The sequence below is a fragment of the Lutibacter sp. HS1-25 genome, from assembly GCF_004121075.1.
Lineage (GTDB): Bacteria > Bacteroidota > Bacteroidia > Flavobacteriales > Flavobacteriaceae > Lutibacter.
In genome coordinates, this window is the sequence record NZ_RHLN01000002.1 from 115343 (window position 1) to 173013 (window position 57671).

General features: G+C 31.0%; 55 protein-coding genes (2 of these 55 running past the window's edge). 24 read left to right on the forward strand and 31 right to left on the reverse strand.

The window, feature by feature from the left end:
• Nucleotides 1–58, forward strand: the end of a protein-coding gene (locus EC396_RS01960; protein ID WP_129365024.1) for a hypothetical protein. It extends 380 nt beyond the left edge of the window; 58 of the gene's 438 nt are visible here — the last part of the coding sequence; its start codon lies beyond the left edge, outside the window; it ends in the stop codon at nucleotides 56–58.
• 70 nt (nucleotides 59–128) lie between these two features.
• Here EC396_RS01960 and EC396_RS01965 read toward each other — a convergent pair whose 3' ends face one another.
• Genes EC396_RS01965 through EC396_RS01975 form a run of 3 tightly spaced genes read right to left on the reverse strand, consistent with a single transcriptional unit; the run spans nucleotide 129 to nucleotide 1824 of the window.
• Nucleotides 129–851: a pirin family protein gene (locus EC396_RS01965; protein WP_129365025.1), complete on the reverse strand. Its 723-nt coding sequence runs from the start codon at nucleotides 849–851 to the stop codon at nucleotides 129–131.
• Nucleotides 852–853: 2 nt separating this feature from the next.
• Entirely contained in the window at nucleotides 854–1291 is a 438-nt protein-coding gene (locus EC396_RS01970; protein ID WP_129365026.1) for a MarR family winged helix-turn-helix transcriptional regulator, read from the reverse strand.
• A 2-nt stretch (nucleotides 1292–1293) separates the two neighbouring features.
• Nucleotides 1294–1824, reverse strand: a complete 531-nt coding sequence (locus tag EC396_RS01975) for an NADPH-dependent FMN reductase (RefSeq protein ID WP_129365027.1) — start codon at nucleotides 1822–1824, stop codon at nucleotides 1294–1296.
• 130 nt (nucleotides 1825–1954) lie between these two features.
• On the opposite strand from EC396_RS01975, the gene EC396_RS01980 reads away from it, so the two are divergent.
• From EC396_RS01980 to EC396_RS01990, 3 genes are read left to right on the forward strand one after another with little or no spacing between them, the layout of a single operon-like run.
• The gene (locus EC396_RS01980; RefSeq protein WP_129365028.1) at nucleotides 1955–3583 is read left to right on the forward strand and encodes an acyl-CoA carboxylase subunit beta; all 1629 of its coding nucleotides are present in this window, start codon (nucleotides 1955–1957) and stop codon (nucleotides 3581–3583) included.
• A gap of 57 nt (nucleotides 3584–3640) precedes the next feature.
• Nucleotides 3641–4357: a YebC/PmpR family DNA-binding transcriptional regulator gene (locus EC396_RS01985; RefSeq protein WP_129365029.1), complete on the forward strand. Its 717-nt coding sequence runs from the start codon at nucleotides 3641–3643 to the stop codon at nucleotides 4355–4357.
• 3 nt (nucleotides 4358–4360) lie between these two features.
• A complete protein-coding gene (locus EC396_RS01990; RefSeq protein ID WP_129365030.1) occupies nucleotides 4361–4693 on the forward strand; it encodes a hypothetical protein in 333 nt (110 codons plus the stop codon).
• Here EC396_RS01990 and EC396_RS01995 read toward each other — a convergent pair.
• The 13 genes from EC396_RS01995 to EC396_RS02055 form a co-directional block, all read right to left on the reverse strand.
• Nucleotides 4677–5792 (reverse strand): AMP-binding protein, encoded by a 1116-nt coding sequence (locus EC396_RS01995; RefSeq protein WP_129365031.1) that lies wholly within the window; start codon nucleotides 5790–5792, stop codon nucleotides 4677–4679. The genes EC396_RS01990 and EC396_RS01995 overlap by 17 nt on opposite strands.
• A 64-nt stretch (nucleotides 5793–5856) precedes the next feature.
• Complete coding sequence (locus EC396_RS02000; RefSeq protein ID WP_129365032.1) at nucleotides 5857–6816, reverse strand: CPBP family intramembrane glutamic endopeptidase; 960 nt, start codon at nucleotides 6814–6816, stop codon at nucleotides 5857–5859.
• 23 nt (nucleotides 6817–6839) lie between these two features.
• Nucleotides 6840–7877, reverse strand: coding sequence for an o-succinylbenzoate synthase (locus tag EC396_RS02005; protein ID WP_205757895.1), 1038 nt, complete (start codon nucleotides 7875–7877; stop codon nucleotides 6840–6842).
• Between the two features lie 86 nt (nucleotides 7878–7963).
• Nucleotides 7964–8488, reverse strand: a complete 525-nt coding sequence (locus EC396_RS02010) for an SRPBCC family protein (RefSeq protein ID WP_129365034.1) — start codon at nucleotides 8486–8488, stop codon at nucleotides 7964–7966.
• Nucleotides 8489–8530: 42 nt separating this feature from the next.
• Nucleotides 8531–9211: a metal-dependent hydrolase gene (locus EC396_RS02015; RefSeq protein WP_129365035.1), complete on the reverse strand. Its 681-nt coding sequence runs from the start codon at nucleotides 9209–9211 to the stop codon at nucleotides 8531–8533.
• Nucleotides 9212–9350: 139 nt separating this feature from the next.
• The gene (locus EC396_RS02020; protein ID WP_129365036.1) at nucleotides 9351–11621 is read right to left on the reverse strand and encodes a TonB-dependent receptor domain-containing protein; all 2271 of its coding nucleotides are present in this window, start codon (nucleotides 11619–11621) and stop codon (nucleotides 9351–9353) included.
• Nucleotides 11622–11831: 210 nt separating this feature from the next.
• The gene (locus EC396_RS02025; RefSeq protein WP_164975182.1) at nucleotides 11832–12164 is read right to left on the reverse strand and encodes a hypothetical protein; all 333 of its coding nucleotides are present in this window, start codon (nucleotides 12162–12164) and stop codon (nucleotides 11832–11834) included.
• Nucleotides 12165–12279: 115 nt separating this feature from the next.
• The gene (locus EC396_RS02030) at nucleotides 12280–13179 is read right to left on the reverse strand and encodes a 1,4-dihydroxy-2-naphthoate polyprenyltransferase (RefSeq protein WP_129365081.1); all 900 of its coding nucleotides are present in this window, start codon (nucleotides 13177–13179) and stop codon (nucleotides 12280–12282) included.
• 38 nt (nucleotides 13180–13217) lie between these two features.
• Nucleotides 13218–13832 (reverse strand): hypothetical protein, encoded by a 615-nt coding sequence (locus EC396_RS02035; RefSeq protein ID WP_129365038.1) that lies wholly within the window; start codon nucleotides 13830–13832, stop codon nucleotides 13218–13220.
• A 9-nt stretch (nucleotides 13833–13841) separates the two neighbouring features.
• Nucleotides 13842–14621, reverse strand: coding sequence for a (Fe-S)-binding protein (locus EC396_RS02040; protein WP_129365039.1), 780 nt, complete (start codon nucleotides 14619–14621; stop codon nucleotides 13842–13844).
• Nucleotides 14622–14780: 159 nt separating this feature from the next.
• Nucleotides 14781–16085: a (Fe-S)-binding protein gene (locus tag EC396_RS02045; RefSeq protein WP_129365040.1), complete on the reverse strand. Its 1305-nt coding sequence runs from the start codon at nucleotides 16083–16085 to the stop codon at nucleotides 14781–14783.
• Nucleotides 16086–16128: 43 nt separating this feature from the next.
• Nucleotides 16129–17106 carry an MlaD family protein gene (locus tag EC396_RS02050; RefSeq protein ID WP_240665616.1) on the reverse strand — a complete coding sequence of 326 codons (978 nt, stop codon included), beginning with the start codon at nucleotides 17104–17106 and terminating at the stop codon, nucleotides 16129–16131.
• Nucleotides 17107–17165: 59 nt separating this feature from the next.
• On the reverse strand, nucleotides 17166–18326 hold the full coding sequence (locus EC396_RS02055; protein ID WP_129365041.1) for an N-acetylmuramoyl-L-alanine amidase: 1161 nt from the start codon (nucleotides 18324–18326) through the stop codon (nucleotides 17166–17168).
• A gap of 230 nt (nucleotides 18327–18556) precedes the next feature.
• Here EC396_RS02055 and EC396_RS02060 point away from each other — a divergent pair, with 230 nt between their 5' ends.
• Together EC396_RS02060 and EC396_RS02065 are read left to right on the forward strand one after the other, a co-directional pair.
• On the forward strand, nucleotides 18557–21151 hold the full coding sequence (locus EC396_RS02060) for a putative LPS assembly protein LptD (RefSeq protein WP_240665617.1): 2595 nt from the start codon (nucleotides 18557–18559) through the stop codon (nucleotides 21149–21151).
• 12 nt (nucleotides 21152–21163) lie between these two features.
• Nucleotides 21164–21544, forward strand: coding sequence for a RidA family protein (locus EC396_RS02065; protein ID WP_129365042.1), 381 nt, complete (start codon nucleotides 21164–21166; stop codon nucleotides 21542–21544).
• Between the two features lie 3 nt (nucleotides 21545–21547).
• Here EC396_RS02065 and EC396_RS02070 read toward each other — a convergent pair whose 3' ends face one another.
• The 5 genes from EC396_RS02070 to EC396_RS02090 all read right to left on the reverse strand — a co-directional run bounded on the left by EC396_RS02070 (nucleotide 21548) and on the right by EC396_RS02090 (nucleotide 29423).
• Nucleotides 21548–21910, reverse strand: a complete 363-nt coding sequence (locus EC396_RS02070; RefSeq protein ID WP_129365043.1) for a methylglyoxal synthase — start codon at nucleotides 21908–21910, stop codon at nucleotides 21548–21550.
• 37 nt (nucleotides 21911–21947) lie between these two features.
• Nucleotides 21948–22940: a type I glyceraldehyde-3-phosphate dehydrogenase gene (gap, locus tag EC396_RS02075; protein ID WP_129365044.1), complete on the reverse strand. Its 993-nt coding sequence runs from the start codon at nucleotides 22938–22940 to the stop codon at nucleotides 21948–21950.
• Nucleotides 22941–22944: 4 nt separating this feature from the next.
• Entirely contained in the window at nucleotides 22945–23931 is a 987-nt protein-coding gene (pfkA, locus tag EC396_RS02080; protein WP_129365045.1) for a 6-phosphofructokinase, read from the reverse strand.
• A 187-nt stretch (nucleotides 23932–24118) separates the two neighbouring features.
• Nucleotides 24119–25024: a sugar phosphate nucleotidyltransferase gene (locus EC396_RS02085; RefSeq protein ID WP_129365046.1), complete on the reverse strand. Its 906-nt coding sequence runs from the start codon at nucleotides 25022–25024 to the stop codon at nucleotides 24119–24121.
• The gene (locus EC396_RS02090) at nucleotides 25017–29423 is read right to left on the reverse strand and encodes a translocation/assembly module TamB (protein ID WP_129365047.1); all 4407 of its coding nucleotides are present in this window, start codon (nucleotides 29421–29423) and stop codon (nucleotides 25017–25019) included. The genes EC396_RS02085 and EC396_RS02090 overlap by 8 nt, the downstream gene beginning before the upstream one ends.
• A 103-nt stretch (nucleotides 29424–29526) precedes the next feature.
• On the opposite strand from EC396_RS02090, the gene tsaD reads away from it, so the two are divergent.
• Nucleotides 29527–30561 (forward strand): tRNA (adenosine(37)-N6)-threonylcarbamoyltransferase complex transferase subunit TsaD, encoded by a 1035-nt coding sequence (gene tsaD / locus EC396_RS02095; protein ID WP_129365048.1) that lies wholly within the window; start codon nucleotides 29527–29529, stop codon nucleotides 30559–30561.
• A gap of 52 nt (nucleotides 30562–30613) precedes the next feature.
• Here the strand turns inward: tsaD and EC396_RS02100 are convergent, their stop codons facing one another.
• Nucleotides 30614–31963, reverse strand: a complete 1350-nt coding sequence (locus EC396_RS02100; RefSeq protein WP_129365049.1) for a dihydrolipoamide acetyltransferase family protein — start codon at nucleotides 31961–31963, stop codon at nucleotides 30614–30616.
• Between the two features lie 398 nt (nucleotides 31964–32361).
• On the opposite strand from EC396_RS02100, the gene EC396_RS02105 reads away from it, so the two are divergent.
• The 7 genes from EC396_RS02105 to EC396_RS02135 all read left to right on the forward strand — a co-directional run bounded on the left by EC396_RS02105 (nucleotide 32362) and on the right by EC396_RS02135 (nucleotide 38835).
• Nucleotides 32362–33468 (forward strand): hypothetical protein, encoded by a 1107-nt coding sequence (locus tag EC396_RS02105; protein ID WP_129365050.1) that lies wholly within the window; start codon nucleotides 32362–32364, stop codon nucleotides 33466–33468.
• A gap of 146 nt (nucleotides 33469–33614) precedes the next feature.
• Nucleotides 33615–33977 carry a hypothetical protein gene (locus EC396_RS02110; RefSeq protein WP_129365051.1) on the forward strand — a complete coding sequence of 121 codons (363 nt, stop codon included), beginning with the start codon at nucleotides 33615–33617 and terminating at the stop codon, nucleotides 33975–33977.
• A 17-nt stretch (nucleotides 33978–33994) separates the two neighbouring features.
• Nucleotides 33995–34867: a DUF5777 family beta-barrel protein gene (locus EC396_RS02115; RefSeq protein ID WP_240665618.1), complete on the forward strand. Its 873-nt coding sequence runs from the start codon at nucleotides 33995–33997 to the stop codon at nucleotides 34865–34867.
• Between the two features lie 241 nt (nucleotides 34868–35108).
• Nucleotides 35109–36092 carry a 4Fe-4S dicluster domain-containing protein gene (locus EC396_RS02120; protein WP_129365052.1) on the forward strand — a complete coding sequence of 328 codons (984 nt, stop codon included), beginning with the start codon at nucleotides 35109–35111 and terminating at the stop codon, nucleotides 36090–36092.
• A 16-nt stretch (nucleotides 36093–36108) separates the two neighbouring features.
• The gene (gene nrfD, locus EC396_RS02125; protein ID WP_129365053.1) at nucleotides 36109–37446 is read left to right on the forward strand and encodes an NrfD/PsrC family molybdoenzyme membrane anchor subunit; all 1338 of its coding nucleotides are present in this window, start codon (nucleotides 36109–36111) and stop codon (nucleotides 37444–37446) included.
• Between the two features lie 20 nt (nucleotides 37447–37466).
• The gene (locus EC396_RS02130; protein WP_129365054.1) at nucleotides 37467–38360 is read left to right on the forward strand and encodes a hypothetical protein; all 894 of its coding nucleotides are present in this window, start codon (nucleotides 37467–37469) and stop codon (nucleotides 38358–38360) included.
• Between the two features lie 73 nt (nucleotides 38361–38433).
• Nucleotides 38434–38835, forward strand: coding sequence for a c-type cytochrome (locus EC396_RS02135; protein WP_240665619.1), 402 nt, complete (start codon nucleotides 38434–38436; stop codon nucleotides 38833–38835).
• 56 nt (nucleotides 38836–38891) lie between these two features.
• Here EC396_RS02135 and hemN read toward each other — a convergent pair whose 3' ends face one another.
• The 7 genes from hemN to hemA all read right to left on the reverse strand — a co-directional run bounded on the left by hemN (nucleotide 38892) and on the right by hemA (nucleotide 47051).
• Nucleotides 38892–40250 carry an oxygen-independent coproporphyrinogen III oxidase gene (gene hemN, locus EC396_RS02140; protein WP_129365055.1) on the reverse strand — a complete coding sequence of 453 codons (1359 nt, stop codon included), beginning with the start codon at nucleotides 40248–40250 and terminating at the stop codon, nucleotides 38892–38894.
• Between the two features lie 66 nt (nucleotides 40251–40316).
• A complete protein-coding gene (locus tag EC396_RS02145; RefSeq protein WP_129365056.1) occupies nucleotides 40317–40619 on the reverse strand; it encodes a four helix bundle protein in 303 nt (100 codons plus the stop codon).
• A 45-nt stretch (nucleotides 40620–40664) separates the two neighbouring features.
• A complete protein-coding gene (hemE, locus tag EC396_RS02150) occupies nucleotides 40665–41690 on the reverse strand; it encodes a uroporphyrinogen decarboxylase (protein WP_129365057.1) in 1026 nt (341 codons plus the stop codon).
• A 52-nt stretch (nucleotides 41691–41742) separates the two neighbouring features.
• Nucleotides 41743–43044: a glutamate-1-semialdehyde 2,1-aminomutase gene (gene hemL / locus EC396_RS02155; protein ID WP_129365058.1), complete on the reverse strand. Its 1302-nt coding sequence runs from the start codon at nucleotides 43042–43044 to the stop codon at nucleotides 41743–41745.
• 89 nt (nucleotides 43045–43133) lie between these two features.
• Nucleotides 43134–44099: a porphobilinogen synthase gene (gene hemB / locus EC396_RS02160; RefSeq protein ID WP_129365086.1), complete on the reverse strand. Its 966-nt coding sequence runs from the start codon at nucleotides 44097–44099 to the stop codon at nucleotides 43134–43136.
• A gap of 89 nt (nucleotides 44100–44188) precedes the next feature.
• Complete coding sequence (gene hemC, locus EC396_RS02165) at nucleotides 44189–45796, reverse strand: hydroxymethylbilane synthase (RefSeq protein ID WP_129365059.1); 1608 nt, start codon at nucleotides 45794–45796, stop codon at nucleotides 44189–44191.
• Nucleotides 45789–47051, reverse strand: a complete 1263-nt coding sequence (gene hemA / locus EC396_RS02170; RefSeq protein WP_205757897.1) for a glutamyl-tRNA reductase — start codon at nucleotides 47049–47051, stop codon at nucleotides 45789–45791. The genes hemC and hemA overlap by 8 nt, the downstream gene beginning before the upstream one ends.
• A gap of 276 nt (nucleotides 47052–47327) precedes the next feature.
• On the opposite strand from hemA, the gene EC396_RS02175 reads away from it, so the two are divergent.
• The 3 genes from EC396_RS02175 to EC396_RS02185 are packed head-to-tail and all read left to right on the forward strand — an operon-like array spanning nucleotide 47328 to nucleotide 49799.
• On the forward strand, nucleotides 47328–48221 hold the full coding sequence (locus EC396_RS02175; RefSeq protein ID WP_129365060.1) for an AraC family transcriptional regulator: 894 nt from the start codon (nucleotides 47328–47330) through the stop codon (nucleotides 48219–48221).
• Between the two features lie 4 nt (nucleotides 48222–48225).
• On the forward strand, nucleotides 48226–49242 hold the full coding sequence (gene hemH / locus EC396_RS02180) for a ferrochelatase (protein ID WP_129365061.1): 1017 nt from the start codon (nucleotides 48226–48228) through the stop codon (nucleotides 49240–49242).
• A gap of 8 nt (nucleotides 49243–49250) precedes the next feature.
• Nucleotides 49251–49799: a CopD family protein gene (locus EC396_RS02185; protein WP_129365062.1), complete on the forward strand. Its 549-nt coding sequence runs from the start codon at nucleotides 49251–49253 to the stop codon at nucleotides 49797–49799.
• A 17-nt stretch (nucleotides 49800–49816) separates the two neighbouring features.
• On the opposite strand, the gene EC396_RS02190 is transcribed toward EC396_RS02185, so the two are convergent.
• Both EC396_RS02190 and recR read right to left on the reverse strand, forming a co-directional pair.
• Nucleotides 49817–50977 carry a glycosyltransferase family 2 protein gene (locus tag EC396_RS02190; RefSeq protein ID WP_240665620.1) on the reverse strand — a complete coding sequence of 387 codons (1161 nt, stop codon included), beginning with the start codon at nucleotides 50975–50977 and terminating at the stop codon, nucleotides 49817–49819.
• Nucleotides 50978–51006: 29 nt separating this feature from the next.
• Nucleotides 51007–51618 (reverse strand): recombination mediator RecR, encoded by a 612-nt coding sequence (gene recR / locus EC396_RS02195; RefSeq protein ID WP_129365063.1) that lies wholly within the window; start codon nucleotides 51616–51618, stop codon nucleotides 51007–51009.
• A gap of 74 nt (nucleotides 51619–51692) precedes the next feature.
• Here recR and EC396_RS02200 point away from each other — a divergent pair, with 74 nt between their 5' ends.
• From EC396_RS02200 to EC396_RS02230, 7 genes are all read left to right on the forward strand, one after another.
• Entirely contained in the window at nucleotides 51693–53150 is a 1458-nt protein-coding gene (locus EC396_RS02200) for a sodium:solute symporter (RefSeq protein ID WP_129365064.1), read from the forward strand.
• Between the two features lie 47 nt (nucleotides 53151–53197).
• Nucleotides 53198–53845, forward strand: coding sequence for a pyridoxamine 5'-phosphate oxidase (gene pdxH, locus EC396_RS02205; protein ID WP_129365065.1), 648 nt, complete (start codon nucleotides 53198–53200; stop codon nucleotides 53843–53845).
• Between the two features lie 32 nt (nucleotides 53846–53877).
• On the forward strand, nucleotides 53878–54366 hold the full coding sequence (locus EC396_RS02210; protein WP_129365066.1) for a histidine phosphatase family protein: 489 nt from the start codon (nucleotides 53878–53880) through the stop codon (nucleotides 54364–54366).
• Entirely contained in the window at nucleotides 54367–55281 is a 915-nt protein-coding gene (locus tag EC396_RS02215) for a Ppx/GppA phosphatase family protein (protein ID WP_129365067.1), read from the forward strand. It abuts the gene before it with no gap.
• A gap of 319 nt (nucleotides 55282–55600) precedes the next feature.
• Nucleotides 55601–55831, forward strand: a complete 231-nt coding sequence (locus EC396_RS02220) for a 4Fe-4S binding protein (protein ID WP_129365068.1) — start codon at nucleotides 55601–55603, stop codon at nucleotides 55829–55831.
• 21 nt (nucleotides 55832–55852) lie between these two features.
• Entirely contained in the window at nucleotides 55853–56932 is a 1080-nt protein-coding gene (locus EC396_RS02225) for a 3-methyl-2-oxobutanoate dehydrogenase subunit VorB (RefSeq protein WP_205757898.1), read from the forward strand.
• Nucleotides 56932–57671, forward strand: partial view of a thiamine pyrophosphate-dependent enzyme gene (locus EC396_RS02230; RefSeq protein WP_129365069.1) — the 5' portion only. Its footprint extends 34 nt past the window's final position; 740 of the gene's 774 nt are visible here — the first part of the coding sequence; its start codon is at nucleotides 56932–56934; its stop codon lies off the right edge, out of view. Before EC396_RS02225 ends, EC396_RS02230 begins: the two co-directional genes overlap by 1 nt.

Consider the following 57671-nt stretch of genomic DNA (forward strand, 5'->3'; position numbering starts at 1 on the left):
AATTTTTAAGATTGTTGAAAATATTATGAAACAAAAAGATCAAAAAAAATTAGTTTAACAATCCAATTTTACACTATAAAAAAACAGATGTTTTTAAAATAAACTCTTTTTAAAATCATCTGTTTTTTTTAAAATTTCATTGGCACTTCAATAAATAAAATTTCAGCGGTTTGTAAGGCCTTTATTTCAAAAGAGGCGGTTTGCTCAATGCCAATGGCATCTCTTTTTTTCAAAATTTCATTATTAACATCAATTTCTCCATCAATTAACATTGTATAAACACCGTTAAATTCAGACGATAGTTGACACTTAAATGTCTCATTTTCAGCCAAAATAATTCTTGAAATTTGTGCATTTTGATGAATTTTTAAACTACCTTCAATTGGGTTGTCTATTGATGAAACCAATATTTGTAAGTTGTTTTTTCTTTCAGAAGCTTCAAACTTTTTTTGCTCGTAACGTGGCGTTACATTTTCTTTATTTGGTAAAATCCAAATTTGAAACAGGTTAATTTCTTCTGTTGGATGATTGTTCATTTCTGAATGCTGCACACCACTCCCAGCCGACATCACTTGCACCTCACCAGCGTGAATAGGAATCCATTTATTGGTCATAGAATCTTTGTGCTTTAAGCTTCCTTTTAACGGAATGGTAATAATTTCCATATTGTTGTGTGGATGGGTTCCAAAACCCATTCCGCCATCAATAATATCATCATTTAAAACACGTAAAGCACCAAAATTAATGGCTTCCGGATTGAAATAATTTGCAAAACTAAACGAATAATTGGCTTTTAACCATCCGTAATTTGCAGTTCCCCTATCTTGTGATTTATATATTTTTGTTTTCATTTTTACCTTAATTTATCTAAAATTTCATTTAACTTTTTAGCTTCATTTTCCGAAATTTTTTCCAAACAACTGTTAAATTCATCCATCTTAATTTCATTTAACAAAGCCAAACCTTGCTCATTAATTTTTACATACACCACACGTCTGTCATTTTCGCACCTAAAACGATCAATCAAACCTTTGTCGCATAATTTATCCATTAAACGAGTCGCATTTGGTGATTTTTGCACCATTCTATCCTTAACCGTATTTACGGTAATATGCTCTTTTGCACCTCTTAAAATTCTTAAAATATTGTATTGCTGTTCAGAAATATTAAAAGGTTTTAAAAAAGTATTTCCCAAAGTATCCAAATAATTAGCTGTATATTTTATATTTAGCAAAGCCTTTACGCGCTCATTTGGAAAAGTTGAATTTATTTCTTTTGAAAAATCACCCATTGCTACAATGCTTTTTCTAAATCTGAAATCATTTTTTTAACTTCAGAAGCAAGTTCTTTATTTGAAATCTCTTCATTTTTAAAATTTTCAAAAAATGAAGGAAAAGAAAGATTCCCAACAATATTTCCACCATTAAAAGGAAACCTTCCCAAAGCAATCTCCAAAACCGATTTTCCTCCTCGTGGACCTGGTGAAGTTGCCATTAACAACATTGGTTTTTTTCGCCACACTTCGCCATTAATTCTAGACAACCAATCGAAAGCATTTTTAAAAGCTACCGAATAAGCGCCATTGTGTTCTGCCAAAGAAATTACAAAACCATCTGCCTTATCAATCACTTCATTCAATGCCAAAACCCCTTCTGAAAAACCCTTTTCAGCTTCAACATCAACAGAAAATAATGGCATTTCATAATTGTTTAAATCAACTTTAACAAGATTTACATTTTGTACCAAACCTCCAACATATTCAGCCAATATTTTATTGATAGAATTTTTACTATTACTCCCTCCAATTGTTACAATATTTTTCATAAGTATAAATTTTTATGTAACAAATATAGTAAAATATATTTTATTTACCTAGGTATTTATTTTCAGGGTATATTATTAACATTATTTAACATTCATTTTGTACTTTAGCCTTTAGAAAATTTTGAACAAAATGGATATTAACTTCAATAAAAACGAAGATTTTAACAAACTTCAACTTTCAGCACTCAAAAAAAAATTATTGAAAGTTTACAAAGGCGGTGGCGATGCCAAAATTGAAAACCACAAATCAAAAGGCAAACTAACTGCTAGAGAACGTATTGATTATTTATTTGACAATAATAGTGATACTATTGAAATTGGTGCTTTGGCTGGAGACGAAATGTACCCAGAACACGGCGGTTGCCCTTCGGCAGGTGTTGTTGTTAAAATTGGATATATTGAAGGAAAACAGTGTATTGTAGTTGCAAATGATGCAACTGTAAAAGCTGGTGCCTGGTTTCCTATTACCGCAAAAAAGAATTTACGCGCTCAGGAAATTTCAATTGAAAATAAGATTCCTATCATATATTTGGTAGATAGTGCTGGCGTTTATTTGCCAATGCAAGACGAAATTTTTCCAGACAAAGAACATTTTGGTCGTATTTTTAGAAACAATGCCATTATGAGCAGTATGGGTATTACACAAATTTCGGCCATTATGGGAAGTTGTGTTGCGGGTGGTGCTTATTTACCAATTATGAGCGATGAAGCAATGATTGTTGATAAAACCGGTAGTATTTTTTTAGCAGGAAGTTATTTGGTTAAAGCGGCTATTGGCGAAAATATTGACAATGAGACTTTAGGCGGTGCAACTACACATTGCGAAATTAGTGGTGTTACAGATTATAAAGCTTTAGATGATAAAGATGCGTTAGATAAAATACGCAATATTGTTGGTAAAATAGGTGACTATGACAAAGCTGGTTTTAATAGAATTGAAGCCAAAAAACCACTACAAAATCCTGATGATATTTTTGGAATTTTACCAAAAACCCGTACCGATCAATATGAAATGCGAAGTATTATTGAACGCATTGTAGATAATTCTGAATTTGAAGAATACAAAAAGGATTATGGAAAAACCATTATTTGTGCCTATGCACGTATTGATGGTTGGGCAGTTGGTATTGTTGCAAATCAAAGAAAAGTGGTAAAAAATGCACAAAAAGAAATGCAATTTGGTGGTGTTATTTATTCTGATAGCGCAGATAAAGCTACTCGTTTTATAGCAAACTGCAATCAAAAGAAAATTCCGTTGGTGTTTTTACAAGATGTAACCGGATTTATGGTGGGTAGTAAAAGTGAACACGGTGGTATTATAAAAGATGGTGCTAAAATGGTAAATGCAGTGAGCAATTCTGTAGTTCCAAAATTTACGGTTATTATTGGAAATTCTTATGGAGCAGGAAATTACGCTATGTGCGGAAAAGCATACGATCCGCGATTAATAGTTGCTTGGCCATCGGCACGTTTGGCTGTTATGGGTGGTTCGCAAGCGGCCAAAGTATTATTACAAATTGAAACAGCATCATTAAAAAAACAAGGTCAAAAAATTACACCCGAATTAGAACAAGAAATTTTGGCATCTATTGAAGCCAAATACGATGCTCAAACTTCGCCATATTATGCAGCCGCAAGATTGTGGACAGACGCTGTTATCAATCCGTTAAATACCCGAAAATGGATTAGCATGGGAATTGAAGCGGCAAACCACGCACCTATTGAGAAACAATTTAATTTAGGTATAATTCAAGTATAAATTATTGTAAAAACACATTGTTATTTTTACATTTGCAACACAAAAATAAAACAATTTATGGGAAGAGCGTTTGAGTTCCGAAAAGGAAGAAAAATGAAACGTTGGTCGGCAATGGCCAAAGCATTTACACGTATTGGTAAAGACATCGTAATGGCGGTAAAAGAGGGTGGTCCAAATCCTGAAGCCAACTCTCGTTTAAGAGCTGTTATTCAAAATGCGAAAGCAGCCAATATGCCAAAAGACAATGTTGAGCGTGCCATAAAAAAAGCAACAGAAAAAGACACTGCAGATTATAAAGAAATTTTATTTGAAGGTTATGCACCTCATGGTGTTGCCTTGGTAATTGAAACTGCTACAGACAATAACAATAGAACTGTTGCCAATGTAAGAGCTGCTTTTAACAAATGTAACGGTAATATGGGTACTTCTGGTTCCGTTGTTTTTATGTTTGACCATGCTTGTAATTTTAGAATTAAAGCTGAAGACTTAAAAATGGACTTAGAAGAGTTTGAATTGGAATTGATAGATTTTGAAGTTGAAGAAGTTTTTGAAGATGAAGATGGGATTTTAATCTACGCACCTTTCGAAAAATTTGGTGCCATTCAAAAATATTTAGAAGAAAATAATTTAGAAATTCTTTCTTCTGGATTTGAACGTATACCAACAACAACTGTAAAATTAACTGAAGAACAACAAGCAGATGTTGAAAAATTATTGGAACGTTTAGAAGAAGATGATGATGTACAAAACGTATATCACTCAATGGAAATGTAAATTATGATTTTAGCGGGCAAAAAAAATTCAGAATTATCGTGCAAAATTGCACCAGAGGTTGTTTGCCCAAAATGCAATACACTTAACTCAACAAAGGTTTCGATAATAGGTACATACAAACACCTATTATCGATTCCTTTTTTTGCAGGAAAAAAATTCGGTAAATCAGATTGTGAACATTGCAATCAAACCTACAATTTAGCCGAAATGCCTGACCCAATTAAATTGGCATATTACGAACTTAAAGAGATTACAAAAACGCCTCTTTGGTTTTATGTTGGTTCTTTTTCTATTAAAATATTGGTCTTGATAAAAATATTTAGTCGATATTTTTAATCAATTTTAACGATTCTTTTCTGTTGATTTTTTTTGTTGAAGTTTCCACAAAATTTGGAATCACATAAACTGCTTTTGGTTTTTCGTATTTTTCGAGCTTTTGAAGTTGCTGAATTTGTTTTAAAATTTTAGCACTTAAATGATTATGATATTTTGAAACGTTTGTACTTCCATCCTCAATTATCAATACCAATTTTTCACCTAAAACTGCGTCTGGAATTCCTGCCACAAAAAAACGTTGTGAAATAATTTTCGAAAGTTTTTCTTCAATTTGTTCCGGAATTAACTTAATTCCACCCGAATTTACAACACCATCAATTCTACCCAACCAGTTAAATTCATTGTCTGAAATAATTTCAACCAAATCATTTGTAATTATTTCTTCGCTTGAAACTTTTGGCGCATTAATTACCAAACAACCTCTTTGATCTGTAGCTATGGTAATATTTGGTAAGATCTGGTAATATGAATTCTCGACTGCGCTCGAAATAACATTTGAATTATCAATACCATCACCAAATTTATTCAATTTTTTTACTGCAATATGGGTTATGGTTTCGGTCATACCATACGTTGCATAAATGGCTGTTTTTACAGATTGTATTTCGTTCAACAATTCTTTTGAAACAACACCTCCTCCAACAATTAATTGCTTTATTTTATAAATAGCTGTCAAAGAATTTTTTAATTGAATAGGCACCATTGCAGTAAAATCGTATTGTTTTTCACTATCTTTTAAAGGATTGGAAACTGCTTCCACCACATCTAAATGCCAACCTAAAATTAGAGCTCTAACCAACATCATTTTACCAGCAATAAAACTTGGAGACATACACAATAAGGCAGTAGTTTTTTCAGGTAAATTAAAAAAGTTTCCTGTAGCCAATGCGCTATTTATCATGTGTGTTTTTTGAAGCTGAATCACTTTTGGTATTCCTGTAGAACCTGAAGTTTTAACTTTAACAAAGTCCTTTTCATTAAACCAATCTTTAAAAAACAAATAGACATCCATAGAAATTTCTTGAGAAAAATCTATAATTTCTGTTACCGTTTTAAACGATTTCCCCTGTAATTTAAAATCTTTATGAAATGGTTTCATTGTTGGTTGTTGACTTTTAGCTATTGGCTATTAACTGTCGACTTGAGACTTTCGACTAAAAACCTTAGGCTATAAATTTATCTTCGTCTAATTCAATTGGTTTATATATGGTTCCAAACATTTTTTCTTTCCAATTATTCCAACCGTATTTTTTAGAGAATAGGAACAAAACAATTGGGTACAAAACAAGTACTGGTAAAAATAATTCAACATTTAGTTCAGGTTCAGAAATATCTATAAAAAGTGCATCTGTTTGAAAAGCGCCCCACTCTACAGTTGCTAAAACTGCTGCTACAATATTATTTGCTGCATGAAAACCCATAGACAATTCAATTCCTTCATCCATAATTGCAAAAACACCTAGCAAGAGACCTGTTCCAATATAAAAAATCATAACAATCCACCCTAATTTTTCAACTTCAGGATTGGCACCGTGTAGCAATCCAAAAATAACACCTGTTAAAATTAAAGCTACTATCCCCTTTTTAAACCAGGTTCCAAAACCTTGCATTAAATAACCTCTAAAAAGCACCTCTTCCATAGTGGTTTGCAATGGCAGCAACAAAAAAGAAATAACTACTAAAATAGCAAATGGCACCAATTTAAAATTCCATACAAAATCTTCGGGAGAAAAAACATAACTAATTCCAAACGAAACAATTCCTATAAGCATCCAAACCATAAAAGCAAAGAAAACCCGACTCCAATCAAATTTTTCTCTACTAGTAAGAACAGTTAATATTTTACGTTTATGAATAAATTTTACACCTAAAAGCAAAAAAACCAGTCCGCTAAAAAATGTAAAAATCATTAAAATTAAATACAAATTTGAGTCGATACCCAAAGTTGTAAAATTGTCAAGTGCAGCCCTTGAAAATTCACCCATATCTTCTGAATAAAAAAAAGCAGTTGCCACTAAAGGAATTATGCCAACCAATTGCCATCCAAAAAAAAGTAAAAAAATTGTTAGTGCATAAGCCCACCAGCTGTTTTCGCCTTTATATGCTTGTTGTATAAATTTCATATGCTTATTTAAAATCACTTATTTTATAAATTAAATTTCCACTTTATATTTTTGTTATAATGCAAATGTCCGTTTTTTACTTCTAACGGACTTTCAAAATTATTGGTAAATAAACTTCCTGTTCCCAAACCTTGAGGCATCTTATTGTTTAAAGTGTAGGTGTACTGTGCAATGGCATTTAACCCAATATTACTTTCCAATGCCGAAGTAATCCACCAACCTATTTTTTGTTTTTCGGCCAACTGAATCCACTCGTTGCTTCCACCAATACCACCAACCAAACTTGGTTTTAAGATAATGTACTGCGGATTGATTATTTGCAGTAACTCTTGCTTTCCTGCACGTATATCAAAAACACCTATCAATTCTTCATCTAAAGCAATTGGCAAAGGCGTTTTTAAACATAAATCTGCCATTTCTTCAATCTGACCTTGTTTTATAGGTTGTTCAATAGAATGAATTTCAAAAGCAGACAATTGTTTTAATTTTTCCAATGCTTCAGAAGGCTTAAAAGCGCCATTGGCATCAACTCGTAATTCAATTTCTTCAGAAGAAAAATTTTGACGTATACTTTTTAACAATTTCAATTCAGTTTCAAAATCTATAGCGCCAATTTTCATTTTTATGGTTGAAAACCCAGCTGCTATTTTTTCTTCAATTTGCTGCTTCATAAAAGCTTCACTCCCCATCCAAATTAATCCATTTATATTTATTGCATCTGTTGAATTTGTAAATTTTGAAGGAAATAAAGTAAATTCATCTTCACTTTTTAAAGACAATAATGCTTGTTCTAAGCCAAATTGAATAGAAGGAAATTCAATCAATTCATCTAATAAAAATGAAACACTTTGGTTAATATTATGACACAACCAGGTTAATTTATTTTCATAATCTGGTCTATCATCAATACTTAAACCTCTAAAAATTGCACATTCTCCAATGCCAATTTTAGAATTATTATTTAATAATAAAAAATAAGTTTCTTTGGTTTTTAAAATTCCACGAGAAGTGCCACTCGCCTGCTTAAAATTTAAAATGTATTTTTGAAAAGTTGCTATCATTATATAAAAAAGACGAAAGGTACAATTTTAATGGCATTGCACAACTTTAGTAATTTCTGTATATTTTAATTTCTATTGAATTTTATTTAATCCTCTAATATTTTTTGAAGTTTATTTAATCCATACTCAAAATCTTTTCCAATGGTTTTATCCATATTCATAAACAACATTAAAATACTAACCGGAAATTTATTTATACCCGAAAAACCCCAGGTTACTTTTGTGCCTCCGTCTACATTTTCAACTTTTAAATAAGCATCTGATTTAGATTTAAATGGCTTTAAAAATCGAAGTTGAGAAAAAATTGCTTCATTATTTATAATATCTGTAATTTCTTGCGCTCCTTCTCCTACTTCTTTATTTCCAACCCAGGATGAAACAAAACCGATTTCTCCGTCTACACCAGAAAATGTTTTTTTCATATTTGGATCTTTTTCTGCCCAAGGCGACCAATTGTCCTGATTTTTTAACAATTTTAAATATGAAAACACTTCAGGAAGCGGTTTTTTGATTAAAATACTTCGGGAAACATCGTACTTTCCTGGAGCAATATTGGCTAAAATAATTATCAAAAATATAACTATTAGAATGATGTAAAGCAACGTGTCCATAATTTCATCTTATTTAGTTAATAATAGCCATTTTGGGCGCAATTAGATTTTTAAATGCCCACCAATTGGTAATAAAAAAAGTTCTTTTTTAGCCTTTGCAAACTTTTCAAAAGCTTCTTTATGATTGATTTTTATATATCCAAAAGTATCAAAATGATACCCCAATACTTTGTTACAACTTAAAAATTTACTTGCTTTTATGGCTTCATCAACACCCATTGTAAAATTATCACCAATTGGTAAAACTACCAAATCAAGATCTCCAATTACATCTGGAATCAACTTCATATCATACGTTAAAGCCGTATCACCTGCAATATACAACCTATGATGACTGGTTTCAATTACAAAACCACCTGGCTGACCACCATAAGTTCCGTCTGGAAAAGAGCTAGAGTGTACCGCATTTGTATAATGAACTGTTCCGAAATCAAAAACCCATTTTCCACCATGATTCATTGGGTGACCTTCAATTCCCTTAGCTTCAAAATAAGTTACAATTTCATAATTAGAAATTACTTTGGCGCCTGTACGCTTTGCAATTGCTTCAACGTCTAAAATATGATCTTGATGCGCATGAGTTACCAAAATATAATCGGCTTGAATAGCATCTATATCAATTTCAGAAGCCAATTCGTTGCCCGAAATAAATGGATCAATTAGTAAAGTTTTGTCTTTGGTTTCGATACTTAAGGTTGAATGACCTAAATAAGTTAATTTCATAGTGATTAAGTGTAGATTATACTGCAATTTAATGAATTTATTTTACCTGCTAAAATTAAAATTTCCAACATTCATTCTATTGAAAAAACAACTGTATTCAACTGAATTTCAACAAGAAAAATAAATTCATTTTAAACTTTTAAAAATTGTACTGAACAAAAACTGCAAAATTACGACCTGGTTCATAAATAGATCCAGAAAGCGAATTTGAATTGTTATAAGCAAAATTTAAATGCTCATAATATGCTGTATCTAAAATATTTAAAACCGATGCACCAATAGACAAACCATAAACAGGTTCGTAACCCACTTTAAAATCTAAGGTTGCAAAAGAAGGACTTTCAACTTCCATAAATGATTGTGACACCCTTGTTTGTGCCGCTACAATTCTAGATTTTAAAGCCAAAAAATACTTATTTTGATTGAACTCTAAACCTAAAACAGCCATAAATGGAGGTATTTGAGCTAATGGTTCGTCAAAATCATAATTTTGAGCCCAGGTATAAGCATAATCTGATGTAAATTTTAAATTTTCAGTAGCCTTTATGTTAAACGTAAATTCGAAACCTGTTTGCATTGCCTTGTCAACATTTACATATTGTTTAGCAAAAACAGGAGGCGTTGTTGGCATAAATTTTCTAGGTATATCTGGATTAACAACTGCTGCAATGTAATTTTGCATATAAGAATAGAAAACAGAAGCGCCAAGTTCAAACACACCCATATTTTTGGCAACTGAAAGTTCAATTTGGTTGTTAACTTCTGGCTTTAAAAAAGGATTACCAACATATTCATAGGCGTCAACATTTACATTGAAATGATTGATATAACGTTCTATCATTGAAGCAGTTCTTGTTCCTCTACCCAATGCTAACTGTGCTTGCAATCCGTTTTTTTGATATTTTAACGATGTGTTTGCACTGATGTTTACCTCATTTTGATCTTCTATTTCACCACCATATAAGGCTTCAAAATCAGCCGCAGGATCATCAATTCCTGATGTAATAAAATCTGCTCTAACACCAGCAGTTAAGGTTAAATTACTAGCCACTTTAAATTTTCCTTCACCAAAAACACCAATATCATTTAAATTGGCATCTTGCCAAATCTTATCTACAAAAGTTTTAGGAGTAGGAAAAACCATGCCATTCATCATTTTTACAACACGAGTTCTATCTCCTTTTCTATCAATAAAATTAGCATCAACACCTGTATAAATTCTTATATTTTGTGATGGTCTAAGTACCAATTCTGTTTTACCCCCATAAGTCCATGATTGCACTGGAGAACTGGCTTCAACCATTTTAAAATTAGGACGACCTTCATTGGTCATTAAATGATCAACATAAGCGTAAAACGCTTTTACCATGAAGCTTTCGACTTTGGTTGCAATATTTTCAATTTTATAATCAATTCCACCTAAAAGACTATTGTCGTAAGGTGAATCCATTGGCAAACCAGCATGTAAAATATCATATGCAAACGATTGTCTCCAAGTTAATTTTATACGTTGATTTTCGGTTGGATTTATCCCTACATTTACAGAATAATCAGCTGAATTGAATGAAGAAGGAACGACAGTTCCATTTCCATCTTTATAATCGCCATAATTTCTAAAAGAACTATTTACATTGATATCTACTTTTTTATCAATAAATGTGAATGAAATTCCGTTTACAAAATTATTTCCATTAGACTCGTAACCAGATTTTAGACTTCCATAAAAACCTTCATTAAAATCGGCTTTAGACTTGGTCACAATATTTACAATTCCACCAAAATTTTCACCAAACCTAACCGTAAAAGGTCCTTTAACAATCTCAATTTTTTCAACTTCTTCAGGAATCATATGCGTGGTAATTGGATCCATTCTATTAGGACAAGCATTTAAAATCTTCATTCCACCATCATATTGTACATTTAACTGTTCATATTTAAACGATCTAAAAACAGGTTCAGAAGCATATGCACCTCTTTTTGAAATTCCAAAACCTTTTATATCTTTAAATAAATCACTTACATTTCGTGGTTGAGTTATTCTATTTATCTGATCATTAATTATTTCGGAATGTGAAATATCTTCCAATGGATTTGAAGAAACTATAATTTCATTTAACTGAATTTGAGCTGCTTCTAAACCAATACTTTGCATATTAGACAACTTTAATACCAAAGTTTTATAGCTCATATGCGTAATTTCAACTTCAGCTCCTTCATTTGCTTCAATGGTAAATTCACCATTTGCGTTTGAAACTGTGTATTTATGTGATTTTAGATCTTTAATTGTTGCAAATTCAATAGGAGTGTTTAATTTATTGTCTATTAATTTACCCGATATTTTTGTAGACTGTGCATAAGTAAAACCCACAATCATAAATGCTAAAATATTTAGCAATACTATTTTTTTCATTTTAAATACTTATTAAAAGTTTAGTTAATTTTAAAAAACGAATCTTTTTTCCACATTAATTTTAAGTCAACAATTAACCTACTGAATTTTAAAAAAGCAGTTGAAATTAAAATGACTAGCGTACACATTTAGTGGATAAAAAACAAGGCTATCAACAAATAACAATCTAACATTGTGATAGTTAGATTTAGCATATTGATAGTGTAAAAACTAAACCGTAAGTTGTGGCGGTTTTAATAATGAAGTATTAAAATCTTGTAGACTGTATTTTATTTCGAAGTAATTGTGAGAAACAATTTCTTTAAATTCTTTTGTGCAATACGAAAATTGCCCTAAAGGACTCACAGGGTAATCATTCAAATTTATTTGAGGCACATTTGATTTATGCTCGTGATCTGTATGATTTGTTTTTGCTAGTTGCTTTTCCAAATAACATTTACCGTTACAAGCTAAATAAGGTTTATCTCTATTTTCACAAAGTACATTTGCTATATAATCGTAATTGGCATAATACGATAACACTGGCAAAACAGGACGCACCATAGCCAATAAATAAAGTAAGTAAAAAAATATGCCGAAAAACTGATTTTTCATAAAAACACAAACAATAAAAGATAAATATATCTTTTATTTTTTAATTAATCAATTAAAATTAAAATTAATTAGGCAAAAGTAATCCAATCCCAAATAGTATAGCAAATAAAAAGGTACTTAATGCTAATTTTTTTAATTCAGGATCTAATAATTTTGAATCTTTATTATTATAAACAACTATAAAATGCTGAATGACTGAAACATAAGCCAACACAAATATAAATTGAAAAGGAGATTTATAATGAATGATTGTATATAAAAAAGCAAATAAGAAGGAAGACAACAATAAATAATAATGGTAATATTTTCCAAATTCCACACCTATTTTAACCACCAACGTATTTTTTCCAGATTGTAAATCTGAAGCTCTATCTCGCAAATTATTTAAATTTAAAACCCCAACACTTAAAAAACCAATAGAAAATGCTGGTAAAAAAACGGTTATATCCAATTGTTTTGCGTATAAATAATAACTACCACAAACACTTAAAATTCCGAAGAAAAGAAACACAAAAACATCGCCAAAACCACTATAACCATAGGCTTTTTTACCCATTGTATATTTTATAGCTGCCACAATGCTTAAAATACCCAATATAAAAAACACAAGTAAATTTGTAAAATCTTCTTTACCAAACGAAACATATATTAATAAAATAGCAATTAATAAGGTAATAAATATTGAGATTTTTATAGCCTGTAACATTTGTTTTGGAGAAATTGCACCACTTTGAATGGCTCTTTCTGGACCTACTCTATTGCTGTTATCTGTGCCTTTTACACCATCACCATAGTCGTTTGCAAAGTTTGAAATTATTTGAAATCCAATGGTAGTTAGCAAAGCCAAAACACAAATTTTCCAATTAAAAATATTTTGAGAAGCCGCTATAAAACTGCCAACTAATATTCCTGAAACTGAAAGTGGTAATGTGCGTAAACGAGCCGCTTTGATATAATGCTTAATCATATTTAACTAGTAGTTCAAAAAAAAACACTGTTGATTTAATTATTAAAAATCATTTCAATAATTTCTTTTCTAACAATGTACTCTTGTAATTGCGGAGAAAAACACTCTAAATTTTTGTAAACAATTTTAACTTGCGGTTTTTCTTTCAAAAAATCTGCTGATTGAATTAACTTGTCGGAACCTTTAAAATTTTGAAGCCATAAAAATTTCTGTATTTTACCATCTTCATCTTTTAAAATCACCGTACTAAATTCTTCTCCTTCTGTTTTAATTAAACGCCCTGAAATTTCATAAGAATCAGAAATCGTTTTTTCTTTTTTAGTATTTGAAGCCAATGCCATTAAAGTTTCGGGACAAAATTTAGCCATATGCGTTCCTACTTTAACACCAAATTCTCTACCACTTTTACTTCCTTTCGAAAAATCAATTTCAAAACCTTCTTTTAATAATTCGTCAGTATGTTTATTGTATAAATTCATAATAAAAACACCTAATTTTTGATTTCTTTTTCCTTCTTCTGAAATTGATTTAACCTCATCACTTGCTAAATATTCGCAAGTTTGAATTGCAATTTTATCAATAATAGATTCTTGTGAAAAAAGTTGAAACGATACTAAAATTAGTAAATAAATAATGTAATTTTTTTTCATAGTTTGATTTTATAAATCATCTGTATTAGCAATCAATTCTGCAATATCTAATACTTTAATTGAATCTTCTTTGTTGGTTGCTTTCACACCATCTGTCATCATGGTATTACAAAATGGACAGCCAGTTGCAATAATTGTAGGTTGCACTTTAATGGCATCATTTGTACGCATTACATTGATATCCATTGTACCTTTTTCAGGTTCTTTAAACATTTGAGCTCCACCAGCACCGCAGCATAATCCGTTTGATTTACAGCGTTTCATTTCAACCAATTCAACCTCTAACTTTTTAATTAATTCACGTGGTGCTTCGTAAACATCATTAGCTCTTCCTAAATAACAAGGATCGTGAAATGTGATTTTCTCCCCTTTATACTTTCCGCCTTCAATAGTTAATTTACCTTCATCTATCAAAGATTTTATCAATTCAGTATGGTGTAAAACCTCGTAATTACCGCCTAATTTAGGATATTCATTTTTAAGTGTATTGAAACAATGTGGACAAGCTGTTACAATTTTTTTAATTTCATAGGCATTTAAGACTTCAATATTAGTCATTGCTTGCATTTGAAATAAAAATTCGTTCCCAGCTCTTTTTGCAGGATCACCTGTGCAGCTTTCCTCTGTACCTAAAACGGCAAAACTAACTTGGGCTTTGTTTAAAATTTTAACAAAAGCTTTGGTGATTTTTTTGGCTCTATCGTCAAAACTACCTGCGCAACCAACCCAAAACAACACTTCGGGTTGTTTACCTTGCGCCATCATTTCGGACATTGTAGGTACATTCATTATAAATTGAATTTAAATTGTTATTTGTTTTAACCTTCGTAAAAAAACTTCAATGGTTACTTTTTGCAATCAGATTAGTTAATTTATCTAAAGTCTCTTTTGCATTTATCAAATGATTATTTATGCTCAAAAATTGTACTTCAACAATATACAATTGTTTTAATCATTTTTCCAATTGAGTCTATCCATTTGATTGTATTGCCAAGGAGCTCCATTGTTTTCAATATTTGTCATCATTCCATTTAATTCGGTTGGAGCGGCAGATTGTTCCATAACCAAATATCTTCTCATATCAATAATAATAGATAGCGGATCAATACTTACTGGACATTCTTCTACACAAGCATTGCATGTTGTACACGCCCACAATTCCTGTGGAGTGATATAATCATTCAACAGCTCTTTTCCGTCTGCAATAAATTTACCATTTTTATCTATGTTTGCACCAACCTCTTCTAATCTGTCACGCGTTTTCATCATAATTGCTCTAGGAGACAATTCTTTACCTGTTTGATTTGCTGGACAAGCAGAAGTACAACGACCACATTCTGTACAAGTATATGCATTTAACAACTGCACCCAATTTAAATCGGTTACATCACTAGCTCCAAATTTTGCAGGTATTGTATTTTCTTCACCTTCTGGCGGAGCTGCAAATGGATCAACTGTAGGATCCATCATTAATTTTACTTCGTTGGTAACAGCTTCTAAATTATCTAATTGCCCTTTTGGATGAAGGTTGGCAAAATAAGTATTTGGAAACGCTAATAAAATATGTAGGTGTTTGGAATAGTATAAATAATTTAAAAAAATTAAAATACCAATAATATGTAACCACCAAGCGGCTCTTTCAATATAAAAAAGTGTAATAACATTAAAATTTTCAAAAAATGGCACTAAGAATTGACTGATAGGATTTCCTGAATTTATTTGTTGAAAAGGTACATCAGTTGCATTCATTACTAAAAATAACGACATCAATATCATTTCAAAATACAAAATGTACAAAGCATCATTTTTTGGAAAACCTTTCATTTCTTTATTCCAAAAGCGAGGTATTTTTAATACCATTCTTCTTATCCAAAAAATTGAAACAGAAACAAGTACTAAGAATGCCAATATCTCAAAAGCACCTATTAAAAATCCGTAAAAACCGCCCAATACTCTTAAAACACGGTGTGTTCCAAAAAGACCATCAATAATAATTTCAATAACTTCAATATTGATAATAATAAAACCAATATATACTACAATGTGAAGAATACCTGCAATTGGTCGTTTTACCATTTTAGACTGCCCTAAGGCAATCATCATCATATTTTTTAAACGCGCATTTTTATTGTCGGTTCTATTTATATCTTTTCCAAGCCTAATATTTCTGCTGATTTTTTTTATGTTTTTAACAAAAAACCCAACACCAAGTGTTAGTAGTATCGCAAATATTAAGTTGTCAAGATAATTCATAAGCTTTAATCAATCAAGATTTTTGGATGAAATTATTACGGTTTTATTCAGCAACAGGAAGTTCTTTTATTTGTTCTTCTTCAGGAACATAGCCCTTATCTTTTTTTCCAAATACTGAAAGATGAACAAATCGTTTAGGATGTAATTTTACTTCACGAAGCAATTCTTCTAATTCTTTTGAAGCATTTGTAAGGTTATTATACATTTCCTCATCGTTTAATAATTTACCTATAGTACCATCACCTGCTTCGATATTTGCTAAAATTGTTTGAAGACTATTGATGGTTGCATCTAAACTTTTTACAGTTTCGCCTAAATTTGCATTAACCAAAGTATCTGAAAGTTTTGCAAAATTAGCTGTCATTGCCTCAGTATTACTAAGCGTTGAATTTAATTTTTTTCCGTTCACTCTTAAAATAGTATCCAAAGAACCAGACAACCTTTCAAAATTAGCAATGGTTGCATTTAAACTGGTGATACTTTGCTTTAAACTTTCACGTCTTTTTTCGTCTAAAACACTGTTTAAACCTGTCATTAATGAGTCGGCGCTTACAATTACATTTTCAACTTTTGCCTGTAAAGGATTCAATTTATCAGCTACTGAAGAAAAAATATCTGATTCAATTTCACCATTTAAAACATCCCCAGGCTTTGCCATTTCACCTTCATAAGAAGGGATAATTGCTAAAGATTTTCCGCCCATTAAACTAGCGCTGTATACTTTAGCAATACTTTTTTTAGAAAACTCAAAATCGTTTTCAACACTAAATTCTACAATTAACTGTCCTCTTTTATCTGGATTTTTATCAAAGTCTATAGCAATTACTTTTCCAACTTCAACGCCGTTGATTGTAACTGTGCTAGCAGTATTTAAACCTTGTACATTATTATATACTGTGTAATATGTTTTTAAAGGACCTTTAAATAAGTTTAATCCTTTCATAAAATTATAACCCCAAATAAATAGTGAGATTATAGTTACGGCAACAATTCCAGTTTTTAATTCTCTTGTGACTCTCAAATTGCAAATTTTAGGTTAGCAATATTACTAATTATTTTTGGGAGTAGTAAATAAACGGCTTAGGATTTTTTCAAAACCTGTTCTATTGGCACTTTATTTCCATTTTCAAAGGCAACTATAAATGCCGATTTATACCCTTTAGATTTTGCTAATTTCTGAATTTCTTCCACTTCATTATAATTAGAAGTTTTACCAATATAATATTTGTAAGTACCGTTAACTTTAACGCGTTCAACATTCTCTAAACCTTTAAAATTGTATGGTTTGGTATCTACCTTCGTATTTCCTGCAGCAATTTGCACTTTAAATTCAATATTTTCATAGATTTCATTTGAAGAAACTTCAGCAATTTTCTCAATGGTTTTATCAGACGATTGATTTTGAGATTTTTGGGCAGTATTTGTGTTTAAACCTACTGTATTAAGTTCTAATTGTTTGTGATAATTTATAATTCCATCATAAATAGCACCAGCGTATTTTTTTTGACCAGATGAAGAGTTTAAAAGTTCTCCTTCCGAAGAATTGGTTATAAAGCCAGTTTCAATAAGTACACTTGGCATATATGTTTGATGCAATACTACAAAACCTGCTTGCTTAACACCTCTGTTTTCACGATTTATTTGTGAAGTAATTTGAGTTTGTAAAATACTTGCCAACTGAATGCTTTGATCTAAATACTCCTCTTGCATTAAAGTAAGTCCAATAACAGATTCTGGAGAATGAGGATCAAACCCTTTATAATTCATTTTATAGTTATCTTCTAATAAAATTACAGCGTTTTCAGCTTTTGCAACTTCAAAATTTTGTTTGTTTGCATGGGTACCTAACACCCAAGTTTCTGTACCATGAGCTTGTGTATTATGTGCATTACAGTGAACAGACACAAATAAATCGGCATCGGCTTTATTAGCAATACTTCCACGCTCTTTTAACTCTACAAACACATCCGTTTTCCTAGTATAAATCACCTTTATACCTGGTGTTTTCTCTAACAATTCGCCAACTTGCAATACAATTTTTAGGGCAATATCTTTTTCTTTCATGTTGGATGTTCCAACTTTCCCGGGATCTTTTCCACCATGACCAGCATCTAACACAACAATAAAATCTTTATTTTGTGCGATTAGGTGTAATTGATTGCAAAATAAGATACTTATAAACACCAAAATAAATTGATATTTTAATGTTATTTTAATTTTAGAAAAGTGTAGTGAGTTCATCAATTATTTTAATTAATTTTGGCAACTGTAAATTGGTTACACAATTATTGAGCCATACATTATTTATGCTTCAATATTGTTGTTGATTTAGTGAGCTAAATTAAAAAAAACTTACCATATCAAGCCAATTTTAAAGCTATTTTTATAAAAATATCATTATTAAAACACATACTAAAAACAGGGCCTTTTTTTTATTTCTGATACTTACTTTTTGGGGTGTCAATACTTCCTTGTATTCACAAGAAATCAATCAAAGTTCATCAAAAATAATACCTTCTATCAAAAATGATAGCCTTAAACCTATTGTAAAAGATAGTATTTTACCGGTTGTTTCAGATTCTTTAACACTAAAATCAAAAGACAGTATTGCCAAACCAAAAGAAATACTTGAAGCTATTATTGAACATACAGCTGATAGTTTGATAAAACAAGATATTAAAAACAATAAAATTATTTTATACCACAATGCACATGTGCATTATAAACAAACCGATTTAAAAGCTGGTTACATTGAGATTGATAATAACACCAATGTTGTTATAGCCAAAGGAATTAAAGACAGTATTGGTGATTATACGCAATTACCTGTTTTTACAGAAGGCCCAGATTCTACAACCCAAGACTCTATTAGGTTTAATTTTAAAACAGAAAAAGCAAAAATATGGGGTTTAGTAACAGAACAAGAAGGTATTAAAATTAAAGGTTCTGTTACCAAAAAAGAGAACGATTCTACGGTTTATGTTCGTGATATTATTTTTACCACTTCAGAAAAAGACAAGCCTGATTATTACATTAAAACTAAAAAGGCGAAAATTGTACCCGACAAAAAAATTGTGATTGGATTTAGCAATTTGGTGATTCAGGAGGTTCCAACACCTTTATTTTTACCTTTTGCATATATACCTTTAACAAAAGGAAGTACTTCTGGTTTTTTAATGCCTACCTGGGGTCAAAACAATCAACAAGGATTTTTCTTACAAAATGGTGGTTATTATTTTGCATTGAGTGATTATGTTGATCTCGCTGTTTTGGCAGACATATATACAAATGGTAGTTGGGGTGTAAGAACAGAATCTAATTATGCGCTTCGTTATAAATTTAGCGGAAACTTTAATTTTAGATTTGAAAGTTTAATTAATGGTCAACGAGGTTTTGACGATTACTCTAAAACTAACAATTACAACATTAGATGGAGCCATAGCCAGGATTCTAAATCAAGTCCAAATGCACGATTTTCTGCATCTGTAAATTTAGGAAGTAGCAAATATTACCGACAATCTTTGAATGAATTTGACAACAATTCTTATTTAAATAATACATTAAGTTCTTCGGTTAACTATTATAAAAAATTAGTAGGTACACCTTTTAACTTTTCAGCATCAATTACGCATTCTCAAAATACCAATACCGAAGTAATTAATATGTCTTTGCCATCTTTTTTATTAAATATGGATAGAATTTACCCATTTGCCTCAAAATCGGGTTCTAAAAAAAATGCATTACAAAGAACGGGATTGACTTACGCTTTAAAGTCGGATGTTAGAGTTTCAACTACCGATGAGTTTTTTTTCAAACAAAAAATGTTTGAAGATATGAAAACTGGTATGCAACAAAATGCTTCATTAAGTACCAATTTAAAATTATTGAAATATTTTACAGTATCACCAAGTTTAAATTATAAAGAAGTTTGGTATTTTGACAAACTTCAAAAAACATATGATGAAGACGAAGATAAAATTGTAGTTGATACCATAAATGGATTTAATGCTTTTAGAGAATTTTCAACTGGAGCTTCATTAGGAACCAAAGTTTATGGTATGCTTAACTTTAAAAAAGGAAAAATAAAAGCAATTAGACACGTAATGACTCCTTCAATATCTTATAATTACCGTCCAGATATGTCTAATTATTATGAAGAAGTTCAACAAAGTGCAGACCCTACAGACCTTATTGAATACTCTCCTTTTGCCAACGGAATTTATGGTTCTCCGGGAAGAGGTGTTTCTAATGGACTAAGTATGAGTCTTAACAATACCCTTGAAGCAAAGGCAAAGTCAAAAGATTCATTAGAATCTGATGATCCTTCAAAAGACAGAATTATTACCATACTTAACAACTTAAATTTTAGCACTTCTTATAATATTGCTTTAGACTCCTTAAGATGGAGCCCAATATCAATGAATGCTGGTACATTTTTGTTTGATAAAAAAATGCAGGTAAACCTTTCTGCATCTATGGATCCGTACGCATTAAACCTTGAAGGCCAAAGAATTAACGAATCAAATATTAGCCAAGGCGGAAGTTTATTAAGACTTACAAATGCTAGTTTTACAGCAAACTATTCATTTTCAAGTAAAAAAGACACTCAAAAACCTAACAAACAAGAGCAAAACAAAATAGACAATAATTCTGATGGTATTTTTGGAGAAGATTTTCCTGTGAGTAATGATTTAAGTGAACCTAACAGAGAAGATCAAACTGAAAAATTATACAGTGCAAAATTTCCTTGGACCTTAAAATTGGCCTATGCTATTAACTATTTAAATAGCAATAGGCAAAATGAAATATCATCAAACTCATTAATGTTTTCAGGAGATATTGAGTTGACACCAAAATGGAATGTTGGTATATCCTCTGGTTACGACATAAAGGGAAATGGTTTTACCTATACTCAATTACGATTTGGTAGAGATTTGGATAGCTGGAGAATGTCGTTTAACTGGGTACCTTTTGGTGAAAGACAAACCTATTACTTTTTTATTGGTATCAAATCGTCTATGCTAAGCGATTTAAAATACGATCAACGTCAGCCTAGAATTTTTTAATTCCCATATCTTATGAAAAAAATTATAAATACCAAAAATGCACCTGCGCCAATTGGACCATACAACCAAGCTGTTTTAGCAGGAAACACCCTATATACTTCAGGTCAAATTGCTATTGACCCAATAACAGGAGAATTGGTAACTAGTTCTATTGAAATAGAAACCAAACAGGTTATGGAAAATTTAAAGGCTGTTTTAACTGAAGCAGGAATGACTTTTGAAAATGTAGTAAAAACTTCAATATTTATTTCTAATATGAACGAATTTACTAAAATAAATAACGTTTACGGCACTTATTTCAATACAACAACTGCTCCAGCACGTGAAACAGTTGAAGTTGCTAATTTGCCAAAATTTGTAAATGTTGAAATCTCTATGATTGCAATAAAATAACTACTATATTGCTTTCATTAACAATGCTGCAGTTGCAGGATTGGTAGCTAAAGGCACATCGTGCACATCACACAAACGCATTAACATTGCAATATCTGGCTCGTGAGGATGCATTCCAAGCGGATCTCTAAAAAACAATACCATATCAGTTTTACCCTCAGCCACACGACCCGCAATTTGTGCATCGCCACCATAAGGACCTGATAAATATTTTTCAACTGTTAAGCCCGCTTTTTCAATATGCTTACCTGTTGTTCCTGTTGCTATTAGTTTGATATCTTTTGCCATAATAACAGCTCTAAAATCCATTAAAAACTGAACCATCTCAGTTTTTTTTCCATCGTGTGCTATAATTGCTATTTCCATAATATAAATAGTTAAAATTATCTTTGTTTTTTATTTTTTAAAGTGAAGCTGAATACGTTATTAAATCAATGATTTTATTTGCATATCCATACTCATTGTCGTACCAAGAAATTAATTTGTAAAAATTTTGATTCAAAGCCAAACCTGCATTTGCATCAAAAACAGAAGTTCTTGGTTCTGAAACAAAATCTTGAGAAACCACCTCATCTTCAGTATAGCCTAAAATTCCTTTTAATTCGTTTTCTGAAGCATTTTTCATTGCTTTTTTTATTGCTATATAAGATGTTGATGTTTTTAATCTTACCGTAAAATCAACCAAAGAAACATCGGTTATTGGAACACGAACTGCCATTGCTAAAATTTTACCTTCCATTTGTGGAATGATTTTAGTTAATGCATCTGATGCGCTTGTTGATGTAGGTATCATATTATTTAAAGAAGCTCTTCCTCTTCTCCATTTATCTGAAGGTCCATCAACAGTGTTTTGACTTGAAGTAGTTGAATGAACTGTTGTTACCAAGCCTTCAACAATTCCAAAATTTTCATGTAGTACTTTTACCAAGGGAGCTAAACAATTTGTAGTACAAGAAGCATTTGAAAATATCAAATCGCTTTTTGTTAAATTAAAATGATTAACACCCATCACAAACATAGGAGCACTATTTGAAGGCGCCGAAATGGCTACTTTTTTAGCACCACCTTGTATATGCAATTCGGCCTGATTTTTTTCAGTATAAAAACCTGTAGATTCTAAAACAAAGTCTACAGCAACCTCATTCCATTTTATATTTTGCGGGTTTTTCTCAGATGTTATTCTAATTGATTTTCCGTTTACTATTAAAAAATTGTTTTGAACTTCAACAGTTCCTTTAAATTTTCCGTGAACAGAATCGTATTTCAATAAATAAGCTAAATGTTCAGCAGGCAATAAATCGTTAATAGCAACAACTTCAATATTGTTTCTATTAATAATTGATCTAAAAGCAATACGACCTATTCTTCCAAATCCGTTAATACCAATTTTAATCATTCAATTAAATTGACATGATATCACTCACACGTAACAACTCCATATTAATTTCGTGATTTTCTTTTATGGCTTTTTCCAAATCAGTAGTTACTACTTTATTATCTACTACACCAACCATTACATTGGTTTGACCATCTAATAACAATTCAACAGCTTTTACACCTAAACGACTTGCTAAAACGCGATCAAAACAACTAGGAGAACCTCCACGTTGCATATGCCCTAAAACAGATACACGAACTTCATATTGCGGCATATTATTTTCAACATAATTTGCCAATTCAAACACATTTTTACCAATTTTATCACCTTCAGAAACCACCACAATACTAGATGATTTACCTGATCTTTTACTTCTTTTTAAAGATTCAAGCAAACGGTCTAAACCTAAGTCTTCTTCAGGAATTAAAATTTCTTCAGCTCCGGCACCAACACCTGCATTTAAAGCAATAAAACCTGCATCACGTCCCATAACCTCAACAAAAAATAACCTGTTATGTGAACTCGCAGTATCTCTAATTTTGTCAATTACATCTACAACAGTATTTAAGGCAGTATCATAACCAATGGTATAATTTGTGCCAAAAATATCGTTATCTATAGTTCCTGGAATTCCAATACAAGGAAAATTATATTCCTGATTAAAAACCATTCCTCCAGTAAAAGTTCCGTCTCCACCAATTAAAACAACTGCATCAATATTTGCATCAATTAAATTTTTATGCGCTTTTGCTCTACCTTCAACAGTTCTAAAACCTTCTGATCTGGCAGACTTTAAAATAGTTCCTCCAAGATTTATAATATTACTAACATTACGAGGTGTTAAGGCTACAAAGTCTCCATCAATCAATCCTTGGTATCCTCTGTAAATACCAACACATTCAACATTGTAATAAGAGCAAGCTCTAACAACAGCCCTAATTGCGGCGTTCATACCTGGCGCATCACCACCCGATGTTAAAACTCCTATTCTTTTTATTTTTGATTCCATAAGTTAATAACTAAAATATATTTAAATTTTAAACAAATCTTTTTTGATTCGTATTTTAAAATCTTTCTAATGCAATTTTATTCTTTTTTTTTCAATTATAAGCACCAAGAATTGATCAATTTAAATTGATTTTTAACATTGATAATTCTTGGTGCGTTTTGTTAATTTACAGTATATAATTTAAAAATTAAGCCCATAAATTTTCAGGATAAACACCTGAATCTTTTAACTTTTGAATTTCAGAAGTTACATAAGGCTTGTCTTCTTTATAAGTTACTCCAAACCATCTTGCATTTGATTTTAAAACTTCCATTGTAGCTAGTTTTTCAACAATTACATGATTGACAACTAATGGAATAAAAAATTCTTTTTTAGGCTCTTTGTAATTGTTTTCTAAAAAAGTTTCGAACATAGAACCTGAAATCTCAAAATATTTAGGTGTAAAACCAAAAAAGTTCATGGCAACTACGGTGTCTTCAGAAATTGGTTTTAATTCATCATTGTCATCTTTAAATTTCAATTCACCATCTACTTTTTCAATATGAGTACGCTCAACTATACCTGTTAAATAATCATTGTTATCTACACTGCACTCACCTCTTGAAACAAAACCATAATCAGAAATGGTATTTTTTAAAATATATCCCATCATATTGAATGATGTTGAATTTTTATCGGTATTTCTAAGTGCTTCAGCAATTCCTTCAAAAGCTTCTCTTCCATAAAAATCATCGGCATTTATTACGGCGAAATTCTCAGTAACTGCATCTTTTGCCATTAGCAAAGCGTGACCTGTACCCCAAGGTTTTTCTCGGTTATTGTCTTTAAATCTTTCAGGAATACTGTCTATCTCTTGAAAAACATAATCCACTTCAATTTTACCTTCTAATTTAGGATTGAAAAATGCTTTAAAATCTTCTTCAATACTTTTTCGAATAATGAAAACTACTTTTCCAAATCCAGCTTGAATGGCATCATAGATTGAAAAATCTAAAATTGTATCACCTTGTTTTGAAAAGGTATCTAATTGTTTTAATCCACCATAACGGCTTCCTACTCCTGCGGCTAGAATTACTAATGTTGGTTTACTCATTTTTAATGTCTTTTTTATTTTTAAAATTTATTAATTTTTGATTCAATACCGTATCAATAACTTGATTGTTGATTGAATCTTTTATGATTCTCTTTTTCAAAGATAGTTTTTCTAAAAATTCTCGCCCATTGTCAAAGTCAATTTGATAATTTAAACCTGCACCTTGCGTATAACCTTCTTCCTCATTAGAATATTGAATATCATTTTGACGGTTAAAAACAGCAAGACGAAACGTACCAGCTTCATTCATTAAAAATTCAACAGTTACTTCACCTATTACACTTGATTTTGTTTCGGCACCTACAGGAACTCCAACTTTTCCGTTAATAAGAATCCTATCATTTACTTGATAATCCATATCAAATGCCAATTGGTCACTTACATCTAAATTATCTACTTTATTATTTTCTCCAACGGTATAAACTGGTTTTAACTTAAACTTACCGTCTTGGGTATTAAAAATATTGTCAAAAGCATTGGTTAACATATCTGCACCTGTACTATAAATTGCGGCATTTCCATTTAAATTTGCTTCAGCTTCATTATAAAAAGTTCCAGCTACTAAAAGTGAAATAAACTGAGTATTTATATTGTTACTTAATTTAAATGCAAGCTCAGATGCCACGGTTGAACTTGAATTAGGTATTTCAATATCAAATTCTATATCTGAATTGAACAACCCACCCGAAAAACGGGTAATTAAATCTACAGGTAATTTTCTACTTGACGAAATATTTTCTAATAATATTTTAGGATTTGCAGATACTCTATAAATTGCTTCAATATCTATTTCGGCAGTAAGTGGGTCTCCGCTCCATGAAATAGTTCCCCCTCTTTTAACAATAAAGGGCTTGTTAATTATACCCCCATATTTAAAATCATAAACCCCATTATTTACTGTAAAATCTCCGTACATATTAAATTTATCTCTAGTATCTAATTCTATAAGTAAATTACCAGTTCCAGAACCTCTTAAATTACTTCCAGATGTTTTGTCTATAACCATTTCAAACAGTGCATCTTTTGTAACCTCTAAATTAAAATTAATTGACAAACCTTTTAATTTTTCTGAAATAAAACTTTTTCTTTCTATTTCATTTTCAAAAGTTTTTTCAAAATTTACAAATCGAATTAATTCTGATGATTCGGCAGTTTTAACATCATTAATAGGTAAAACAAATTTAGTGTTCTTTTTAGTTTTCCCTGTAATATCAATTACTAATTTATCAGTTGGTCCTTTTATTTTTGCTTCACCTTCAAAAAAAGCAGTACCATAATACAATGAATTTTCTTCTTCCTTAGTATCTAAAACCAATAAATTTTTTGTTTTAATATCTAAATTTAAAAACCAATTTTGAAAAAAGTTATGGCTTAGTGTACCCTTTAAACTTGCGTTTGAATTGTGTTTTGTATCTCTAATAGTTACATCTTCAAATGTAAAAACCTGATCTTTTAAACTAATAACACTTGTACCTTTAAAATCAAAATCGACATTTAAATACGGAAAATACATACCTGCTTCATCTAAAAACAGATCACCCTCCATATTGGGATTGTTTAAAGGACCTTTAATATTAACATTTCCATATGCTAAGCCTCTAATTTTGTTAAACACATCTTCACCCAAAGGACTAAAAGCATCTAATTTAAAGGCTTCAAAATTTAATTCTACATCTATATTTTGTTGTTCCTCGGTTAAATCCAGATCTCCAACAGCTGAAAAACTTGTATTGTTATCTAATTTTAACGAAATATCTAAAGCCAACTGTTTTACAGAATTTTTACCTTCAATATCAATATTTAAATCTCCTTGTCGAGAATCGTTAATTTTAAAATTTGCAACTAAAAGTTTGGCTTTAGGCTCAATTTGATTTCCAAAATGAGCGTAATCTATTGACCCATTTACCAAGCCTTCTAAATTTAAGCTATCAATATTTGGCGTAATGCTTCCTAAATTTACATTTTTAAAATTAAGATGAATATCTTTTGAAATTGTATCGTTAATAACCCCTTTAAATTCAATTCTTTGATCGTTTGAAACAATTAAAAATGGCTCAAAAACAAATGTTTTAGTTTTATTATTATAAACAAATTTGTTTTTTAAATTATTTTCAGGATTTATAATCCATTTGTTGTTTTTAAAGGTGAAATTTGATTTATTAATTCCTAATACAGATTGATTTTGCTTGTTAAACGTGTGATAAAACGACAAGCTATATTGCTCTGTATTATTTTTTCCACCCTTAAACTCGGCTGCTAAATGTAGGGTATCATTCAATGTTTTATTTACCAAATGTAAATCGGAAATATCATAAACATTTGACCTTATTTTTTGAACAATTAACTGCGTATTAAAAATTGGGTTTTTATTGTCTATTTGTAAATTTAAAGAATCTATTACATTTGAATAGGCAATAATTTGCGGTGATTTAACACTTAATTTGAATAAATTTTTATCAGAATTTACATTACCCGAAATAATGGTATTTGCACTTAAGTTAATTTCAGGAAAAAACAACTCTACAATTTTATTATAAATCTCTAGTCTAAACGTTAAATACTGATTTGGTGAAACTTTGTGAGGTTTGTAATTAGAGTAATTACTACCTATAGAATTTTGTATTAGTTTACTTATTTGATAAAATTTAAACTGCCCTTTAAATTTACCTTCAACAATTTCAGGCGAATTGATTGTAATTAAACGGGTGCTATCTTCAAAAGATGAAGTGATGGAAAAATCTTTAAAAAAGTAATCTCCATCTTGATTGGTGTATAATGAATTTTTAAAATTTATGGCTCCATCTAAGTTATCGACAGAATTACCTTTGAAATTTATTTCAATATCACCTTTTAAATTAGAAATTGTATCTCTTTTAAAAATATTCAACTTATTTAAATCACAATGATCTACAATTGCTTTAAAATCATATTTATAAACTTTTAACGACAAATTAGCCAATCCATTAAAGTGCAATTTAATATTATCGTCATTTACTTCAATTTCACCCTTATAAATTTTATTTTTAACAACACCATTTAATGTTATATTTTTATAAGGATAGTTATTGTAAACCAATTCAGGTATATTACCCTTAACAATTGAGTTCATTTTTTGTAAATCAAAACCTTTTCCATTTACAAAAACATTCATTGATATTTTTTCAAACAATGGATCATCTATCAATTTACCAAACTCAAAATTGTCAATTTCAACATTTCCTTTATAAGAAACCGCATTTGTATTTTGGTAATTAACTAATTTTAAATCGGTTTTTGTAGAACCAATAGCCGTATTAACAGCGACTTGTGCATTCAATAAATTTTCAGTTAAATAGGTTTTTCCAACCAACCTAATTGTTCCAAATTTTTCGAATGAAGTTGGAATTGAGTTTTTAACAATATTTGGCAACAATTCAGATAGTTGGTTGTAATTGAAAATTAAACTGGAAAAATTGGCATCTAAAACAAAACCATTTTCAGTTTGAAATGAATTTATTAAATTTAAATCTCCGTCTACAACAATTCCTTTATCACTAGCTAATTTAAAATCGGTAAAAATCAAATTGTTAAGTTGACCACTTAATTTTGTTGTGATATGAGTATAGTCACTTTCTCCAAATTCATTATAAAATTTTTGCAAATCTATAAGCGATAAATCACCTTGTTTTAAATCAGCTTTAATATTAACTTTATTGTTAAAATCCGAAAAATCTTCTCTATCAAAACTAAATGCTACATCGGCTAATAATTTCGAAGTTTCAGTTTCTAAACTTGTATTTAAAAACTTCATATAAGAAAGTGTATATTCAAATTCTGTTGAAAAAGATTTGGCTTCAATACCGTGATTTTCTATAAAACCAAAATCGTAAATAGAGACATTTACATTAGGACCAATAATTTTAAAATCAGCGCCTTTTCCTTTTATATTTTTAAAAAAAACTGGAGTATCGTTTGCTATATTTTCATCTATTATTGCAACATTTCCTCTGTTTAAATAAATTTTATCTGAAGTTAATCTAAAACTTGAAGGTTGGTCACTTACAGTACCATCATCAAATTTATCAATAAAAACACTTAAAGCATTGTCTTCTTCGTCTTTGTAGGTTTTAATGTTTAGCGTAAAATTGTCTAAAAAAATCTCCCCAAATTCTAATTTATTATCTAAAATATTTTTAAAACTATAAATTGAACTTTTTAAGTTACTGGCATAAATTAAAGTATCTGCATGGTGATCTTTTATATAAACACCCTTAAAATTTACCTTTCCTAAAATTGAAAGATCTACCCGTTTTATAGAAATATCAACATCAAACTCTTTTTGTAAATAATCTGTAGCCGATCTACCCAGCCTAGTTTGAACCACAGGTAATGAGAGCAATAAACTAATTACTGCTAACAAAACAAGTACTACTTGTAATATCTTGAGCCCTATTTTTTTTATTCGTACGATATACGTTAAATTTGCATTTTAATGGCAAAATTAATGCCTTATTTTTTATTAAATGAATAAAACTAAATCTATTTATATACTTGGTATTGAATCTTCTTGCGACGACACAAGTGCTGCGGTAATTTGCAACGGAAAAATACTTTCAAATGTTGTTGCCAATCAAGAAATTCACACCAAATACGGAGGTGTTGTTCCTGAATTAGCCTCACGTGCACATCAACAAAATATTGTTCCGGTAATTCAACAAGCAATTCAACAAGCAAATATCGACAAAAAAGATTTACATGCCATAGCTTTTACACGCGGACCTGGATTAATGGGGTCACTTTTAGTTGGAACCTCGTTTGCCAAGTCGCTTTCATTGGCTTTAGACATTCCGTTAATTGCGGTAAATCATATGCAAGGACATGTTTTAGCGCATTTTATTGATGATGAAGATCAGCAAAAACCTCCTTTTCCTTTTTTGTGTTTAACCATTAGTGGTGGACATACACAATTTGTGAAAATTACAAATTATTTTGACATGGAAGTTTTAGGAGAAACTTTGGATGATGCTGTTGGTGAAGCTTACGACAAATCTGCCAAAATATTAGGATTACCTTACCCTGGAGGTCCATTGGTTGATAAATACGCCCGATTGGGAAATCCAAAAGCTTTTAAATTTACCAAACCTAAAATGGATGGATTGAATTTTAGTTTTAGTGGTTTAAAAACAGGTATTTTATATTTTATTCAGAAAAATGTAAAAGAAAATCCAAATTTTATTGAAGAAAACCTGAATGATATTTGTGCTTCCATTCAACATACAATTGTTGAAATTTTATTCGACAAACTAAAAAAAGCCGTTAAAGAAACAGGTATTAAACATGTTGCTATTGCTGGAGGTGTTAGTGCCAATTCTGAAATAAGAAAGGTTTTAAAAGCTACAGAATCAAAATATGGTTGGACAACCTACATCCCTAAATTTCAATATACAACAGACAACGCGGGAATGATTGCTATTGTTGGTTATTTAAAATATTTAGAAAATAATTTTTCAGAAGAAAAAACAACTGCAACAGCACGTTTGAAGGTGAGTGAAAAATAATGATCAATTACGAATTACGAATAAGCAATTCAAAATTCGTAATTGATAAAATTTAAAATTTAGCATTCACATCCCAAGCTTCTAAACTATCTTTAAGAACCTTAATAAACATACCACCTAAAGCTCCATTTACAACTCTGTGATCGTAAGAATGTGATAAAAACATTTTATGTCTAATTCCAATAAAATCACCTTCTGGAGTTTCAATAACAGCAGGTACTTTACGAATTGCACCCAAGGCTAAAATTGCAACCTGCGGCTGATTGATAATTGGGGTTCCAAAAACACTGCCAAAACTACCAACATTGGTAACTGTGTAAGTTCCACCTTTAATATCTTCTGGGTTTAACTTTCCAGCACGTGCTTTATTTGCCAAATCGTTTACAGCTTTTGTCATACCTACTAAATTTAACTGATCGGCATTTTTAATAACAGGTACAATTAAATTTCCATCTTCCAAAGCAGCTGCCATTCCTAAATTAATGGCTTTTCTTTTGATAATTTTATCTCCGTCTACAGAAATATTAATCATTGGAAACTGTTTTAAAGCATTTGCAATGGCTTGCATAAATATGGGTGTATAGGTAATATTTTCACATTCACGCTTTAAAAATTCTTCTTTTACTTTAGCTCTCCAAATTACAATATTTGTAACATCAACTTCAATAAAAGATTGCACATGTGCAGATGTTTGAATTGATGCTGTCATATGCTGTGCTATTAATTTACCCATACGACTCATTTCAATTATTTCATCATCACCATTAACAGAAACTGGTATCGAATGTTTAACCGTTTCTTTTGGAGCTAATTTCTCTTCAACCTTCTCTACAATTTTTTCAGCTATTTGAGGTGTTGCTTGTTTGACTTCAACTTTAGAAGTTTTTTTAGCATCTCTTCCATTTTCAATATAAGCTAAAATATCATCTTTAGTTACTCTATCATCTTTTCCAGTACCAACAATGCACTCCAACTCATCCATCGAAATTCCTTCTGTAACAGCAATATTTCTAACCAAAGGTGAAAAGAATTTTCCAGATTCAGAAAATTTAACAACTTCCTTATTTTCAATTACTTTTTCAATTTCTTTAGCAATGGCTTCAACTACCGGAGGTATTTCTTCATTTATAATTTCAGTTTTTGAAGTTGAAATTTCTTTATCAGAAGTTTCAATAACAGCAATGGTTTCACCTACTTTAACAACATCATCAACCTCATACAACAATTCAACCAAAGTACCTTCCACTTCACTTGGTACTTCAGAATCTACTTTATCTGTCGCAATTTCAACAATAGCTTCATCTAACTCAACATTATCACCTACATTTTTTAACCAAGAAGTTATGGTTGCCTCCGCAACACTTTCACCCATTTTTGGAAGTTTAATTTCAAATCTAGCCATTACATGTTTTTTTTGAATTGCGAATTTACAAAAAATAACATCTTATACATATATATTGAACAAATACAAACAAAAATAAAAATACCCAATAATAAATATTTGACAATTATACTTATATATTTTACGAATTATTCAATAATTAAAACAACAACAATTGTCTTTTTATTGAATTAACTATTTTATGAATTAAAAATATATTTAATTAAAACGTTTTCGTAACAAATATTACAGTTTCTGCCAAAATTCTGTTATAAATTACTTTTAACCATTCTAAACAAGAGTCAATTCGTTTATTTTCAAGTGTTTATGATTTTTTAAAATATGATATTTATCATATTTAAAGACAAACAAACTCGCTAAATTTAAGTAAGATTTAAAACAACCAAATATCTAATATTATGAAAAATTTAAAATTAATAGGATTCTTGATGATTATTATGTCAAGTTTTATGTTCATTCAATGTACAAGTGACCCTATAGCTGGTGTAGATGGCAAAGACGGTATAGACGGAGTTGACGGTATAAATGGTGCCGATGGAATTGGAGTTCAAGAATGTGTTGCTTGTCATTCTGACGCTACAAGAAATCCAATTCATGACGCTTACGCTATGTCAAGACATGGTAATGGATCTTCTTGGGCAAGAGGAACAAGTGCTAGTTGTGCGCAATGCCATAATAATGAAGGTTATATTGATTATCTTTCTGGAAACTTTAAAGATGGTGATGGAAATCAATCTGCAAACCCAGTTGGTTATGCAGTTTCGAACGCAATTACTTGTAAAGGTTGCCATACAGACCACAGATCTTTCGATTTTGCAAATGATGGCCAAGATTACGCTATTAGAAGTAACGACCCTGTAAAATTAGTAATTGACCCAAGTGTAGTTATTGATTTTACCAATAATTCAGATAAATTAGGCTTAAGTAACTCATGTACAACTTGTCACCAACCAAGAAATAGCTACCCTGTACCAGCAGGAACAGATCCTGTAGTAATAACTAGTTACCGTTACGGACCTCACCACAGTCCGCAAGCTACGCTACTTGAAGGTATTATGGGAGCAAACATTGCTGGATCAACTGGTTACCCTGGCGCTGGTGGAAGTGGAGATAATACACATAGAAAAGGATCTTCATGTACAGCTTGTCATATGGGAGAATCTGCAGACGCTAGTGAAGGTGGACATACTTGGAAAGCTTCTGAAGAAACTTGTTTAACCTGCCATAAAAATGGTGTTCCAAGTGGTGTTACAGACTTTGATGCAAACCTTCAATCTTTACATGATTTATTATTTGCTAAAAAATTAATTGACGCAGAAGGTTATGTATTAGGTGATGACGGTATAAATAGAGCAAGTACAACAAACCCATTAAATGCTTCTGCAAAAGACGCTCAAGCTATTTGGAACTACAAAACTATTGAGGAAGATAAGAGTAAAGGTGTACATAACCCAAAATATGTCAAAGCACTTCTTAAAAATTCAATTGAATATTTACAACAATAATTATTAGATATTTAAAAGATTGGGAGGTTTTACTCCTCCTAATCTTTTTTATAAAAATATTTAGTAATCTTTTCTATTAAAGGTGCAATAAAACAAATTCACTTTTAAATAAAATCAAAGATTATTTAATTTCAAAACATACAAAAATGAAAAAAATATTTAAAATTCTAATAATCGTATTTGGAGGATTGTTAATGCACTCATGTTATTATGATGATTTAGTGGAAAGACCTCTTCCAGAAATACCAGATGATCAGGAAATTTTATATGCTACAGATATACAAGTTGGCATCTGGGACAAAAAATGCACAGGTTGTCATAACGCCAGTAACTCGCTTGATTTAAGAGAAGGTGTTTCCTACAATAACCTTGTTCCTGAATATGTGATTGCTAATAATGCTGATACGAGTCCATTATTTCTACAATTACTAACTGGTCATGGCAATACTGATGGTAATGAAAAAGCATTTATAAAAGGCTGGATAAACCAAGGCGCGAAGAATAATTAATTTTTAAGATATCAAATATGAAAAATTATATAAAATCACTTTTTATTTTATTGATGATTCCTTTTTTGGCAAATGCTCAAAAAAACGATTCAACTAAAGTAAAAGAAAAACTCGCTAGACCAACCTTTGAAAGTTCTGCTGTAATAGACAATCCAAGCAATACGTTATTTAATAGAAACACGCTTGAAGTTGATTTACAACATAGGTTTGGTCTTGTAAATGGAAAAAACGATTTAGTTGGTTTTTGGGGAGCCTCAAACATTAGAATTGCAGTTTCATATGCAATTTTAGACAGGGTAACTGTTGGGTTTGGTACAACTAAAGATCAAAGATATCAAGACTTTAACTTAAAAGGCGCTATTTTACAACAAACACGTTCAAATAGTATGCCTTTAAGTATTACTTATTATGGAAATGCAACCATTAGCGCACTTCCTGAAGGTAGCTTTAACAATGTTCAAGACAGGTATTCTTTTTTTAATCAAATTATTTTCGCAAAAAGATTTTGCAATCAATTTTCTTTTCAAGTTGCACCAAGTATATCGCACTTCAATGCGGTTGCTAGCAATATGAAAAACGATGTATTTGCAATAGCTTTTGGTGCTAAATTTAAAGTTTCTGATGGTACAAATATTTTAATTGATTACAGCCAACCTTTAACCAAATTTGATGACCCAACCGAATCTGATAAATTGCTTGGTGGTATCAAATCTCCTAAAGCAGGATTAAGTTTAGGAGTTGAATTTAATACATCAGCTCACGCATTTCAACTATTTGCAACAAACTATTGGGGCATAGTTCCACAACAAAACTATATGTATAACCAAAATAATTTCTTTAAGGGAGACATTTTAATAGGTTTCAACATTACAAGACTTTATAACTTTTAGATAACGTTTAAATCTTTTTTTTGGAAAACAAAATATCAATCTCAACTGATATTTTGTTTTCTTTTGCTGAACTTCAGAATGACAAACCAACGATTTTAAAATACTGAATAACAGAAACATACATACTTAAAATTCAGAAGAATTATTAATATCTCTGACAAAAATCATACTGAAAATTATTTTATGTAACTAAATTTACATAAGTCATTAACACTAATTATTCATATAGATTTCAAATATTATGAAAGATAAAAAAATAGAAAAAGGAAGTACAAATAGACGAAATTTCCTAAAATTAGGATTAATGTCTGGTGTATCTGCAGTTGCTGGCGCTTCACTAATTTCTAATTTAGCCATTGATGAAGAAAATACATCGTCGGGTGAAAAAATAAGATTATTAACCCCTGATGGTAAAATGGTAGAAGTTGATGCAGCCAGTATAAATAAATATCCTGAAGCACTTGTTACACCAGCTGAATCTAGGGTTGGAATTCCAAATAGAAAATTTGTAATGGTTATAGATTTAGCCAAGTGCAAAAATGCACGTAAATGTGTAGAAGGTTGTCAAAAAGCACACAATTTGGATCATAATGAAGAATTTTTAAAAGTGCAATTAATGCAAGACAATCAAGAAGCTTCACCTTATTGGTTACCAAAACCATGTTTTCATTGTGATGAGCCACCTTGCGTTACTGTTTGTCCTACTGGCGCTACCTTTAAACGTGATGACAATATTGTATTGGTTGATAATGAGCGTTGTATTGGATGTAAATTTTGTATAACCAGTTGCCCTTACTCTGCTCGTATTTTTAACTGGGGACATAAAGATAAATTTACAAATACAACAGAACCATATTCTCCAGAAACTAGTGTTCCTGCTGCTGAAGGTACAGTTATGAAATGTGATTTTTGCCCTGATATGCTACGACAAGGAAAGTTACCTCATTGTGCATCATCTTGTCCTATGGGAGTTATTTATTTTGGAGATAAAAACGAAGACATTGTTACCAATGGTGAAGAAACTGTACGCTTTTCAGAGTTAATCAAAGACCGTGCTGGTTATCGTCATTTAGAGCATTTAGGTACCAAACCAAATGTTTACTATTTACCTGCTGTAAACAGACAATTCCCACTTGAACGTGGTTTTAATGTTGACGAAGACATTATTGAACGCTACAAAGATGTTCCTTTTGTACAAGAATTAAAAAAAGACGGAAAAATTTAACCTAATCATCTTAATTATGAACTTAAAAAATAGAAAAAGAGAATTGGTTAAAGAATTTTCTCCAATGCTCGAAAATTGGAGCTTGGGATCCAAAATATGGATTGGATTTTTAATTGCCATTATACTTGTTGGTATTTATGCTTTTATTTTACAATTTGTAAAAGGGCATATTGTAACTGGTATGCGCGACAATGTTGTTTGGGGAGTCTATATTATCAACTTCATCTTTTTTGTTGGTATTAGTTACTCAGGTGCTTTTATTTCAGGAATTTTACACTTTTTTAAAACACCTTGGAAAAATTCTGTTTCAAGAATTGTTGAATTAATTACAGTACTTTCACTATTAATTGGACCTGTTTTTATATTATTATGTATTGGTCGATTAGACAGGTTACATTATTTATTTTTATACCCTCGAATTCAATCACCAATTACTTGGGACATTATTGCAATTATGACAGATTTGGTAGGTTGCTTTATTTATCTATACTTAACTTTTATTCCTGATTTTGCAATTTTAAGAGATAACAGCGATTTAAAAATTGCTAACTGGAGAAAAAAATTATATAAAACACTAGCAATCAACTATCAAGACACACCAAGTCAACGAGAAAGATTACATAAAATTACAAGAACAATGTCTGCTATGATTATTGCTATGGCAATTGTAGCTTACACTGTATTGGCTTGGATTTTTAGTTTAACACTTCAACCTGGTTGGAATAGTACAATTTTTGCACCTTATTTTATAATTGCCGGTTTATACTCTGGTGTTGGTTTTATTATTATTTGCATGTATCTTATTCGAAAATATTTTAAATTAGAAAAATACATCCGTAAAATTCACTTTATAGCTGCAGGTATTATTTTATTAGTAATGTCATTGCTTTTTGGATATTTTACTTTTAGCGAATACTTTCCAAAATGGTTCAGTCATAAAACCAATGACGGAGAATTATTAAAAACTTTATTTAGTAGTTATTTTTGGCAATTTATTTTTGCAAACTATATTGGTGTTTTGGTACCAATTGTAATTTTATTTTTCAAAAAATTTAGAACAATTAAATCCATCACTTTTGCTGCAATTATTGCCGTTTTAGGATTGTGGCTTAACCGATATTTAATTGTAATTCCAACCTTAGAAACACCATATATGCCAATTCAAGACTCAAGAATTGAGTTTATTCACTATTCTGCGACTTGGGTTGAGTGGTCACTAACTTTCACTGGAATTGCCGCTTTTTGTTTGTTATTTACCTTATTAATAAAATTTGTACCAATCATTCCAATGTCTGGAATTATTGATTACGAGAGAGAAAATAGCAAAAAGAAACAACCATCAGTAACTGAGTAAAAACAGCAAAATTAGAAATTATGAAAAGTTATACATACAATTACTCCTTTTTTACATATTTACTAGTTGCTTTGCTGTGCTTTAACTTAAGTATGGCCCAAGAAAGCGATGTTACAAATTATAAAATGCGCTTTGCTTTTAAAACAGTAAAAAAAGCTGATAATACTAGATTATTAGAAGTAAAATTTATTGGTCAACATAAAAAAGACAGAAAAGATTTAGTGCCAATTTTTGAAGCAGAAATAAACTTTTACAATATATTAAATGATGAAGAAATTTTATTAGGTACTTCAAAAACTTCAGAAGAAGGAATTGCTCAATTAATACTTCCTGAAAATCAAAAATATCTTTTTGATGAAGATGGTGCAATTAACTTAACTGCGCGTTTTAATGGTAGTGAAACCATAGATGAACAAGAAGAATCATTAACTATAAAAGACATTCAAATTACATTAGATTTAAAAGAAATTGATAGTGTAAAAACTGTTTTTGCAAAAGTTTTTACCATTGATAGTTTAGGAAATGAAAATCCTGTTGATGAAGCTGAAATGATCTTTTTTGTACAAGGAATGTTATCTAAGTTAAAAATTCAAGAAGGCGAAATTAGTGACGGTGAGTTTGAATTTGAATTCCCAACCGACATACCTGGAGATGCTGATGGTGACGTAACAATTATTGCTTCTATTGAAGATAGTGATGAATTTGGAAATGCAGTTCAACAACAAACTATAAAATGGGGAAGCCATGTAATAGAACCTGTTACAAAAGTTAAAAACACTTTATGGTCTGAAGCAGCACCACTTTGGATGTATATCGTTTTAACCTTTTTACTAGTTGGTGTTTGGGCAAATTATGTCTATACAATTACTAACTTATTTAAAATTAAAAAAGAAGGAAAAAAAATACAAACTTAAAACATAGCAAATAAAGTTGTTTGGTACTGTTTTTGGTATTAAATTAGTAAATATAAATTTAAATATGATAAAAATGAAAACAATAAAAATTTTAATGACCATTGGGGTAGTTAGCTTTGCGCTATTTTCTTTTACAAAGTTTGCACAAGAAGAATGGGTTGTTCCTGCAAAATATAAAAATATGAAAAACCCAACTGAAGCAAGCGCAGATAATATTGCTGATGGAAAAGTTTTATACGCTAAACATTGTGCTTCTTGTCACGGTAAAAAAGGTTTAGGAGATGGAACAAAAGCTAATGAAGTAGATGGAGATTTAGGAGATTTTTCTTCAAAAGAATTTCAAACTCAAACAGATGGTGCATTATTTTACAAAAGCTACTTTGGAAGAGATGATATGCCTAACTTTGAAAAGAAAATACCAGATCAAGATGATATGTGGTATGTTGTTAGCTACATGAGAACTTTAAAAAATTAACAGCTCATAAAAAAGCCGAACAATTTGTTCGGCTTTTTTATTATTATTTTTAAGATTTAAATCGTCATTGAGAAAATTCTAATATCTGGCTGATTTTCAACCAATCTTAAATCAAATGCCATACAAATATTACGCACAAACATTCTTCCCTCCTCTTTAACTACAATTTTATTTTCAGAAACTTCAATCAATCCGTCTTCAATAATTTCACTTAAACGGCTTATAATTTCATTTTTAGTTTCAACGTTTAAACCAACATTCCATTCCGTTTCCAAATTACACATTAAATTTAAAATGTGTTTTCTAATAACCAAATCTTTATCTGTTAATAGATGCCCTCTAAAAATAGGTATAATTCCTGCATTTACTTTTTCTGTATACGTATCAACATCTTTTTCATTTTGAGCAAACGCATACCATGAATCACTGATTGACGACATTCCCAAACCAATCATCAACTCGGTTTTACCTGCCGTATAGCCCATAAAATTTCTATGTAGCTTTTTAGCTTCCATTGCTTTATGCAAAGAATCTGAAGGTAATGCAAAATGATCCATACCAACTTCAACATAACCATTGTCAAAAAACAATTGTTTTCCAAGCTCATATAAATGACGCTTTTCACTATCTTTAGGTAAATCACTATCTTCAAATCCTCGTTGCCCAACGCCTTTTATCCAAGGCACATGAGCGTAACTATAATAAGCAATTCTATCGGGTTTTAAAGCAATCGTATTTTTTATGGTAGTCCTAATGCTTTCTTCTGTTTGAAAAGGCAATCCAAAAATTAAATCGTGACTAATAGATTCGTACCCTATTTTTTTAGATAAATCATGAACTTTTTTAACCTGTTCAAAACTTTGAACTCTATGAATGGCTTTTTGAACTTTAGGATCGTAATCTTGAATTCCAAAACTATTTCTTCTAGAACCCAAATCGTATAAAGTTTGTAATTGTAATTCTGACGTTAAATTTGGATGACTTTCAAAACTAAAATCAAAAGTTTCAAACTTATCGGCTCTTTTAAAAATACCATCAATTAGTTTTTTTAAATTTTCAGCAGAAAAAAAAGTTGGAGTTCCACCTCCTAAATGAATTTCTCTAATTTTTGGTCTTTCAACCAACAAATCACAATATAAATCCCATTCTTTTAAAACAGTTTCTACATAAGGCTGTTCAACCTCATGACGTTTGGTTATTTTTTTGTGACAGGCACAAAATGTACACAAACTTTCACAAAAAGGCAAATGAATATAAAGACTAATCCCCTCAATATCATTACTTTCGTCAAAAGATTTTTTAACTGTTTTTGTCCAATCTTCTAAAGCAATTCCTTCTTTATCCCAAAAAGGAACAGTTGGATAACTGGTATATCTAGGACCTGGAATATTGTATTTTTGAATTAGGTTTGTCATTAAGCTTTATGTTATATGTTAAAAGTTTTAAGTTTTAAGTTTTAAGTTTTACTTTCAAACTCTTAATTAAATTGTTGACTTTATTTTAGTTATTAACGAAGCTAACATTCTTTTTATTTGATCAATTTCGACAAGAATAGGATTTGCTTTATCTTGTGGAATTAAATTCAATTCACTTGAAATTAAAAATAAATAATCTAGCTCATGAGCTGATCCAGAAGAAATATACAAAAAACGAACTAATTCTTTTTGAGTCTCTCTACCACAACCTTCAGCAATATTAGTTGGTATAGATATAGAAGCGCTCTTTATTTGAGAAACTAAATTATGAGATTTTTGCCAAACTTTATAATTTTTATAATCTATCATGAAACATTTAAAACTTATTACTTAAAACTGTAAACTAATAACGCTCTAATATTTATACTCTTTTACAGCGTCAATAAATGCTTTGGCATTGTCTAAAGGAATGTTTGGTAAAATTCCGTGACCTAAATTTACAATGTATTTATCTTTTCCAAAATCGTCAATCATTTTTGTGACCATTTTTTTAATCTCTTTTGGTGGAGATAACAATCGGGCTGGATCAAAATTACCTTGCAAAGTAATTTTATCACCTGCCAATTTACGAGCCATTTGTGGCGTAATTGTCCAATCAACACCTAAAGCTGCTGCATTAGATTTTGACATATCTTCTAAAGCAAACCAACAACCTTTTCCAAAGGCAACAACCGGAGCTTCATCTTTTAATGCTTCAATAATTTGATTGATATATTTCCAAGAAAACTCCTGATAATCAACTGGAGAAAGCATTCCTCCCCAAGAATCAAATATCTGAACAGCATTAACACCTGCTTTAACTTTTTCTTTTAAGTATGCAATTGTAGTATCTGTAATTTTTTGAAGTAATGTATGTGCCAATTCAGGTTTTGTAAAACAAAATTCTTTAGCCAAATCAAATGTTTTTGAACCTTGACCTTGCACACAATAACATAAAATTGTCCACGGAGATCCAGCAAAACCAATCAAAGGAATGTCATCATTCAACATTTGCTTTGTGATTTTTATAGCATCCATTACATATTTAAGTTCAATTGTAACGTCTGGAACAACTACAGCTTCAACATCTGCCTGAGTACGCACAGGATTTGGCAACCAAGGCCCTACTCCGTTTTTCATTTCAACTTCAATATTCATAGCTTGCGGAATCACTAAAATATCTGAAAATAAAATAGCCGCATCCATACCAAATCTTCTAATTGGTTGCACCGTTATTTCAGAAGCCAATTCAGGAGTTCTACAACGTGTAAAAAAATCGTAATTATCTCTAATTGCAATAAATTCAGGTAAATATCTTCCTGCTTGACGCATCATCCATACAGGTGGACGCTCTACTGTTTCGCCTTTTAAGGCTCTTAAATATAAATCGTTTTTGATCATTTTTTTAGTTATTGGTTGTTAGTTGTTGGCTTTTGGTTCTTATACTTAAAACTTACAACTTAACACTTTTATCCGCTACTGCTTTCATTGCAATATTGATAGCTGAACGTACTTGATAAATATCTCTTTTTGTCATGGCTGTACCTAAAAACCAAGCTTCAAATTGTGATGGCGGCAAAAACACACCATTTTCCATCATTTTCCAAAAGAATATTTTAAATTTATCCGTATCACTTGTTTGTGCAGTTTTAAAATCTACTACTGGTGTTTTTGTAAAAAATGGATTGATCATAGAACCAAATCTGTTTACTTGTAAATCAACACCATTTTCTTTAGCAGCTGCCAACATCGTTCTTTCTATAAACGCTGCAGTTTTTTCAAAATCTTTGTACGGATTTTGTCTTTTTAATTCTTTTAATGTTGCAATTCCACAAGACATTGCGATAGGATTACCAGACAAAGTACCTGCCTGATACATTGGACCTAAAGGCGCTACCATTTCCATAATTTCATTTCTAGCTCCGTAAGCACCTACTGGAAAACCTCCACCTATTACTTTTCCTAAACAAGTAATATCTGCCTGAATGCCCAATAATTCTTGAGCCCCACCAAATTTTGAACGAAAACCTGTCATTACCTCATCGGCAATTAAAAGTACGCCACAAGCTTTGGTTAAATCTCTTAATTCTTCAATAAATTCTTGCGTAGGCAATACAACACCCATATTACCAGCAATTGGCTCAATAATTACTGCCGCAACATCATCATTTTTTGCCAAATGTTTTTCAACACTGTCAATATTATTATACTCTGCAATTAAGGTATTTTTTACTGCTTCATCAGGCACACCAGCACTTCCTGGCAAACTTAAAGTTGCCAATCCAGAACCTGCAGCAACCAATAAAGCATCTGAATGACCGTGGTAACAACCTGCAAATTTTATAATTTTATTTTTTCCTGTAAAAGCGCGCGCCAAACGAATAGCACTTAACACAGCTTCTGTTCCTGAATTTACAAAACGAACTTTATCCATTCCTGGAAAAGCTTCACAAACAATTTCAGCTAAAATAATTTCACCTTTGGTAGATGCACCAAAAGTGTAACCATTTTTCATGTATTTTTTTACAGTTTTTTCTACAACACTGTTTCTGTGACCTAAAATCATTGGTCCGTAAGACAGTACCATATCAACATATTCGTTACCATCAACATCAAAAATTTTACTTCCTTTAGCTCTATCAATAAAAATAGGTACACCACCAACAGATTTAAATGCTCTAACTGGTGAATTTACAGCTCCAACAAGATGTTTTTTACCTTTTGTATATAATTCAATTGATTTTTCTAATTTCATTTTTTTAATATTTTTTTGATGATTGAGCTTTGTAAAATCTTATCACTTCAACACTACATAGTGACCTATTTTTACCCGACTCAAAAATTTTATTTTTTCAACAATAATTTAGCTACATCTTTGGCAAAATAGGTAATAATAATGTCGGCACCTGCTCTTTTCATTGAAAGCAAACTTTCCATCATTACACGATCTCCATCAATCCAACCCTTTTCAGCCGCTGCTTTTATCATTGCATATTCACCACTTACATTGTAACATGCAATTGGTCTGTCAAAATTATTTTTTAAATCTCTTATAATATCTAAATAAGCCAAGGCTGGTTTTACCATCAAAATATCAGCTCCTTCTTGATCGTCAAAAGTTGCTTCACGCATACCTTCATCGCGATTTGCTGGATCCATTTGATACGTTCTTCTGTCTCCAAAAGTTGGCGCAGAATCTGCAGCATCTCTAAATGGGCCATAAAATGCTGAAGAATATTTTACAGCATACGACATAATTGGCAAGTTTGGAAAACCTGTATTGTCTAGTGCTTCACGAATGGTTGCAATCATTCCGTCCATCATTCCTGAAGGCGCCACCATATCAACACCTGCTTTTGCGTGTGAAATTACTTGTTTTGCAATATTTGGAAGTGTGGCATCATTGTCAACATCATTATCGTGGATAATTCCACAGTGTCCGTGACTTGTATATTCACAAAAACAAACATCTGTAATTACATATAAACTTGGGTAATTTTTTTTGATGAAACGAACTGCTTGCTGCATAATTCCGTTATCATTCCAAGTTTCAGAACCTTTTTCATCTTTTTTTGAAGGAATACCAAACAACAAAACAGCTGGAATATCTAAGGCTACAACCTCATCTAATTCTGTTGAAATTCTATCTAATGAAAAACGCTTAATTCCGGGCATTGAAACAATTTCTGTTTCAATATTTGTTCCTTCTTCAATAAACAAAGGATAAATTAAATCGTCTGTAGAAATTTTATTTTCTCTAACTAAACGACGAATATTTTCGGTTTTACGTAAACGTCTGGTTCTATTTATCATTTTATTTCTTTTTTACTTGGCCACGTTCAGTAACCGATACATTTGTAATTATTGAATCTTGTGCTTCGACTAAGCTCAGCAACCAATTAAATTTCTTCTTCTGTACTTTTAGTAAAATACTCATTTACCGCATCCAACACACTCTCAACGGTTGAAACTTTTGAAACTATTACTTTTTCAAAATGTTTTCTTGCTTCAGCAGCTGTTGTTTCTCCAATACAAAATGCAACGCTATCAAAAGTTGAATTGTCTTTTAAATAACTTTCTATGCCTGTTGGACTATAAAACAAAATACCATTGTATTTTTCTTCAATTTTACGAGGTGTTAATGACGTTTGATAACATTCAACTTCATTTACAACTACATTATTTTGAGCTAAAATAGTAGGCAATTCGTCTCTTCTCTTATTTCCACAGAAAAAAGTAACCGACGTATCTTTTAAATTTTTGGCTAAATAATCAGCTAATTTCTCAGCACTATTTTCACTTTGCTTTACTTTACCTATTCTTTTTTCAATCAGTTTTTTTGTTCTTCTACCAACACAATAAATATTGGTAAAATCCAACTCATTAGCATCAAAATTACTCAAAAGAGCTTCAACAGCATTTTGACTAGTAAACAATGCGTTTTCAATATTTTTTCTGACAACAATTGGTTTTAAGCGATTGTTTCTAATGGTAATAAAATCACTACTTACAGCTCCAATTTTTGAATCTAAACTGTTGGTTTGCGCCAATGAAAGACTTTTTGTTGAATAAATTAGCGTTGATTTTTCACCTTCGCTTTGTAAAGATCGCATTAAGTTTTTACCGCCTCGATCTAAAATATATTTAGCACCATATTCACCTAAATCCCAAGCATTATCTACAGGTACTGTTTTTGAAAACTCCATTTTATTTGATCCATCAGGACTAAATAAAACACCTTTAAATTTAACTTCTTCTTTAATTATCAATGCCAACGCACCAATTGGTGCTGTACATCCACCTTCTAATACACGTAAAAAATCACGTTCAATTTTAACACATTTTGCAGTGTCTTCGTGATTAATTTGTTTTACATACTCCAACAATTCCAAATCGCTGTCTAAAGCCGCAACCATCACAGCTCCTTGTGCTGGTGCAGGAACCATCCAATCTAAAATTAAATGCTCTTCTTGTGGTGGTAATAATTTTAATCTTTTCAATCCTATTTTAGCAAAAATAGCACCGTTCCAATCGTTCTCCTCCAATTTTCGCATACGCGAATTTACATTACCACGCAACCCTACAATGGTATGATTTGGGTAACGGTATAACCATTGCGCCTTGCGTCTTAAACTTCCGGTGGCAATAACCGCATTTTTATCTGCAAAGAAATCTTCTCCATCTTTCAAAATTAAGACATCATTAAAATCTCCTCTTTTTATAACAGCTGCTTGTACAATGCCTTTAGGTAATTTTGTAGGTACATCTTTAAATGAATGCACCGCAATATCAATTTCACCATTTAATAAGGCAACATCTAAATTTTTAGTAAAAACACCGGTAACACCCAGTTCATACAAAGGTTTGTCTAAAACAACATCACCTATTGAATCTATTTTAACAATTTCGGTTTTACAGCCAAAATGCTCTAATTGTTGCGCCACAGTATTAGCTTGCCACATCGCTAAATCACTAGAGCGCGTACCAATTCTTATAATTTTATCCATTCTGTAATTCCGTAATTTCTGTATTAAATATTTTGCAAATCACATCGATACTTTGATCTGCTGAAGTATCGTTATCTTTTAAGTGTTTTACAAATTGTGTAGTAATTTTTTGAATCATTCTGTTGGTTACAAACTCGGCTTGTTCAACATTAAAATCCTTAATTTTTTTTGAATGAAATGCAATTTCATCCTGTTGTATTATTTGAAGTGATTCTTTTAATGCATTAACCGCTGGTACAAACTTACGATGCGATAGCCAATCATTAAATTCCGACTTATATTTTCCAATTATAGCTTCTGCTTTTGGAATTTCACTTTTTCTAACTTCAATCGTTTTGTCTGTTATTTTTGAAAGTTCATCAACATTAATCAAAGTAATACCTTCAATTTCTTTTACAGCTACATCAACATTTTCAGGCATTGATAAATCTAAAATCAACAATTCCTGCCCTGGTTTTAGATGCTCTTTTGTTACCGTTGGAACACTTGCTCCTGTGGAAACAATTAAAATATCTGTATTTTGAATATGTGATGTTAAATTATCGAACTCACCTACTTTAACTTCTGGATGAAGTTCTACAAAACTCAAAGCAGTTTCTAAAGTTCTATTAACAAGTGTTATTTGTTTGTTAGAAGTGTAGTTCAACACATTTTTACACGTGTTTTTACCAATTTCACCCAAACCATAAATCAATATTTTTTTATCAGCGTGGTTTTCAATATTTTCAACAATGTATTGAATTGCCGCATACGCAACTGATGTAGTACCGGAGCTTAATTTTGTATGATTTTTCACATCTTTACTTGCCTGTAAAACCAAATTCATTACACGCTCAATATAGGCATTTGTAGTTCCTGCTTTTTTTGCTTGCTTGTAAGCTTCTTTTAGCTGAGCCACAATTTCATAATCTCCTAAAATCTGACTTTCTAAACCTGTTCCAATATTAAACAAATGCCTTACTGCATCGTTGTTTTTATAAACATTTGAAACATTTATAAAATCTTCAACACTTCCATTAGAGTATTTAATGATTAAGCTAATTAGTTCGAAAGGATGTTTTGCAAAACCGGTAATTTCAGTTCTGTTACAGGTAGAAAGCACAAAAACGCCATCTATTCCACTGGCTTTGGCTTCTTTCAATAATAACTTTTGATTCTCTTTAGTTATACTAAACGCGCCGCGCATTTTAACATCCGCTTTCTTATAACTTAGGCCTACGTTGTAAAATTTAGTAGGCATGGCTTCGTGGTTCATAAAATTAATATTACCTATAAGTATCGTCAAAAGTACAAAGATATCATTTGTTAAAACATCGTTAAAAGTACTAATATTGTCGTTATAAGTTACACAGTCTAATTTAGAAACATTCTAAATTAGGTAATAACAACATTTTAACTCTTAATTATCAGCAAAATAAAGGCGCTACAAATATGATAATTATCATTTTAGTTAGTTTCAACTTTGATTTTATATTGGAAATTTTATTGTACTTTTGTAGTAATTGTTAGTACAAACTAAGCAAAATACCATATGAAAACCTCTTTGGAAAATTATAAAAATATCGACAAAAGCACTCATTGTATTTTTACAGAACAAGACACTTTTAAAGTATTACAATTCAACAACTTATTAGATCAAAATGAACTTTTTAAAATTAAATTAGAAAACAATTACATACAATTATTTTTTTGCAGCAACAAACAATGTACCGTTGCTTTTAATATGGAACATTGTGCTATAAACCTGCAATCGGGAGGTTCTAGCATGGTCTATTTTAAGGATGAAGAAATGAATGTTCTGTTTAATTTACCACCTGATTGTGAATTGATTGTAGTTCTAATTTCTATTGAGTATTTTCATTCTTTGTTTTCAATTGAAGGTAATTTTTTATTCAACTTTAGCAGCTTTAAAACTGGAAAACCTATTATTGAACCAAAAGAAATTAGTTCAACCATAAAACTTATTTTAAGTCAGCTTACTTTTGAACGATCTCCAAAATCTTTGAGATCAATATATATCAAAGGAAAAGTTTTTGAATTACTAAGTTACTATTTTGACAATTCTAATACTTCTGAAAACGAATCGTGTCCATTTATAGCAAACGAAGAAACTATAAGCAAAATTAAACACGCCAAAGAATTGATAATTAGAGACATAAACAACCCACCATCACTACCCGACTTAGCTAAAGATGTGGGATTAAATATCAAAAAATTAAAAACTGACTTTAAAGAGTTTTATGGCGTACCAGTTTTTACATTTTTATTGAATTACAAAATGGAGCTGTCTAAAAAATTACTACTCGAAAAACAACTTAATGTAAATGAAATTGCATTACATTTAGGCTACAGCGCATCGAGTCATTTTATCGCAGCTTTTAAACGAAAATTCGGAATTACACCAAAACAATTTGCAAAATCGTAAATAAATGAAGGGAGCATTATTAGTTAACTTAGGATCACCAAATAGCACATCGGTTAAAGATGTCAAAAATTATTTAGATGAATTTTTAATGGATAAGCGTGTTATTGACATTCCTTATCTTATTCGTGCTTTTGTTGTAAAGGGCATTATTTTAAATACCAGACCTAAAAAATCGGCTGAAGCCTATAAAAAAATATGGTGGGAAGAAGGTTCGCCACTAATTGTACTTTCTGAAAGATTGCACAAAAAAGTTGCTGCAAAATCAAACATTCCTGTTGAATTGGCAATGCGTTACGGAAACCCTTCAATAGAAAGTGGAATTAAAAAATTAGCAAATCAAGGAGTTACAGAAATATATTTGATTCCTCTTTACCCTCAATTTGCAATGGCTACTACTGAAACCATTGTGGTATTGGCCAATAAAATTGTAAAAAAACAATATCCAAATATAAAAATAACAGATGTTCCTGCTTTTTATAATCAACCAGATTATATTGAAGTTTTAAGCAATAGCATCCAAAAACATTTAGACGAAAACAAACCTGATCACTTATTGTTTTCGTACCACGGGGTTCCTGAAAGGCATATTAAAAAAAGTGACATTACAAAATCACATTGTAAAATTGACGGCAGTTGTTGCAATACACCATCACCCGCTCACGAATTTTGTTACCGCCACCAATGTTACGAAACCACTAAATTGGTTGCTAAAAATCTAAATTTAAAAGAAGGCTTTTACAGCACCTCTTTTCAAAGTAGATTGGGTAGAGATCCTTGGCTGCAGCCTTATACCGACAAAACAATTGACGATTTTGCTCAAAATGGTGTCAAAAATTTAGCAGTAGCAACACCTGCTTTTGTATCAGATTGTTTAGAAACTTTGGAAGAAATTGGTATGGAAGCAAACCATTCGTTTAAAGAAAATGGTGGTGATTTTTTTTCGACCATCCCTTGTTTAAACGACAATGTAGAATGGGCTCAAACACTTACAAACTGGATAAATGCCTGGGCTTCTAAATAATTTAATTGATGGAATATTTATATTTAAAAGCACTTCATATTATTTTTATAACAACCTGGTTTGCAGGATTGTTTTATATAATTAGATTGTTTATTTATTACAAAGAAGCTGAAGAAAAACCCACATTAGAAAAAGAAATTTTAACCAAACAATACCATTTAATGATCAAACGTTTGTGGTATATTATTACGTGGCCATCGGCTGTTTTAGCTACTATATTTGCTGTTTGGCTACTTGTTTTACAACCAAGTTGGTTACAAATGGGTTGGATGCAAATAAAACTTGGCTTTGTAGCTTCCTTATTTGCTTACCACTGGTCTTGCCAAATTCTTTACAATCAAATTGAAAAAGGTCATTTAAAATTTTCATCGTTTGCTTTGCGAATTTGGAACGAAGTTGCCACTATTATTCTATTTTCCTGTGTATTTTTAGTTGTTTTAAAAAGTACGTTCGATTGGATTTTTGGTGTAGTTGGAATTGTAGGTGTCTCAATTTTATTGATGCTTGGCGTAAAACTGTACAAAAAAATTAGAACTAAAAACAGCTGGGATAAATAGCCTATGCTTTTAAAACTTTAATCCAAAATTTCAACTTTACCTCTTTTAACAGCGCAATTACTGCCAATTAAAAAATTGGTGCTTTTGGGTCTAATTTTAAAAACAGTATTTTCGTTTTTAAGTGCTTCTAGCGTTTGTATTATTTTTTTATTTGAAATTGTATTATTATCTAAAACCACACCTTCAACTTTGTTTGATTTTATAGTGCTTTTAATTTGAGTGAAATCAGCAGCTAAATCATTATTGATTAATGTATAATTTTCGTTCAAATAATCAACAACCTGCTTATCTTCACCTAAATACAATATTTTATCAATTTGGCGATTTGACTCTTTTTGACGAACAAAATTGAGAAATTTCATAAAAAACCAAAGTTCAATTCCAATGCCCATTACAAAATCGTAAATCGGATTTAGTTTGAAATGTTTTCTATAAAATATTTTCATAGCGCCATGAAAGTGCCTTAGATATTTAATGTCTTTTTTGGTGCTTTCACCTTTATAATGAATAACCTGCGTATTGGCGTAATAATAGTTTTTATAGCCTTTTTTAAGTACTTTATAGCTTAAATCTATATCTTCTCCGTACATAAAATAAGCTTCATCAAAACCTTCAACCTCAAGATAAATTGCTTTTTTTAACAACATAAAAGCACCTACCAAAATAGCTACTTCACCGGTTTCATTTTGGTTTAAATTGGTAGCATAATATTTACCTGCTTGTTTACTTGAAAAACCAAAAAGTTTGTTGAATGATACTTTTGGAGTAGGAATTCCACGTTTACTTTCGGGTAAAAAGTTTCCAGATCCATCAATTAGTTTGACTCCTAAAATTCCTAAGTTTTGCTTTGATTTTGCAAATCCTAAAATTAAACTCAAAGTATCTTCAGCAATAACCGTATCTGGATTTAAAATCAAAACATAAGCTCCTTTTGCTATTGCAACACCTTGATTATTGGCTTTTGAAAAACCTGTATTTTCTTTATTAAGTATCAGTTTTAAATCAGCGTATTTTTGTTGCAACATTTCACAACTTCCGTCGGTAGAATTATTATCAACCACAATAATTTCAACAGACAAACCTTTAGAAGCACTTTGTACACTTAATATGCATTGCTCTAAAAAATACTTTACATTGTAATTTACTATTACAACCGAAATGTCTATTAAATTATTCAAACAGCTACTTTAAAAAAATTAATTCCAATTTACAACGAGTTTTCAAACGGAATTCTATTCAAAATACTTCTACCTAAAGTAATTTCATCAGCATATTCAAGTTCATCACCAACAGCAATACCACGGGCAATTGTTGATGTTTTTATGTGATATTTTTCTAATTGTTTAAAAATATAAAAATTAGTTGTATCACCTTCAATAGTTGAACTTAATGCAAAAATAACCTCTTTAATTATACCTGATTTCACCTTTTCAACCAAACTTTCAATGGTTAAATTATGAGGTCCAACACCTTCAATAGGAGAAATCTTTCCACCTAAAACGTGATAAAGCCCTTTAAATTGTGCAGTATTTTCAATCGCCATTACATCACGTACATCTTCAACTACACAAATAATCTCCGAATTACGAGATGGTGTTGCGCAAATCTCACAAATTTCAACATCTGAAATATTATGACATTGTTTACATAATTTTATTTCATCAACCAATTTCACCAACGAATTTGCCAATTGATGGGTTTGGGAAGCTGGTTGTTTTAACAAATGTAACACCAATCGCAAGGCAGTTCTCTTACCAATTCCGGGTAATTGAGAAACCTCATTTACAGCATTTTCTAAAAGTTTCGACGAAAAATTCATTCGGCAAATGTACAATTTGGAAACGATATTCTCAATATTTTTAGTTTCTTTGTCTAACTAAACTCAACCAATAAATGAAACCTATTTACATTTTATCTCTTATTGCAATTTATTTTTGTTTGCTCATATTTATTGCATACTTAACAGGGAAAAACGACAACAACGAAACCTTTTTTAAAGCCAACAAAAAATCGCCTTGGTACGTTGTTGCTTTTGGTATGATAGGCGCATCATTATCTGGAGTCACTTTTATTTCGGTGCCTGGCTGGGTACAAAGCGCACAGTTTAGTTATATGCAAGTAGTTTTTGGTTATTTGGCTGGTTATTTGGCAATTGCTTATGTATTGATACCTATTTATTACCATTTAAAAGTCACTTCAATTTACGAATATTTAAAACACCGTTTTGGACCTACATCACATAAAACAGGGTTTGCTTTCTTTTTTATATCAAGAGTTTTAGGTGCTTCCTTTCGCTTATTTTTAGTAGCTTCTGTATTGCAATATTTTATTTTTGATGCTTGGAATGTGCCTTTTGAAGTAACTGTAATACTCTCTATTTTGTTAATTTGGATTTACACTTTTAAAGGTGGTATTAAAACCATTGTTTGGACAGATACATTACAAACATTTTTTATGCTGTTTGCTGTTATAGCAACTATTTTTATTATTTTAAACAAATTAGATTTAACCGTTACAACACTTTTTGCTTCGGAAGAATTTAAAATTTACAACAAAATCTGGTTTTTTAATGATGCTAATAGTTCTAAATATTTTTTAAAATCATTTTTTGGAGGTATGTTTATTGCTATTGCTATGACTGGGCTTGACCAAGATATGATGCAAAAAAATCTTACTTGTAAAAACACCAAAGAAGCACAGTGGAATGTCATTTCGCTAGGTGCGGTACTTATTTTTGTAAACTTTATATTTTTAACCTTAGGCGCATTGCTTTTTATGTATGCCAATAAATTTGGAATTGCAACTCCAATTGTTGATGGAGCAGTTAAAACGGACTTACTATTTCCCGAAATTGCCTTAAACGGTCACTTAGGTATTACCATTGGAATTGTATTTATTTTAGGTTTAATTGCAGCAGCATATTCTAGCGCAGACAGTGCCTTAACAGCCTTAACCACATCGTATTGTGTTGATTTTTTAGACATTGAAAACAAACCTTTAGAAAAACAAACAGCCATTAGAAAAAGAACTCACATTGCAATTTCCATACTACTGGTAGTTGTAATTGTAATTTTTAAACACTTACTGCAAGACAATGTTATAAGCAGTTTATTACAAGTTGCATCTTTTACTTACGGTCCCCTTTTGGGCTTGTTTGCTTTTGGTATTTTCACAAAAACTTCAGTAAAAGACAAATTTGTTTGGATAATAGCAGTAGTTGCTGTTATTTTAACCTACTTTTTAAATAGTTTTTCAACACAAATTTTTAATGGCTATCAATTTGGCTACGAATTGTTAATAGTAAATGGCTTTATTACTTTTATAGGGCTATACATTATAAAAAATAAATAATTACATTAGTTTAAAGTAAAATACATAAAACATTATAATTTTGCCTTATGGATAATGATTTGAGCAATTATAGAAAAACCTATCAAAAAAGCGAGCTTTCTGAAAATGAAATTTCTGACAATCCGTTAGAGTTATTTCAAAAATGGTTTTTTGAAGTTGAAGAATTTGGCAGTGATATTGAAGCCAATGCCATGACAATTTCTACCATTGGAAAAGATGGTTTCCCTAAAAACAGGGTAGTTTTACTTAAAAAATATACTTGGGAAGGTTTTATATTTTACACCAATTATAACAGCGAAAAAGGAAAAGCTATTGAAGCAAATCCAAATGTTTGCTTGTCGTTTTTTTGGCACAATATCGAACGGCAAGTAATCATAAAAGGACAAGCCGAAAAAATCGCTGAAAATTTATCTGATGGCTATTTTGAAAGCAGACCAGACGGAAGTAAACTAGGCGCATGGGCTTCAAATCAAAGCGAAATAGTACCTTCTAGAGCTTTTTTAGACCAAAGTTTAAAAACTTTTGAAGAACAATTTGAAAACAAAGAAATTACACGTCCAAAACATTGGGGAGGCTATATAGTTAAACCTCAAAGCATTGAGTTTTGGCAAGGTAGACCAAATAGAATGCACGACCGAATTAGATATACATTACAAGAAGACTATAATTGGAAAATTGACCGATTAGCTCCATAATTTTTTTATATTTGATAACGAACAAATAGTACATGAAGACACTTTATATTGTTAGACACGCAAAATCCTCTTGGGAATACGAAGGAATTAAAGATATTGACAGACCTTTAAATAGAAGAGGAATTAATGACGCCTATTTAATTTCAAATGTGTTGCATAAAAAAATTGCAACACCCGATGTTTTTGTGTTGAGTTGCGCCAATAGAGCACTACATACTGGTATGATTTTTAGTTACACTTTTAACTACCCACTTTCAAACTTAAAAATTAGCAAATCACTGTATAATTTTAGCGACGGTTATTTGATAAAAACCGTTAAAGCTTTGGATGATGGATTTGACTCTGCCATTATTTTTAGTCATGACCATGGTATAAGCGACTTTGTAAACAAATTTGGAAGCATTCAATTAGAAAAAGTACCAACCTGCGGAGTGGTTGGCATAAAATTTAACACCAATCACTGGAAAGATATTAAAAATGGCAATACATTTTTAACAGAATTTCCAAAAAACTATAAATAAATGAACCTCAAAAAAAGCCCTTCATTAAAAATTGAAAAAATTGCAGGAATTGACATTGGCTCAAACGCTGTGCGTTTATTGGTTGCAAATGTTATAACTGAAAACGGTTCACCTGCTCGTTTTTCAAAATCAGCTTTAGTAAGGGTACCTATTCGTTTAGGTGCAGATTCATTTATCAAAGGTGAAATTTCTGAAGAAAACAAAAACAGAATGATAAAAGCGATGAAAGCTTTTAAACTTTTGATGAGTGTTCACGGAGTTTCTAAATCTTATGCCTGTGCAACTTCTGCAATGAGAGATGCTTCAAATGGCGTAGCTGTTGCTCAAGAAATATATGAAAAATCTGCTGTAAAAATCAATATTATTGATGGTAAAAAAGAAGCTGCCATTATTTTTTCAACCGATTTATCGACACTTATTGAAAAAACAAAATCTTATTTATATGTTGATGTAGGTGGTGGTAGTACTGAAATTACTATTTTTTCTAAAGGAAAAATCATCAATTCTAAATCTTTTAAAATTGGAACTGTACGTTTGCTAAACAAACAAAAATCTTTTCAACATGTTTGGCATAGTATGGAAATTTGGATTAAAGAAAATGCTAAAAACCTAAAAAACATACATTTAATTGGTTCGGGCGGAAACATTAACAAGCTTTTTAAAATGTCTGGAAAAGCTGTAGGAGCACCTTTATCTTTAGCACATATCGAAACTCAATTTCAATTTTTAAAACAACTTACCTACGAACAACGTATTCAACAACTGGATTTAAATCCAGATAGAGCCGACGTAATTATACCTGCAACCAAAATTTATTTAAACGCTATGAAATGGAGTGGTGCAAAAAAAGTATATGTTCCTAAAATTGGATTGGCCGATGGTATTGTAAAAAGTTTGTACAACGGACAATTATAATTAAAACTGAAAATTAGATATTCTTATTTTTTTATCTAATTTTCAACATTTTTTTAAACACATTAAGCAATTTTTTTTTGCTACTTATTTCACAATTAAATAATTGCCAATATTTTACATCAAAAAAAAATAAAGAAAGCTAAAACCCATCAAATTGCATTCTTATTTCTTTGCATCTTTCCTAATTCTAATCTTAAAATTGATTATACCACAAAATAATCTTCACAAATTGATATAAATCATTGTTATTTTAATAAAAATGGGGTAAATTTGAGAATACCAAAATTAGAAGATCTAAATCTTCTCAAAATTTATTAAAATGGCAAAAGTTAAAGGAGCAATAGTTGTTGATTCAGAGACATGTAAAGGATGCGAAGTTTGTATTCCTGTTTGTCCTGAAAATGTAATTGGAATGACTACTGACGTCAACCGAAAAGGTTACCACTACGCTTATATGAAAAACCCTGAAGCCTGCACTGGCTGTACCAATTGCGGTATTGTTTGTCCAGATAGAGCAATTTCTGTGTACAGAGTTAAAGTTTCAGCATAACACTTAAACATTCATAAAAAAATGTCCGAATTAAAATTAATGAAAGGTAACGAAGCCTTGGCTGAAGCTGCAATTAGAGCTGGTGTTGATGCTTATTTTGGTTATCCTATTACTCCGCAATCTGAAGTTATTGAATATTTAATGTACGAACAACCTGAAAAAAGAACAGGTATGGTTGTATTACAAGCCGAAAGTGAGATTGCAGCTATCAATATGGTTTATGGAGCTGCAAGTACAGGAAAACGAGTCTTAACTTCTTCCTCTAGCCCTGGTATTTCATTAAAACTAGAGGGTATTTCGTATATCGCTGGTGCTGAATTACCCGCTGTAATTGTAAATGTTGTTAGAGGTGGGCCAGGTTTAGGAACTATTCAACCTTCTCAAGCCGATTATTTTCAATCTGTAAAAGGTGGTGGTCATGGCGATTACAAATTGTATGTACTTGCTCCTGCATCGGTTCAAGAAATGGCAGATTTTGTTGAAGATGCCTTTGATATTGCTTTTAAATACAGAGCCCCTGTTTTAATTCTTTCTGATGGATTGATTGGTCAAATGATGGAAAAAGTGACTTTGAAACCTCAAAAAGAAAGAATGAGCAACCAAGAATTGATTGAAAAATATGGTAGCTGGGCTGTAACCGGAAAAACAAACAGACAGCGCAATATTATAACTTCTCTTGATTTACAATCGGAAAAAATGGAAGCTAGAGTGCACAGGTTAATGGCCAAGTATGCACAAATGGAAAAAGAAGATTTACGTTTTGAAAAAATAGCTTGTGATGATGCTGAGTATTTAATTGTTGCCTACGGATCAAGCGCTCGTATTGCTCAAAAAACAGTCGAATTAGCTCGAGAAAAAGGTATTAAAGTTGGTTTATTAAGACCAATAACCTTATTCCCTTTTCCTAAAAAACAACTTTTTGAATTGGCAGACCAAGTAAAAGGAATTTTAAGCGTTGAGCTAAATGCTGGTCAAATGATTGAAGATGTACAAATAGCCACTCAATTTAAAGTTCCCGTTGAACATTTTGGAAGAACTGGAGGAATTATTCATACCCCTGAAGAAATATTAGAAGCGTTGGAGCAAAAATTTATAAAATAATGGAAATAGCAGATATCATAAAACCTGAAAATAAAGTCTTTTGTAAAACAGCATTAATGACAGACACACCATTGTCTTATTGTCCTGGTTGCGGTCATGGCACAGCTCACAACCTAACTATGGAGGTAATTGATGAATTGGGTATTGTTGAAGAAACCATTGGAGTTGCTCCTGTTGGTTGTTCTGTATTGGCTTACGACTTTATGAATATTGACATTACCCAAGCGGCACACGGTCGAGCTCCTGCTGTTGCAACAGCCATAGCAAGATGTTGGCCAGATAAATATGTTTTTACTTACCAAGGTGACGGCGATTTAGCGGCCATTGGTACTGCTGAAACAATTCACGCTTGCAATAGAGGTGAAAATATTGTTATCATATTTGTTAATAATGGTATTTATGGTATGACTGGTGGTCAAATGGCGCCAACAACTTTAGAAGGAATGATTTCATCAACATCGCCTTATGGTAGAGAAATAAGTTCGATGGGATCACCTATAAAAATGACAGAGTTGGTTGCAAACCTTCCAGGTGTTTTTTATGCCACACGCCAAAGTGTGCACACACATAAACACGCTCGAAAAGCAAAAAAAGCAATTCAAAAGGCGTTTGAAAATACCCGATTAAAAAAAGGATTATCTTTTATTGAAATTGTTTCAAATTGTAATTCGGGTTGGAAAATGACACCAAATGAAGCCAATATCTGGATGGAAGAGCATATGTTTTCATACTTTCCATT

Excerpts from the sequence above, each read along its gene's own strand:
- EC396_RS02115 (WP_240665618.1), top strand. The coding sequence starts at position 33,995 with ATGAAAAATTATATAAAATCACTTTTTATTTTATTGATGATTCCTTTT.
- EC396_RS02065 (WP_129365042.1), top strand. The coding sequence starts at position 21,164 with ATGAAAAAAATTATAAATACCAAAAATGCACCTGCGCCAATTGGACCA.
- recR (WP_129365063.1), bottom strand. The coding sequence starts at position 51,618 with ATGAATTTTTCGTCGAAACTTTTAGAAAATGCTGTAAATGAGGTTTCT.
- EC396_RS02015 (WP_129365035.1), bottom strand. The coding sequence starts at position 9,211 with ATGAAATTAACTTATTTAGGTCATTCAACCTTAAGTATCGAAACCAAA.
- EC396_RS02175 (WP_129365060.1), top strand. The coding sequence starts at position 47,328 with ATGAAAACCTCTTTGGAAAATTATAAAAATATCGACAAAAGCACTCAT.
- EC396_RS02025 (WP_164975182.1), bottom strand. The coding sequence starts at position 12,164 with ATGGTGCGTCCTGTTTTGCCAGTGTTATCGTATTATGCCAATTACGAT.
- EC396_RS01965 (WP_129365025.1), bottom strand. The coding sequence starts at position 851 with ATGAAAACAAAAATATATAAATCACAAGATAGGGGAACTGCAAATTAC.
- EC396_RS01975 (WP_129365027.1), bottom strand. The coding sequence starts at position 1,824 with ATGAAAAATATTGTAACAATTGGAGGGAGTAATAGTAAAAATTCTATC.
- EC396_RS01995 (WP_129365031.1), bottom strand. The coding sequence starts at position 5,792 with ATGAAACCATTTCATAAAGATTTTAAATTACAGGGGAAATCGTTTAAA.
- EC396_RS02110 (WP_129365051.1), top strand. The coding sequence starts at position 33,615 with ATGAAAAAAATATTTAAAATTCTAATAATCGTATTTGGAGGATTGTTA.
- EC396_RS02145 (WP_129365056.1), bottom strand. The coding sequence starts at position 40,619 with ATGATAGATTATAAAAATTATAAAGTTTGGCAAAAATCTCATAATTTA.
- EC396_RS01990 (WP_129365030.1), top strand. The coding sequence starts at position 4,361 with ATGATTTTAGCGGGCAAAAAAAATTCAGAATTATCGTGCAAAATTGCA.
- EC396_RS02040 (WP_129365039.1), bottom strand. The coding sequence starts at position 14,621 with ATGAATGTACCTACAATGTCCGAAATGATGGCGCAAGGTAAACAACCC.
- hemA (WP_205757897.1), bottom strand. The coding sequence starts at position 47,051 with ATGAACCACGAAGCCATGCCTACTAAATTTTACAACGTAGGCCTAAGT.
- EC396_RS02220 (WP_129365068.1), top strand. The coding sequence starts at position 55,601 with ATGGCAAAAGTTAAAGGAGCAATAGTTGTTGATTCAGAGACATGTAAA.
- EC396_RS02100 (WP_129365049.1), bottom strand. The coding sequence starts at position 31,963 with ATGGCTAGATTTGAAATTAAACTTCCAAAAATGGGTGAAAGTGTTGCG.
- EC396_RS02210 (WP_129365066.1), top strand. The coding sequence starts at position 53,878 with ATGAAGACACTTTATATTGTTAGACACGCAAAATCCTCTTGGGAATAC.
- EC396_RS02020 (WP_129365036.1), bottom strand. The coding sequence starts at position 11,621 with ATGAAAAAAATAGTATTGCTAAATATTTTAGCATTTATGATTGTGGGT.
- tsaD (WP_129365048.1), top strand. The coding sequence starts at position 29,527 with ATGAATAAAACTAAATCTATTTATATACTTGGTATTGAATCTTCTTGC.
- EC396_RS02120 (WP_129365052.1), top strand. The coding sequence starts at position 35,109 with ATGAAAGATAAAAAAATAGAAAAAGGAAGTACAAATAGACGAAATTTC.
- EC396_RS02000 (WP_129365032.1), bottom strand. The coding sequence starts at position 6,816 with ATGAAATTTATACAACAAGCATATAAAGGCGAAAACAGCTGGTGGGCT.
- hemH (WP_129365061.1), top strand. The coding sequence starts at position 48,226 with ATGAAGGGAGCATTATTAGTTAACTTAGGATCACCAAATAGCACATCG.
- EC396_RS02005 (WP_205757895.1), bottom strand. The coding sequence starts at position 7,877 with ATGATAGCAACTTTTCAAAAATACATTTTAAATTTTAAGCAGGCGAGT.
- EC396_RS02130 (WP_129365054.1), top strand. The coding sequence starts at position 37,467 with ATGAAAAGTTATACATACAATTACTCCTTTTTTACATATTTACTAGTT.
- pfkA (WP_129365045.1), bottom strand. The coding sequence starts at position 23,931 with ATGGAATCAAAAATAAAAAGAATAGGAGTTTTAACATCGGGTGGTGAT.
- EC396_RS01985 (WP_129365029.1), top strand. The coding sequence starts at position 3,641 with ATGGGAAGAGCGTTTGAGTTCCGAAAAGGAAGAAAAATGAAACGTTGG.
- nrfD (WP_129365053.1), top strand. The coding sequence starts at position 36,109 with ATGAACTTAAAAAATAGAAAAAGAGAATTGGTTAAAGAATTTTCTCCA.
- EC396_RS01980 (WP_129365028.1), top strand. The coding sequence starts at position 1,955 with ATGGATATTAACTTCAATAAAAACGAAGATTTTAACAAACTTCAACTT.
- hemE (WP_129365057.1), bottom strand. The coding sequence starts at position 41,690 with ATGATCAAAAACGATTTATATTTAAGAGCCTTAAAAGGCGAAACAGTA.
- EC396_RS02185 (WP_129365062.1), top strand. The coding sequence starts at position 49,251 with ATGGAATATTTATATTTAAAAGCACTTCATATTATTTTTATAACAACC.
- EC396_RS02035 (WP_129365038.1), bottom strand. The coding sequence starts at position 13,832 with ATGAAAAAAAATTACATTATTTATTTACTAATTTTAGTATCGTTTCAA.
- hemC (WP_129365059.1), bottom strand. The coding sequence starts at position 45,796 with ATGGATAAAATTATAAGAATTGGTACGCGCTCTAGTGATTTAGCGATG.
- hemN (WP_129365055.1), bottom strand. The coding sequence starts at position 40,250 with ATGACAAACCTAATTCAAAAATACAATATTCCAGGTCCTAGATATACC.
- EC396_RS02085 (WP_129365046.1), bottom strand. The coding sequence starts at position 25,024 with ATGAGTAAACCAACATTAGTAATTCTAGCCGCAGGAGTAGGAAGCCGT.
- EC396_RS02070 (WP_129365043.1), bottom strand. The coding sequence starts at position 21,910 with ATGGAAATAGCAATTATAGCACACGATGGAAAAAAAACTGAGATGGTT.
- EC396_RS02045 (WP_129365040.1), bottom strand. The coding sequence starts at position 16,085 with ATGAATTATCTTGACAACTTAATATTTGCGATACTACTAACACTTGGT.
- EC396_RS02135 (WP_240665619.1), top strand. The coding sequence starts at position 38,434 with ATGAAAACAATAAAAATTTTAATGACCATTGGGGTAGTTAGCTTTGCG.
- hemL (WP_129365058.1), bottom strand. The coding sequence starts at position 43,044 with ATGAAATTAGAAAAATCAATTGAATTATATACAAAAGGTAAAAAACAT.
- EC396_RS02225 (WP_205757898.1), top strand. The coding sequence starts at position 55,853 with ATGTCCGAATTAAAATTAATGAAAGGTAACGAAGCCTTGGCTGAAGCT.
- EC396_RS02215 (WP_129365067.1), top strand. The coding sequence starts at position 54,367 with ATGAACCTCAAAAAAAGCCCTTCATTAAAAATTGAAAAAATTGCAGGA.
- EC396_RS02010 (WP_129365034.1), bottom strand. The coding sequence starts at position 8,488 with ATGGACACGTTGCTTTACATCATTCTAATAGTTATATTTTTGATAATT.
- EC396_RS02200 (WP_129365064.1), top strand. The coding sequence starts at position 51,693 with ATGAAACCTATTTACATTTTATCTCTTATTGCAATTTATTTTTGTTTG.
- EC396_RS01970 (WP_129365026.1), bottom strand. The coding sequence starts at position 1,291 with ATGGGTGATTTTTCAAAAGAAATAAATTCAACTTTTCCAAATGAGCGC.
- pdxH (WP_129365065.1), top strand. The coding sequence starts at position 53,198 with ATGGATAATGATTTGAGCAATTATAGAAAAACCTATCAAAAAAGCGAG.
- EC396_RS02055 (WP_129365041.1), bottom strand. The coding sequence starts at position 18,326 with ATGAACTCACTACACTTTTCTAAAATTAAAATAACATTAAAATATCAA.
- gap (WP_129365044.1), bottom strand. The coding sequence starts at position 22,940 with ATGATTAAAATTGGTATTAACGGATTTGGAAGAATAGGTCGTATTGCT.
- EC396_RS02105 (WP_129365050.1), top strand. The coding sequence starts at position 32,362 with ATGAAAAATTTAAAATTAATAGGATTCTTGATGATTATTATGTCAAGT.